We start from the raw sequence: 57,671 nt of genomic DNA, 5'->3' as shown, positions 1-57,671 counted from the left end.
CTGATTATCAGCCGTTTCTTTTAAATATGACTTGCGAGCGATTATACAATGGCTTGTTTTATTTCTTATTTGATATAAAAATAGTAATTTTGTACGCGAATATAACGTAAAACATATATTGATAAATGAAACGAATTCTAACATTAGTAATTATTTTGTTGAGCCTGAATGCTATCAAGGCTCAAACAGTGTTTATGACTACCGATAGTGTGGCAGTGTTCTATCCCGCCCACTATGATGCCAAGCAGCATCAGCCATCACCTATCTTCGAGCAAGAGCCTGCAGCGGTACTGCCGCTGGCCGACCAGTGGCCTCTGCATGTGGTGTTCAGTCAGAAAGACGGTCATAGTCTGGCTACCATTCAGGTTGCCGACGATGTAGATTTTTATGGCACAGGCGAGGTGACCGGTCCGCTGCGCCGTAATGGTCGTACTATCGAGTTGTGGAATGTTGATACCCCAGCCTATGGCATGGATGGTGGCACACACCTCTACCAGAGTCATCCTTGGGTGATGGGGCTGCGTAAGGACGGTACTGCCTTTGGTATCATTGCCGATAACACCTGGCGCCAGAAGATAACCACTGCCGACCATCAGGTGGTCTTCGATAGCGAGGGCCCTGCCTTCCGTGTAGTTGTGATTGAGCGCCAGAGTCCTCAGGCTCTGATGCAGGCGCTGGTTAGTCTTACCGGTACGATGTCGCTGCCCCCACTGTGGTCGCTGGGTTACCAGCAGTGCAAGTTCAGCTATTACCCCGACACACAGGTAATGGAGGTGGCTGATAAGTTGCGCAGCAACCGTATTCCATCCGACGTGATCTGGATGGACATCGACTATATGGATGGCTACCGCATTTTTACGTTCGACCCCAAGGGTTTCAGCAATCCTAAGAAGCTAAATGACTATCTGCACCAGCACAATTTTAAGAGTGTGTATATGATCGATCCCGGTGTGAAGGCCGAGGAAGGTTATTTTGTAGATGACCAGGGCACAGCCGGCGACTACTGGGTGAAGACCAAGGATGGTAAGCCTTTCGTAGGCGAAGTATGGCCAGGAGCCGTACACTTCCCCGATTTCACCCGTCCCGAAGTGCGCACATGGTGGGCTACACTTTATAAGGACTTTATGGCTCAGGGCGTGGATGGCGTGTGGAACGATATGAACGAGCCAGCCTCGTTCGGACTTCCTGAGACTACTATGCCCCGCGACAATCAGCATCTGAATGGCGATGGCGGCATCCCTGGTCCACACTTGCGTTTCCACAATGTGTTTGGTATGAACATGGTGCGTGCCAGTCGTCAGGGTCTGCTGCTGGCTAATCCACAGAAGCGTCCGTTCATCCTGTCGCGCTCTAACTTCCTGGGTGGTCATCGCTATGCTGCCACCTGGACTGGCGATAATCTCTCTTCGCCCGACCACATGAAGCTCAGCGTGCCCATGACGCTTACACTCGGACTGAGCGGTCAGCCTTTCAATGGTCCTGATATCGGCGGTTTCTGCGAGAACTCTAACGCCGAGCTGCTGGCACAGTGGACGGCAGTGGGCGTATATTTCCCCTTTGTGCGCAACCACAACACCAAGGGAACCGTAGATCAGGAGCCTTGGGCCTTCGATGGTCAGGTGCTCGACGTGTGCCGTACAGCTATCAACCGCCGTTACATGCTCATGCCTTATATCTACACCTGCTTCCGCGAGGCCAGTGTAGATGGTATGCCTGTGATGCGCCCATTGTTTATGAGCAATCCTAAGGATTTGAGTTTGCGTAGCGAAGATCGTGCCTTCCTGTTGGGAGCCGACCTTATGGTACGCCCCCAGTGGGCTACCGAAGTGGCTCAGCCCGATGATGGCAGTTGGCAGCCTTTTACACTCGAAAACAATACCGACAGCTATCAGGCCGAACTGCGCCAGCGCCCCGGCTCTATCATACCTCTGGCTAATCTGGCACAGAGCACAGCCGAGATGCGTACCGACTCGCTCACCCTGTTGGTGTGTGTAGATGCCAATGGTCAGGCTCAGGGACAGCTTTACGAGGATAAGGGCGACGGCTTTGATTATAAGAAAGGTGACTATCGCCTTACCGAACTGAAGGCTGTGAAGCAGAAGAAGCAACTCAAGGTGACGCTCTGCCAGAAGGAGGGTTCTATGGCTCCGGTAGTACGTCAAGTAAGAGTAGGCTTCGTGAGTGGCGGCAAGGTGAAATACACACCATGGAAGTCTGGCGACGCACTTACATTCACTATCAAATAACCATATGTTTATGACGAAGATCCTTTTTTCTGTGTTCATGTTGTTGCAGTGCTGTGCTCTGGCACAGGCTGCAACCGAACGCATTGCCTCGCCTGATGGTCGCATCCGTCTGGAGGTGACCACCGGCGATACGCTTCGTATGAGTGTATATTATGGCGACGAACAGATTCTTAAGCCTAGTGCACTGTGCCTTCAGGTACAGCAAGAGTGTTTGGGTGTGCAGCCAAAGGTGAAGGGCGTGCAGCGTCAGTTCATCAGTAGGCTGTTGCCCAATGTGGTACCAATCAAGAATGCTTTCTCGCGCGATGAGGCTCAACAACTTACGATGCGCTTTGCAGGTCGATATAGCGTTGAGTTTCGCGCGTATAATAATGGTATAGCCTACCGCTTCTTGATCGACAGAAAGGGAAAGGTTGATATCACCAACGAGTTGCTTGCACTGCGCCTGCCTGCATCATCACAGGCCCACTTGTCAAAGACGCGTTCTTTCTGGACATCGTATGAGGAACCTTATACCCATGTGGCACTGGCCGACTATCAGTCTGCCGACGAGATGACCCATCTGCCAGTGTTGCTGGAAACAGAACGTGGCACCAAACTGCTCCTGTCGGAGAGCGACGTGCGTGACTATCCTGCTATGTTCCTGAAGAGTGCTGGCAACAGTACCCTAACCACCGTCTTTCCCAAGTCGCCTGCAACGTGGGAGCCTATCGGCGATCGTGGTTTCAACATCACCAAAGAGCAACCATTCATAGCTCGTACCGATGGCAAGCGCTCGTTCCCTTGGCGCTTTATGGTGGTAGGTGATGATAAGACCATCGCCGCCAATGAGATGGAACGCGTGCTGGGCGGACAGTGCCAGTTGGCCGATGTCTCCTGGATAAAGCCCGGCAAGGTGAGCTGGGACTGGTGGAACCATTGGACTATCTGGAATGTGGATTTCGAAACAGGCATCAACAATCAAACCTATCAGTACTTCATCGATTTTGCTGCCCAGTATGGCTTGGAGTATATTCTGCTCGATGAGGGTTGGAATAAAGACGTGCGCGACCCCTATACTACACGCGATGATATCGACGTGCGCCAATTGGTAGAGTATGGTCGCCAGCGTGGCGTGGGTGTTATCTTATGGCTGGCCTGGCTGACAGTAGAGAACCATATGGACCTCATCAAATACTACGCCGACATGGGTGTAAAGGGATTGAAGATCGACTTTATGGACCATAGCGACCAGTGGATGGTGAACTTCTATGAGCGTGTGGCCAGCGAGTGCGCCAAAAACAAGTTGATTGTGGATTTTCATGGTTCGTTCAAACCGGCAGGTCTGGAGATACGCTATCCCAATGTCATCTCGTATGAGGGTGTGCGTGGCTTGGAGAATGGCGCCGGATGCGTGCCCGATAACACCATCTGGCTGCCCTTCATCCGCAACGCTGTAGGTGCCATGGACTTCACGCCAGGCTCCATGGCTTCAGCCCAGCCCGAAGATAATCATGGCAGTGGGTCGCTGCCTATGGGCTCTGGCACACGTGCTTACCAGATGGCTATGTATGTGTGCTTTGAGAGCGGACTGCAGATGCTTGCTGACAGTCCAACCCGCTACATGCGCGAAGATGAGTGTACACGCTATATCGCCTCGGTGCCCACCACGTGGGATGAGAGTCGTGTGCTCTCAGCTCAGGTAGGTAGCCACTATGTGGTGGCCCGCCGCAAGGGTGCTAAGTGGTATATAGGTGCCATGACGGGCAGTAAGCCCCAGCAGCTCACCATCAAACTAGACTTCCTTAAAACCGATGGCCTGCTCACAGGCTTCCGCGATGGTCGTAATGCCCATCGCATCGCTGTTGACTATCAGCGATTCAACCAACACGTATCACCCGACGACACGTTAACACTCCGCCTTGCTAGGAATGGAGGTTGGTGTGGTGTGATAGAATAATAAAACTAACTAAACTTTTTAAAAAACTTATGTCAAAAAAGCTTTTATCAGTGGCTATGGTTGCGCTACTCTCTTCGGGAGCTGTAGCGCAGTCAGAAAAGAAAGCCTACATGGTGTCTGATGCACATCTTGACACTCAGTGGAACTGGGACGTGCAGACCACCATTCGTGACTACGTGAGAGCAACGCTCGATCAGAACTTGATGCTCTTGAAGAAGTATCCCAGTTACATCTTCAATTTTGAGGGTGCTGTGAAGTACAGCTGGATGAAGGAGTACTATCCCCTGCAGTATGCCGAGTTGAAGCACTATGTGGCCAACGGTCGCTGGCATCTGTCTGGCAGTAGCTGGGATGCCAACGAGGTGATTATCTGCTCACCCGAGTCGTGGTTGCGAAACACCACACTGGGTCAGACGTTCTACCGCCAGGAGTTTGGCACTGAGAGCACTGATGTGTTCCTGCCCGACTGCTTTGGTTTTGGCTACACACTGCCCACGCTGGCTGCCCATTGCGGCCTGATTGGTTTCTCGTCACAGAAACTGGTATGGCGTACCAACCCCTTCTACGAGGGCGGCAAGCGCTATCCTTATACCATCGGGCTGTGGCAAGGCATCGACGGCAGTCGTATCATGATGACCCACGGCTTCAACTACAGTCAGCGCTATCAGGATGAAGACCTGTCGCAGAACCAGCAGTTGCTGCGTGAGATAGGTGAAAGTCCGCTCGGTCAGGCCTATCGCTACTATGGCACTGGCGATATCGGTGGTTCGCCCACCATCGCTTCGGTACGTGCACTCGAAAAGGGTATCAAGGGCGCTGGTCCTATCAAGATTGTGAGTGCCACCAGCGACCAGATATACAAGGATTATCTGCCTTTCGACAAACACCCTGAGCTGCCCGTGTTTGATGGAGAGTTGCCTATGGATGTGCATGGCAATGGTTGTTACACCTCGCAGGCAGCCATGAAACTGTATAACCGTCAGAACGAGCATCTGGGCGATGCCGCTGAGCGCACTGCTGTAATGGCCGACTGGTTGGGTGCTGCCAAGTATCCGGCTGCTGCTATGACCGATACCTGGAAGCGCGTTATCTGGCATCAGTTCCACGACGATCTCACTGGCACCAGCATTCCCCGTGCCTACGAATTCTCTTGGAACGACGAGTTGCTGGCACTGAAAAAGTTTTCTGATGTGTTGACACACAGCGTTTCAGGTGTAGCTCGACTGATGGACACACGTGTCTCTGGACAGCCTGTTGTGGTTTACAACAATGAGACAACGCCCGTCCGTGCGATTGCACAGGTTGAGCTGACTGATGGTCGCGACTATCGTGTCACCGATGCCAAGGGGCGCACCGTGGCATCGCAGGTGGTAGAGCGTGGTGGCAAGCGTGTGCTGCTCTTTGATGCTGAGGTGCCTGCTACGTGTATGGCAGTATATGGCGTGAAGGCCGCTGGCAAGAAGCAGATAGCACCTGCCCAGCAGGGTCGCACGATTGAGTCGTCGCGCTATCAGCTCACCGTGGATAACTATGGAGATGTTGTATCATTGATAGACAAGCGCTGTGGCAAGCAGCTTGTGGCTCCTGGCAAGAGCTTGCGCCTGGTGGTGTTTGACGACTGCCGCTCAGAGGCTTGGCCTGCCTGGGAGATACTGAAGCCTACTCTCGACAAGACGCCAGTGGCTGTGCACGATGGTGTTCAGATCTCATTAGAGCCCGGCACCCTGCGCCAGACATTGGTTATCAAGAAGAAATATGGTGAGAGTGATATCATCCAGCGCATCCATCTCTATGAGGGTGCACAGGCCGACCGCATCGACTTTGAAAATGAGGTTGACTGGCGCTCACTCAATGCCCTTCTGAAGGCCGAGTTTGCACTGGGCGTAGCTAATGCTGAGGCAACCTACGACATCGGTCTGGGTAGTGTGCGCCGTGGTAACAACCGCGACAATAGCTTTGAGGTCTATGCCCATGAGTGGACCGACCTGACCGATAGCAAGGGCGACTACGGCGTGACCTTACTCAACGACTCGCGCTATGGCTGGGATAAACCTGCCGACAACACCCTGCGCCTGTCGCTGCTCTACTCTCCAAAACCTTCAAACCGTTATACTTATCAGGCGCGTCAGGACTTTGGTCACCATGTGTTCACCTATAGTCTGGTGGGCCATGAGGGAGCTCTCAATGCAGTGAGCGCCGTGCGCCAGGCCGACCGTCTCAACAGCCCGCTGCGCACCTTCCTCACCGACCGTCATGCCGGCAGCCTAGGTCGCCAGTTCTCGTTTGTAAGCTCAGATAATGAGAATGTGGTGGTACGCGCCCTGAAGCGTGCCGAGGTGAGTGATGAGTATGTCATTCGTGTGTATGAGATGAGCGGTAAGGGTAACCAGCAGGCGCGCATCAGCTTCCCTGCTGGCATTGTGAAGGCTGTTGAGGCCGATGGTACCGAGCGTACCTTAGGTGAAGCCAAGACCGATGGTACACAGCTCTTGGTGGATATCAAACCCTATAGTGTGAAGACCTACAAGGTGCAGTTGGCTGGTCAGAAAGCTACTGCTGTTGATGCTCAGGCATTAGCCCTCGACTACGACCGCCATTGCTTCAGTTTCAATGAGTTCCGTGGTTCGGCCAATTTTGAGGGTGGCTATAGCTATGCTGCCGAACTGCTGCCCGACGAGGGGCTCACCGTGGGCGACATTCCCTTCAGCTTCGGCGAGAAAGATGCAGCCAACGGTCTCACCTGCAAAGGGCAGACCCTGCAGTTGCCTACCGACAAGGACTATCGCCATCTCTATCTGCTGGTGGCTTCTGATAACGACGACCGTCAGGCAGCGTTCACCGTTGGTGGCAAGCAGCAGTTGGTGAGCGTGCCTTACTACACAGGCTTTATCGGCCAGTGGGGCCACGATGGTCAGACCATAGGTTATCTGAAGGATGCCGAAGTTGCCTGGGTGGGTACTCATCGCCATTCAGGTTCTGGCGACGAGCCTTATGAGTTTACATATATGTATCGCGTGCGTATCGATCTGCCTAAGGGTGCCCGCACCGTGCAGTTGCCTCAGGATGAGCATGTGGTCATCTTTGCAGCTACCGTGGCCAACGATACCAAGGATGGTGCTGCTGCCGCTCCTTTGTTCCAGACGTCTATTCTGCCTGCAGCCCAACAGCTGGCACAGGCCGCCCAGCCACAGCAGAACCTGCTGCGTGATGCCAAGATTATCGGCACTTCAGGCGAGGTTGACGCCAGCGAGTGTGCTGCCATGCTGATGGATGGCGATGCCAGCACCAAATGGTGCGATGCCCAGGCAGCTCCCAACTACGTGAGCTTCGACCTTGGCGCACAAAAGACTGTCAGCCGTTGGCGCCTGTTAAGTGCCGCTACCGAGCAGTCGGCCTATATCACCCGTACCTGTCTGCTGCAAGGTCGCAACAGCGAGAGCGAAGATTGGCGCACGCTTGATATGTTCGATGGCAATCGCAACAACTATACCGATCGCTCGTTTACGCCCACTGCGGTTCGTTACCTGCGTCTCTATGTGATAAACCCCACGCAGGATAAGGCCTCTGCCGCCCGCATCTACGAGTTAGAGGTTTACTAAATACAAAATAGAGAGAGTTGAAAAATCGACTCTCTCTATTTTTTTTATGGCAATACTTATACTATTATTTCTTGTTTTGCAGGTCGGCTATGCGGGTGAGTTTGAAGTCCATGGCCGAGAAGTATTTGGCGCGGCAGGGCTCGCCGGTAAATGCTTCGTCTGACGACATGCCGTAGCCTATGGAACCACTGTTCACTACGATGCTGTCGATGGTGATGGGATACCAGCCCATGCCTTCTACCGAGTCGGGTTTTACAGGGATAGGGCGTAGTATCTTCTCGCTGCTATTGGCATAAACAAAGGTGCCTGGGCCCTCGGCGCGGGCATAGCAGGTAAGCTGGTAGATGCCTGGCTCAACTTTCTCACGTCGCTCTACTTGGAACTCTTCCTTGCAGTGGGCGTTATACACATCCAGAAAACGCACATCATTGCTGCCCAGATAGTCGTCGCCGCACCAGGTGTAATGGTTGCAGTTTTGGGCCTTAATCAGCTGCCAGTCGCCTCGGCGCAGGAAATCGGCATCTTCCTCATTCATTTTTACCCCCTGATAGGTGGTGGTAGAATTGATTTGGTAACGCTCCTGGTAGTATTCATTCTGATAATTGACAATGGTAATGCCTAAGGGTACTGCGATGCATATGGCGATAAGCCAAAGCACGATGTTTACGATGCGCTGAACGATACCCATAGGACGGATTTTTCCGGCCAGCGAAAGCACCATGTGGATAATGGCATAGATGGGCAGAAGCAATACCAGGAACAGGGAAATTACAAAGATGATGAGCATCTTGGGATTGCTAATCCATGCTCCTTCGAGTCCCATAGCTCCGAGGCTGAACGGTAGGGTACTGTTTAGTGGCAGAACCATCGCACTAACCGTGGCAATGAGCACACCAAAGAATCCGAACGACAGGGCGATGCACACGATGATTGAGATGATGACAGAAAAAGCAATCACTATCTTCAAGAAGATGGTGAACAACAGCCGTATAACGCTGGGTGACTGTACGGGCTGTTTTTCTTTTTCTACTACTACGTCGGCCAGGTTTTGTGGCGTTACGTCCTTGCCTTCCATTTGCAGCAACTGTTCGGGAGTCTTGGCTTCGGGGATGATGAGTGCCATGACGATATACATCGGGATTCCTACACCATAGCATAAAGTAAACAAAACAGCCAGGAAACGCCAGATGACAGGGTCGGTATTGGTATATTCTGCCAACCCCGACATTACACCTGCCAGCATTTTATCCTTGGGGTTGCGATACAGTTTCTTACCTGCTACCCGGGCGCGTACATTCTCATAAATCTTCTGGCCAGCCGAACGGGCTTGCTCCTCCCAGTTGGTTCCGTTACTTTCTTGTTGCTTCTCACCCTCCTCGCCGGTTAGCTCTTCGGGCTTACCGATACGGGTGATAATCTCCTTCACATGCTCGATGGTGATGGCTTCGATGCCTTGTTGGCGGAGCTCGTCGAACAGTTCGGCGATGCGGGCCTCTATGTCATCTACAATCTCATCGCCGCCTTCTTGCTTGCCAAACGATGAACGGAGCGAGTTAATGTACTGCTGAAGCAGTTCGTAGGCATCCTCGTCTATCTGAAACAGGCGCCCACACAGGTTGATGGTAATATTCTTTTTCATAACTTCAATTTTTCAATTCTTCACTCTTTCAATTTTTGAATTCTTCAATTCTTCACTCTTTTGCCTCCAATAATTTAGGTGTGACATTTTTTAGATAGTAAATGGTGTTTGAGAGTTCCTGCCAGGCTGTATCCAGACCTTCGAGGAATTTGTGCCCCTCGGGACTCAAGGCGTAATACTTGCGTGGCGGACCTTGTGTTGACTCCTGCCATTCGTACTGTAACAAACCGTCGTTCTTCAGTCGGGTTAGCAGTGGGTAGAGTGTGCCCTCAACCACCAGTAGCTCGGCATTTTTTAGTTGTTGGATAATGTCGCTGGCATACGACGGGCGATGCTCCAGGAGTAGCAGAACGCAGTACTCCAGCATACCTTTACGCATTTGCGACTTTGCATTTTCGATGTTCATATCTTTACCGTTTTAAAAGATTTCTGCGGCAAAGATAAGCAAAAACTCAGTACCTTGTATTACAAAGTACCAAGTTTTTGCAAGGAATTATATCTATTTAACAATTAGGCTGTTAACTTTAGCCCCTTTATTTGGTGAGCAGGCGCATCCAGTAGCCACCCAATACCGAGCGGGCCTTAAAGCCAATCATCAGTCCGGTCTTGGTGTCGTGCCAGTCGCTTGTAGGAACGCGCGAGCCTGTTTCGTTCATATATTTATAAATAGGTGAAACAAACTGCAGGAAGGTGTCCTTATCATTGGCCATGGCGGCACTCCACATAATCCAGTCGGTCTTGGTGTAGTCCTTACGGATGTCGAGAGGCAGACCGTACTGGTTCTGTTGCTTCAGATAGTAGCTCACCTCGCGCTGCATCACCTCGGATCCAAACAGGTTGGTGTTCCACAATTTGTCCCAGATCATATTGTACTTCTGACTCCATGTGTTCTGACGGTCGAAAGCCAGTTTGTAGTGGTCACCCTCGCGTGCGTCGGCCTCCCATTTCTTAGCCATCTGGCGGGCACGGTTCATGTAGCGGTCGGCAGTAGCGTTGTCGCCCTTCATACGGGCCATGATGGCATAGCCGGCTACGCCCATGATAGCTTTAACCGAGAGGTTGCAGTTGTGGGGCCAGTGACCGGCAAAGTCGTCGGTACACAACTGGTTCGAGGGGTCCTGTCCGTTCTCTACCAGATAGTCGGTCCACTGAGTCATGATGTCCCAGTAGGGCTTCACGTAGTCGATGTTGCCATCCTGCAGGCACAGCTGGGCAGCCAGTGTGAGCATGTTGCCAGCCTCTTCGAGCGGCATGTCGCCGCCATATACCTGACCGTTGGCGATGGGGTAGGTACCCAGGTCGTGAGCAGCAAAAGGCTTGGTCCAGCGACCAGAGCGACTATACTCAAAAATACTGGTCATCATGGCCTTCTGCAGGTCGGTATTATACTTCAGGAATAGTGGTGCTTCAGGATAAGTCAAATCGACGGTATTGACGCAACCATTCGAGTTGTTCTCTTTCGAGAAATACAGCAGATGTCCCTCGCTGTCCTCAAAGAGCTTATGGGCAGCCAGTACGTGGCGATAAACACCCGAGAGGATTTCGGCATACTCCACATTTCCCACGGTCAGAGCGTCATCGTAAATCTGCTTGTCCTGCTGGCGACAGCGCTGCATGATGTCCAGGTAGTTGCGACTCAGTTTGTCGAAGGCATCAAAGATGCTCACCTTGCCGCCGTGGGCCCAGTAGGCCTTGTAGCGCTGGTACATATATTCGATGTCCTGCACCTCGTCGTAGCCGATGAGGGTGAACGACGACTGTGGCTGCTGGTCAACCTTACCAAAGTTGTGTACGTAGGCCAGTACAGGGGTATCGGTCTGCTTGTAGGCGCGCACCTGCTGCTGTCCGGCAGTCAACTGTCCGTTAGCAGTAAAGCCTGCCATGATGTTGTTGTAGCTGTCGAGTGCTACACGACCATTGATCTCTGAGAGATACAGATAGCCCCAGTCGATACCGATGCCATCGCCTTTCTTGGCTAGGATAGGCTGATCGATGGTGCCCGTCTTCAGGTACTTGGTACCCTGCGCGCTCACTACGGTTGACTCTGTAGGCTGATGAGGCTTGTTGGTGGCAATGAGTGGACTGGCCATGAGCATCATCTGCACATCGTGTTTCTTGCGGTCGTTGCTCTTAACCTGGTACGATATGTACGAAACGGGGATGGAGAGCAGGTCGAGATCATCGATGAGCATGGGCGATGTGAATACCACGTTGAGTGTGACAGGGCCACAACCGAAGGTGTAGTACGTTTGTGTGGCCATCACATCTACATCTTGCTGCTGGGCGGTCTTTACGCTTTTGTTCTCTATACCTACGTTGGCATAGAGTCCGAAGTCGGCATAGGCACCGCCACCATTATTATACACGTGCAGTGCCATCACGTTTCTGCCTTCATGCAGCAGCTGCTTCTGCTCGGCCGAGAGGCGTACCGACTCGTTGAATACGGCATCCATGCGTCCTGTAGCCACCTGTGTGCCGTTGATGTAGAGCTCGCAGGCGTCATCATGCGAGTAGAGAGCGTACAGATCGCCTTTCAAATCGTCGGCAGTCAGGTTAATCTCGCGTCGGATGTAGATATGGCTGTGCTCCTTGCTCCAGCCTGTGCGGATGTTGTCGCCAGCATTACCAAACGCAGCGCGACCTTTCTGCCAGCCGTCGGCATTAAAGTCAGGCTTCTGCCAACCGTCAGTCTGTTTAGTCTCTGTGTACTGGCCCTCCCAGGCAGCCTCGTCGCTCATAGGAGCGATGGCCTTTAGCACCTTGTGCTCTTTGTCGCCCATAAAGCGGTAGGCTGTGCCATCCACGCGCAGCAGTCCTTCAAGCGGCTTCTCGTCGTTGGTCCAAAGTCGGGTGCTACCCTCGGTCAACTGATCGTAAGGCGACCAGATCGAGAAGTAGGGGTCGTTAACCACGATGGGTACTGCAGGAAGTCGGAGTGTTGTTTCTTTGTAAGGCTTAAACAACTCTGCCTGTGCGAAGACACTGGTTACAGCCAGTGCCATACCTAATAAGGTAGTTAGTTTCTTTTGCATAATAAGTTTTTAATTTTTGTGTTAAATACAATAAGTCGATTGCAAAAGTACGACTTTTATGTTAATAACGAAGTTAATTTGGTGTTTTTTTTCTCTTAAAAATGTTAATCGCATCCAAACACAATATTTTCCGCGGAGTTACGTTTTATATGATGTGAAACGTTTCTATTTGATAATCGTTTGTGTGTGGGTGGCGACAAGGGTTGCTGCGCAATACGATGCCTCCTTTGCTCACTACTGGGCGATGGAGACATCGTTTAATCCTGCTGCAGTGGGCAAGCAGGGCAAACTGAACGTGACTGGTGCCTATGCCCTGCAGATGGCGGGATTTGAGCATAACCCGAAAACGATGTATGCCGCTGCCGACATGCCTTTTTATGCGCTGGGAGCGGTGCATGGCGTGGGCGTGCAACTGCTGAACGACGATATCGGTCTGTTCTCGCACAAGCGCCTCAGTGTGCAGTATGCCTATCAGCGGCGGGTGCTTGGTGGCAAGTTGAGCGTTGGTGTGCAGTTGGGTATGCTGGGCGAGACCTTCGACGGCAGTCGTGCCGAGTTTCCCGACGATGGTACCGACCCCGTAGTGGGCGGTCAGCAGATGGATGGCTCGGCGCTCGATGTGGCCGCCGGACTCTACTATCAGGCTCGCACGTGGTATGCAGGTGTGTCGGTGCAGCATCTCAATGCGCCAATGGTGGAATTGGGCGAAACCAGCGAATTGAGCATCGATGCTACATATTATTTTACCGCTGGATACAATATTCAGCTAAATCATCCGTTTTATAAAATACAGACCTCTGTGTTGGGGCGCACCGATGGCACTGCTTGGCGTGCCGACATCACCGGTAGGATACGCTACGAGCACGACAAGAAAATGCTGTATGGCGGTATGACCTTCAGTCCTACCAATTCGGTAACGGTGCTCGTGGGTGGCAGGTGGCACGGCATCCATCTAGGTTACAGCTACGAGATTTACACTGGCGGCATCAGTCCGTCCAACGGCAGTCATGAACTGTTTGTGGGTTACCAGACAGAGCTGAATCTGTATAAGAAAGGCAGGAATCTGCATAAGAGCGTGAGACTGCTTTAGAGTTGAAGAGTTGAAGAATTGAAATAGTAAGATATATGAAGAAACTGATAGGATTATGTGCTGGGGCGATGATGCTGCTGACCAGTTGTTTTGGTGGCAAGCTGATGAACGCCACTGGCGGTGAGGTAACAGGTACTGGGGGTAGGGCTTTCACTGAGCCTACTCCTTACGGCATGGTGCTCGTGAAGCGCGGTCATGTGAAGATGGGTATCGAACAGCAAGACTCGCTATGGGGAAAGAAAACACCTGTGCGCGACATCTCGGTGGATGGTTTCTGGATGGATGAGACTGAGGTGACCAACTCGAAGTACCGCCAGTTTGTGAACTACGTGCGCGACTCTATTCTGCGCGAGCGTCTCTCAGAGATTGACGAGACCTACAAGACGGTGAAGACCGACCGCGAGGGTAATGAGCTGTCAACCGTGCTGAACTGGAAGAAACCTCTACCACGCCGTCCAAGCGAGGATGAGCAGGAGATTATCGACGGCATGTATGTCACTAACCCTGTGACGGGCGATAAAATGCTCGACTTCCGTCAGCTGAACTACCGCTACGAGGTGTACGACTACACCACTGCTGCCTTGCGCCGCTACCGCCTGAACCCGCAGGAGCGTAACCTGAATACCGACCTGACTGTGGATCCCGACGAGCAGGTGTGGATATCAAAAGATACGGCCTATGTTGACGACGAGGGGCGCATCGTGCGCGAGAGCATCAATCGTCCACTCTCAGGACCATGGGACTTCCTGAATACCTACATCGTGAATGTATTCCCCGACACCACCTGTTGGGTGAACGACTTCCCCAATGCCGACAACGAGATGTATCTGCGCTACTACTTCTCTAATCCCGCCTACAACGACTATCCCGTGGTGGGCGTCACCTGGGAGCAGGCCAATGCCTATTGTGCTTGGCGCACAGAGTATCTGTTGAAGGGACTGGGTCCCGCAGCCCGTTACGTGCAGCGCTATCGTCTGCCTACTGAGGCCGAGTGGGAGTATGCCGCTCGTGGCAAGGATCAGAACGAATTTCCTTGGGAAAACGAGGATGTGGCCAGCGGCAAGGGCTGCTATTATGCCAACTTCAAGCCCGATAACGGCAACTACACCAAGGATGGCAACCTGATAACCAGTCGTGTGGGCATCTATTCGGCCAACTCGAATGGCCTTTATGATATGGCAGGTAATGTGGCCGAGTGGACCAGCACTATCTATACCGAAGCTGGTGTTGAGGCGATGAACGATATCAACCCCACATTGAAGTACAACGCTGCGCAGGAAGATCCCTATCGCCTGAAGCGCAAGAGTGTACGTGGTGGCTCGTGGAAAGACCCTGAGTCGTATATCCGTTCGGCATGGCGCACGGCTGAGTATCAGAACCAGCCCCGATCGTATATCGGATTCCGTTGTGTGCGCAGTCTGGCCAACTCAACCAGCGAACGCGTGAAGAATAATGTGAAGAATAAAAGAATAAAAAAATAAAAGAAAAAAATATATAATTGAAGAGTTGAAGATATGACTATTTATAGCAAATACAACGTTATTTACCGCTTGCAGAAGTGGATGGATAGTGTTCCTGGGCAGACGTTCTTGAACTATGCTTACAGCTGGGGCGCATCTATTGTTATTCTTGGTACGCTGTTTAAACTGACACACCTGAAGGGAGCTGACTTCTTCCTGTTTTTAGGTATGGGTACCGAGGTGCTTGTGTTCTTTATTTCGGCCTTCGACCGTCCGTTCGATAAGACTACCGATGGTATGGAGCTCGATACTCATGTACGTACTGGCGAAGATACTCTAGCCAAGGCTGCTGGTGGTAAGGCTACAGTGGTAGGCGGTAATGGTGGTACCATCCAGCCTGCATCTGTTTCAGCCCATCCTGAGTTGGATAGCGCTACGGCTACCTATGTAGAAGAACTGAAGCACCTGACCGAAACCCTCTCGAAGGTATCGGCCCAGAACGAGAAACTGGCTCACGACTCAGAGGAGATGGAGAACCTGAACCGTACCCTGACAGGTATCTGTAAGGTTTACGAGATGCAGCTGAAGAGTGCCAGTGCACAGATTGGTACCATCGATGATATCAATGAGCAGACCAAGAAAATGGCTGCACAGATAGCAGAACTGAATAAGATTTATAGCCGTATGATTGAGGCAATGACGGCTAAGATGAACGCATAACGACTATGGCAATCAAGAAAAGACCCGTTTCTCCACGCCAACGAATGATCAATCTGATGTACGTCGTTCTGATGGCGATGCTGGCGCTGAACGTCTCAACCGAGGTGCTCAACGGTTTTTCGATTGTGGAGGAAAGTCTGAACCGCACTACAGGTAACTCTACTAAGGAGAACCTGGCCATCTACGAAACCTTTGAGCAGCAGTTGAAAGCTAATCCGCAGAAAACCCGCGAGTGGTACGACAAAGCTCAACAGGTGCGCCAGATGAGCGACTCGCTCTATCAGCTGGCTGCCAGTCTGAAGCAGGCTATCGTGGTGGAGGCCGATGGCAAAGATGGCGACGTAGCCAATCTCCGCAATAAGGAAGATCAGGAACCGGCTAACTACGTGATGCTCTCGCCCACCAATGGTCAGGGACAGAAACTATATAAGGCTATCAACACTTTCCGTGAGCGCATGCTGACAATGGTATCCGACGAGAAACAGCGACAGATCATAGCCAGCAATTTGACTACCCAGGTGCCTAAACGTGCCATGGGAAAGAACTGGGCCGAATATATGTTCGAGTCGATGCCTGCTGCGGCTGCTGTTACGCTGCTGTCGAAACTGCAGAGTGATGTGCGCTATGCCGAGGGTGAGGTGCTCCACACCCTGGTGCAGAACATCGATGTAAAGGATGTACGTGTAAACCTATTGGATGCCTTTGTGATTCCTAGCTCAAAAACGATTGTTCGTGGCGACCGCTTCTCGGCCCGTATCGTGATGGCCGCCGTGGATACCACCCAGGTGCCCGATATCTATATCGGTGGACAGAAGGTAAACCTGCACAACGGACTCTATGAAGCCGTGTGTGGCAAGACGGGCGACTTTACACTGAAAGGCTATATGGAGATGGTGAACGGCCATGGCGACCGTATCCGTCGTGAGTTCTCGCAGGACTACACCGTGGTGGAGCCTAGTGCCACCGTATCAGCCGACCTGATGAATATGCTCTATGCCGGCTATGCCAACCCTATCAGTATCAGTGTGCCAGGCGTGCCGCTGAATAAGATTCAGGCTTCGATGACCAATGGTACTCTGCAGGCTGTGGGCCCAGGCAAGTATATTGCCAAACCTTCGAAGATAGGACAGAATGCAGTGATTACCGTTACCAGCACCAATACCGGTCATGCCCAGCAGATGGGACAGTACACCTTCCGTGTAAGGAAACTGCCCGATCCTACGCCTTACATCGCTATGAAAGACGAGCATGGCAATCCTGCCCGTTATAAGGGTGGCGCCCTTGCTAAGGGGCAGTTGGTGGCTATAGATCATCTGGGTGCAGCCATCGATGATGGCATCCTCGACATCGCCTTCCGCGTGCAGAGTTTCGAAACGGTGTTCTTCGACAACATGGGTAACGCCGTGCCGATGGCATCTGACGGTGCCCAGTTCTCAGCCCGACAGAAGGACACCTTCCGCAAACTGTCCCGCAACCGTCGCTTCTACATCTCAAGGGTGACGGTGGTTGGTCCCGACGGTATGACCCGTACCTTGACAAACCCGATGGAAGTCATTGTGAAATAAATCCAAGAATAGTGAAAAGTTAATAGATAATCATATGAAGACAATGAAACGAACAATAGGCTGTGTAAGCGGCTGGTATGTATGGCGAATAGCATTGGCGCTATTCACTGTCCTCTATCCACTGTCCACTGTTTCTGCCCAGCCCCCGCAGCGACGTGCAGAACAGCAGGCTCAGCAGCGTAATCCATCGGCAGCCATGTCGATGCGTGCACAGATAGCATTCCCCACAGCAGTAGAGATGCCCGAAGAGGTGGTATGGCGCCGAGATATTTATCGTGAGATATCACTTGAAGATGATGCCAACGGCGGACTCTACTACCCAGTAGAGCCACAAGGCAAGCAGTTGAATCTGTTTACCTATATCTTTAAATTGGCACTCAACGGCTATATCCCCGTGTACGAGTATCCTACCGATGGTAGCGATGTGTTTTCCGATGCCACCAAGGCTGATATGAAGGCGCTGCTGGATAACTACCATATTTTCTACGAAGAGAAGGATGGTAAAATCCGTGTGGACAATAGCGATATCCCCTCGGCTATGGTAAAGAAGTACTATCTGAAGGAGAGTGCTTATTACGATCAGGCCAACTCGTCGTTCCACATCAAGGTGCAGGCGTTATGTCCGATTATGATGGACGAGTTTGGGGGTGAGGCTACACAGTATCCGCTGTTCTGGGTGAAATACAGCGATCTGGAGCCCTATCTGAACCGTCAGACGGTGATGGCCAGCAGTATGAACAATGCTGCTACTGTATCGATGGACGATTTCTTTACGCTCAACATGTATCGTGGCAAAATCTACAAGACCAACAACGCTCAGGGCAAAACGCTGCTGCAGCTGTGTGGTGGCGATGAGGTTAAGATGACTGCCGAACAGAAACGTATCGAAGCCGAGTTGGAAGGCTTTAAGAAAACAATTTTTGGCGACCCAGCCAAGCGCGACTCGCTGGATAGCATTGCTGCACTCAAGGATACAAAGACCGCCAAGAAGGTGAAGGCAGCCAAAAACAAACCCGCTGCCAACAAAGGTGTGAAGGTGGCCAAACAGAAGGCGTCGAAGACCGAGCGATCGAGCGGTAGTGGTAGCAGTGGCGCCCGTGTGTCGGTGCGCCGGCAGCGCCATTAATCGGCTTAAGAATACAAGGGGATAATCGAAAAAAAACGGTTATTCCCTTTTCTGTTCCAACTTTTTTCGTAACTTTGCACCATAGAATCATTCATTAACATTAATAATATTATAGAGGTTATGAAGAAATTTTTTACTTTGGTAGTGCTGCTGGCAACCATCACCGTTGCCCAGGCACAGGTCAAGTTTGGTGTAAAGGGCGGTTTGAACCTCACCAACATGACACTCAGCAAGGACGTCGTAGATAAATCAAATCAGACCGGATTCTTTATCGGTCCGACCGTTAAGTTCACTATACCCATCGTAGGTCTGGGGCTCGATGCATCGGCACTCTACGACCAGCGTTCAGCTAAGTTGGATGGTGAGAATGTGAAGCAGCAGTCTATCCAGGTGCCCATCAATCTGCGCTATGGCGTAGGTCTGGGATCGTTGGCCAGCATCAACTTCTTCGCTGGTCCACAGTTCGGCTTCAATGTCGGCGATAAGGCCTTCGCATCTTTAGATAATGCGAAGAACACCACCTCATCGTGGAGATTAAAGGAGTCAAATCTGAGTGCAAACGTAGGTCTGGGGCTGATATTGCTCAACCACCTGCAGATTGCCGCCAACTATAATTTTGCTCTTGGCAAGACCGGTGATTATAACGTGATTGACTCCACGATTTCAACTGCTGAAAAAGTCATCACAGGTAAGACCAAGGCCAACTCTTGGCAGCTCTCAGCCACTTACTTCTTCTAATTACGTAAGTTGGGCTACGCAGATATCATACTGCCCGTTCCACTGACGGGACTTTTTACCTACGCCGTGCCGGATGGCATGAGCGTAGGTATTGGTATGCGCGTGCTCGTAACCTTCGGTCGCAGTAAAACCTACTTAGGTATTGTGGCCCGACTGCATAACAACAAGCCGAAAGATTATCAGGTGAAGCCTATCAGTCAGGTGATGGACACAGCGCCTATCATCACCGATAACCAGTTGAAACTGTGGCAGTGGATAGCCGATTACTATATGTCGCCCATTGGCGAAGTGTATAAAGCGGCACTCCCATCAGGACTGAAGGCCGAGGATGGTTATCGTCCACGTACCGAACTCTACATCCAACTGTCGCACAAGTTCCGTAGCGAGCAGGCACTGCATGTGGCTATCGATATGCTGCAGCGTGCCCCAAAACAGCTGAAGGCTTTCCTGGATTATCTGGAACTCTCGGGTTGGGACCAGATGGGACAGGCCGAAGAGCAGTTTGAGATAACCCGCGATGAGCTGATCAACCAGGGGCATACCCTGCAATCGGTCAATGCATTAGTGCAGCGTGGTGTATTGGAGAGCTATGATAAAGAGGTGGGGCGACTGAACTTTGGTGGCGACCCGCACCCGGAGCTCATCAAACCGCTGAGTCAGGTGCAGCAAGAGGCCTTCAACCAGATACAGTTCTCGTTCCTGCAGAAGAATGTGACCCTGCTGCATGGTGTTACATCGAGTGGTAAGACCGAGATCTATATCCATCTGATACAGCAGGCTTTGGACAAGCATCAGCAGGTGCTCTACCTCCTGCCTGAGATAGCCCTTACCGTACAGATGATGCAACGCCTCCAGCGCGTGTTTGGTAACCGGCTGGGTATCTATCACAGTAAGTATTCCGATGCCGAACGTGTGGAGATCTGGCAGAAACAGCTGTCGCAGCACCCTTACGATGTGATATTAGGTGCGCGCAGCGCCGTGCTACTGCCATTCAATAACTTAGGACTGGTGATTGTCGATGAGGAGCATGTAACCTCTTATAAACAGCAGGACCCTGCCCCCCGTTATCATGCCCGTTCGGCTGCTATCATGCTGGCACAGATGTATGGGGCAAAGACATTGCTTGGTACTGCCACACCATCGCTCGAGACCTATCATAATGCCAAAACGGGTAAGTATGGACTGGTAGAGCTCTTTCAGCGCTACCAGGGTATCCAACTGCCCGAGATACAAGTGGTGGATATCAAGGACCTGCAGCATCGTAAGATGATGAACGGTCCGTTCTCGCCCCTGTTGCTGGCCAAGACCCGCGAGGCACTGGAACGAGGCGAACAGGTGATCTATTTCCAGAACCGTCGTGGCTATGCCCCTATGATAGAGTGCAAGCAGTGTGGGTGGGTGCCTCATTGTCAGCATTGCGACGTGTCGCTGACGCTGCACCGCAACATGAACCAGCTGACGTGCCACTACTGTGGCTATACTTATCAGGTGCCTACAGAGTGTCCGGCCTGTGGAGGGCACGACCTGATAACCAAAGGTTATGGTACTGAGAAGATTGAAGATCAGCTTCGCGATATCTTCCCAGAGGCCCGCATCGCCCGTATGGACCTGGATACCACCCGTACCCGTAATGCCTACGAGCGTATCATCAGCGATTTCTCTGCCGGGCGCACCAATCTGCTGATAGGTACTCAGATGATTTCGAAGGGATTAGACTTCGACAAAGTGTCGGTGGTGGGCATCCTCAATGCCGACAATATGCTGAACTATCCTGATTTCCGTGCTTACGAGCAGGCCTATATGATGATGGCACAGGTGGCAGGAAGAGCCGGTCGTAAGGGGAAGCAGGGCTTGGTAATCCTGCAAACCAAGTCGCCCGCGCTGCCTGTGATACAACAGGTGGTGCAGAACGACTACCTGGGGCTCTATCGCCAACAGATAGCCGAGCGCCAGCAGTTCCATTATCCACCTTACTACCGTCTGGTGTATGTCTATCTGAAGCACCGTTCCGACGCAGTGGTCGAGTCGGCCAGCATCGAGATCGGCAGCAGACTGCGGCAGTGGTTTTCCACCCGTGTGCTAGGTCCCGACAAACCAGCTGTGGCCAAAGTGAAGTCGTTATCCATTCGCAAGCTGATGCTCAAGTTGGAACTGGGCATCAACATGGCAGAGGTGCGCAAATATTTAGCGCTTGCCCAGCAGCAGATGCTACAAGACAAGCGCTATTCCTCGCTTCAGATCTACTTCGATGTAGATCCGTTATAAATCATTTTCTTTTTAGAGATTCAGCTCGCAGCCGATACCCAGTACGCGGTTGGTACGTGTGAACGAGTCGCTCATACCAGAGAGTGGGGGATAGTCGTTACGATTGTAATCGTCGTAGTTGGTCTGGAAGTAGGCAGCTTTCAAGGTAATCTTGTCGCTGGCCTTGTAGTTGAAACCAAGTCCGAAGCTGTAGCTGTTGGTTACAAACGACATATCGTTCATGTAGTCATCAGTAAGACCATAGCGTGTTACCTGACCTCCTGCTGAGATGGTGAGCTTGTCGCTTAGATCCCATTCTACACCAGCCAGATACTCGTTTGAGTCGTGGTCGAGCAAGTCCTGAGCGTTGTTATACCATGAAGCGTCCTTGTCGAAATAGTGGTGATAACCAAGGTTGATACGTACGTCTTCAACAGGGCTCCACATGGCACCTACTGTCAGCAGGGCAGGTACGTCTTCGTTCACCTCTTCGCTATCACGGAACTTATTCACTGCTGCAATCTCGCTGGCCTCATTCACCGTTGATTCGTTCTTCATGCGAATCTGAGTCTTGAACTCGTACTTGGCAGCAAAGTTGAAGTTGCCAAACTTATAGTCAACGCTGATGATAGGTGCGATGCCTACGCTTGACTGGTTGCAAAGCAGATTCACTCCCTCAGCATATTTCGACAGGGTGGCCAACTGACCTGAACTCTGCTGGAGCTGGCTTAATCCGGCGCTTACAGCTGCCTGAGCCTGCTTCAGCTGGTCGGTCATCATGCCAGCCTGCTCTACCTGATTGAGTAATGTCAGATGCTGCTGGGCTACAGCTGCATTCTGCTGGGCCTGAGCAGGAACATTAGGCAGGAAGTTGCTGAAATCCACATAACCACCCTGAGTGCCTACCATGATGTTGCTTATCTTGGCTTTATAAGTGGCTGTGCCGTAGAGTACGCGCAAACCTCCGTAAACAGACAGGTTCTTGTTGATCTTATAGGCTGTACCCAACTGGAAGCCGAAGTAATACTGGCGACCCTCCATATAGCCATTCATATCATAACCATTCACACCATAAGTGTCGATGGCATTTGGAGCCTTCTGGCCCAGCATGGCGTAAAGAGGAGTGAGCTGTGAAGTGAGACCATTGAGCTGAGCAGCCATGCCATCGAGTGTCATGAAACTGCTGGCGATGTTACCAACCACGCTCTCGAATGAACCCAGACCATCATTGAACTCGCAAGCACCACCACCGCCAGGAACTGAGAAGTTGAACTGCCAGCTCCAGTTGCCCTTGTTGTAGGCAGCCTGAATTGAAGGCAGGAAAGGTGCATCAGCCACACCCTCGAATGTCTTGGTGGTCTGACCGTTGTTCTTTCTACCTAATGCAAAGAAAGGACTCGTACTCTCGATGGTACGTGTCTGATGGGCATATTGCCAGTTGAAACCCAGGTGGAATCCTTCGGGCAGAAAGGCCACACCTGCAGGGTTGCTATAAACGCCGTCGAGACCGATGGCGGCATCTCGCGCTGGATTGCGCAAAAAGTCGATACTCTGATTAGTGTTGGTTAAGATGCCACCCGCTGTGGCTGTTGTTGAGGCTGCTGTCAGCATCAAGCTGGTCAGCAATACATTCATCTTTTTCATATTTTAAACACTTTTTTTCAAAATCGGCTGCAAAGGTATAGGTATTGTTTTAAAATCTTATGTTTGCGCACACAAAGTTAACGTTGTTTAACGAAAATTGCACACAAACCTGCACAAATGTGCAAAAGTGTGCAGAATTTGCACACTTTTAGGTAGGTTTGTGCATAAATGGATTACTTCTTCAGTTCAGGGTAACTCAAACGGGTGTGATAGATGGTCTTCAACTTCTCTATCAGCACTGTTTTGGCGTAGGCAATATCACGGAAGGTGATAGGGCACTCTTTGAAGTAGCCTTCTTCCACCTGGCAGTCGATAAGCTTGTTAACCAGGTCGCGAATCGACTTCTCGGTATAGTCGGGCAGTGCGCGTGAGGCGGCCTCTACGGTGTCGGCCATCATCAGGATAGCTTGTTCTTTGGTGAATGGGTTGGGACCTGGATAGGTGAACAGCAGGTCGTCAACTTCGCTATCGGGATGGGCATTTTTATATTGCACGTAGAAATATTTGGTCTTGCCTTGTCCGTGATGGGTGTTGATAAACTCCTTGATAACGCCAGGCAGGTTGTATTTCTCAGCGAGTTTGATGCCTTCAGTCACGTGACTGATGATCATCTGTGCACTGTCTATCTGATTCATCTTCTCGTGGGGATTAACGCCCGACTGGTTTTCGGTGAAGTAGATGGGGTTACTAATCTTACCGATGTCATGATAGAGTGCACCGGTACGTACCAGCTGACTCTTAGCACCAATCTTGTTGGCTATCTCGGCGGCCAGGTTGCCCACCTGTATGGAGTGTTGGAAGGTGCCTGGTGCCACCTCGCTCATCTTGCGGAGCAGGGCCTTGTTCATATCCGACAGTTCAATCAGTGTGATGTTCGAAGTAAATCCGAAGGCCTTCTCAATAACGTAGAGTAGGGGGTATGAGCAGAATAGCAGTACACCATTGATAACCAGATAGTTGTATTCGCTATAACTGATTTTCGATATGTCGTTGATGCGAATCCAGTCGAGTGCCAGGTTGGTCAGGATGCCTGCAGCCGTAACCGATACGGCCGTCCAGAACAGCTGCGAACGGCTTGACAGCTCGCGCAGTGAGAAGATGGCTACCAGTCCTGCCACGAGTTCTACTGCCACAAACTCCAGTGGATGCTGCAGGAAGCAGGCACAGGTAAGAATCAGTGTGACATGCGCCATAAATGCAGTGCGCGAATCCATAAACACACGGATAAAGATAGGCACCATCGCAAAGGGCACGATGTAAACATGCAGCACACTGTGCTCAACCATCATCGAGGCAATGATAGTAAAGAGTACGATGAGCGCATAGAGCATCGTGGTAGAACGTACCTTCTCGAAATAGTCCTTTCTGAATAGTGTGAGGAAGATGGTGAAGCATGTAATCAGGATGGCTGTGTAGATCAGCTGTCCCACAATGTTCAGACGTATCTTCTCTTGATCCACTTGCTGACGCTCCATTTCTTTCTGAAACGAGAGTAGCTTATTGTAGGTCTTGCCATCCACAATGTCGCCACGGTCGATAATCTTCTCGCCGCGCTGAACCAGTCCGCTGGCCAGAGGAATACTGTTGATCAGATCGTTTAAGCTGGCCTCGCTGCGCTCCTTGTCATAACTGAGGTTGGCTGTGATATAATCATTCAGATTGCATTTCTGCAGAATCTCTCGATGCTTGGCTAATGTCTGATCTTGAAACAGTTGCTCGTAGGCCGACACAACCGAATAAACGTGGTTTATCTGTATGCTGGTGGCATTCTTCCCGTTTACAATGCGCACAAACAGCGAGGTGTCCTTGCTAATCTTGGCATATTCAGAGTTGCTCATGATACCCTGCTCGTACAGGCGGTGCAAGCGATTGGATATGATACTGATATAATCATTGTGCAAACCAGGGATACCGTTTGAGTAGTCTTTCGAGAATTGGCGCACCTGTTTGCCCACGAGCTCGCTGTTCATGATGAAGTAAGGTTCATACTGCTTCATGATGCTGTCGCGTTCGGCCTTCACGGCTTCATCAGTCTTGTAGATAGGAAAATCGAACGGCGCTTTCAAGTCGCTATAAATCCAGGGGCGACCTTTTTCTATCTTGAAATTATGCTGACTACTACTTGGCATCATCCAGACAATGACGGCTACTGTGATGATAATTAGACCCAAACGAATCAGGAAATCACGCCAAGATAGGTCGTTTTTAATGTTAAAACTACTCATAATGAATGATTTTGCTGCAAAGATAGCTATTTTTCTTAATTCTTAATTATTAATTCTTAATTATTTTGTAACTTTGCACACAAATTTTAATTGATTATGTCAGAAAGAAGAGTTAGAGTACGTTTTGCACCCAGTCCAACGGGTGCATTGCATATTGGTGGCGTGCGTACCGCCTTGTACAATTATCTGTTCGCCAAACAGCATGGTGGCGATCTGGTTTTCCGTATTGAAGACACCGACAGCAACCGTTTCGTGCCTGGTGCCGAGGAATATATCATCGAGTCGTTTAAGTGGCTCGGTATCAAGTTCGACGAAGGCGTAAGCTTCGGTGGTGATAAGGGTCCTTATCGTCAGAGCGAGCGTCGTGATATTTACAAGAAGTATGTTCAGCAGTTGCTCGATGCCGACAAGGCATATATTGCTTTCGACACCCCAGAGGAACTGGAGGCTAAGCGTGCTGAAATCCAGAACTTCCAGTACGACTGCCATACCCGCAGTCAGATGCGTAATTCATTGACCATGCCTAAGGAAGAGGTTGAAAAACTGATTGCCGAGGGTAAGCAGTATGTGGTTCGCTTTAAGGTAGAGGCTGGTCAGGAGATTCTGGTCAACGACCTGATTCGTGGTGAGGTTCGCGTGAAGAGCGATATCTGCGACGACAAGGTGCTCTATAAGAGTGCCGACGAGTTGCCTACCTATCATCTGGCTAATATCGTTGACGACCACCTGATGGAGATCTCTCACGTTATCCGTGGTGAGGAATGGTTGCCTTCTGCACCGTTGCACGTGATGTTGTACCGTGCCTTTGGCTGGGAGGATACCATGCCTCAGTTTGCTCACCTGCCATTGCTGCTGAAGCCCGATGGTAAGGGAAAACTTTCAAAGCGTGATGGTGATCGCCTGGGATTCCCTGTGTTCCCACTGCTGTGGAAGGATCCTAAGAGTGGTGAGACCTCGCGTGGCTATCGTGAGGATGGCTACTTCCCAGAGGCTGTCATCAACTTCCTGGCACTGCTGGGTTGGAACCCTGGTACAGAGCAGGAGATCTTCTCGCTCGACGAGCTGGTGCCTCTGTTCGATATCTCTAAGTGCTCAAAGGCTGGTGCCAAGTTCGCTTTCGAGAAGGCCGTTTGGTTCAACCATGAGTATATTCTCAAGAAGAGCAACGAGGAAATCGCAGCTCTCTTCGAGCCTATCGTGAAGGAGCACTGTCCTAACGAGACCTCTGAGCGTATCCTGAAAGTGACCGAGATGATGAAGGACCGCGTGTCGTTCGTTCATGAGTTGTGGCCACTCTGCTCGTTCTTCTTCGAGGCTCCTACTGCCTATGATGAGAAGACTGCCAAGAAGCGTTGGAAGGAAGACTCTGCACAGGTGATGACTGAGCTTATCGGTGTGCTGGAGGGTATCGACGACTTCTCGCTCGAGAATCAGGAACAGATAGTACATGCTTGGGTTGAACAGAAAGAGTATAAACTGGGTAATGTGATGAATGCATGGCGCCTGACACTCGTAGGCGAGGGTAAGGGTCCTGGCATGTTTGACATCTCCGCCTTCCTGGGTAAGGAAGAAACCATTGCCCGTATGAAACGTGCGATTGAAGTTCTGGGATAATGATATATAATCTGATCATATATATGTACCTTCTTGGAGTGGCTATTTATAGCTGCTTCAATGAGAAGGTGCGTAAAATGTGGCGTGGTGAGCGTGAGGCATTCAAGATTCTGCGTGAAAAGGTGGATCCCAATGCCAAGTACGTGTGGTTCCATGCTGCCTCGCTGGGTGAGTTCGAACAGGGACGCCCCTTGATGGAGCAGTTGCGTAAGGATCATCCGGAGTATAAGATTCTGCTCACGTTCTTCTCGCCCTCTGGTTATGAGGTGCGCAAGAATTACGAGGGAGCTGATATCATCACCTATCTGCCACTCGACACAATAACTAACGCCCGCCGATTCCTGCGTACTGTTCGGCCGGTGATGGCTTTCTTTATCAAGTACGAGTTCTGGTATAACTATCTGCACATCCTGAAGCATCGTGGTGTGCCTGTTTATAGTGTGTCGAGCATCTTCCGTCCAGAGCAGGTGTTCTTTAAGTGGTATGGTCGCCAGTATGGTCGCGTACTCAACTGCTTCACACATTTCTTTGTACAGAACGACATCAGTAAGGAGTTGCTGGCCAAGATTGGTATCACTAACACCACAGTGGTGGGCGATACCCGTTTTGACCGTGTGCTGCAAATCAAGGAGGCTGCCAAACAACTGCCTATCGTTGAGGCATTTGTGAAGGATGCGCCTTTGGTGTTCGTGGCTGGTTCATCGTGGCCACCCGATGAGGAGATCTTTATCAAGTATTTTAATGCCCACAAGAACTGGAAACTCATCATCGCTCCCCATGTGATTGGCGAAGACCACTTACAGCAAATAGAAAAACTACTGGAAGGACGAAAAGTGGTTCGCTATACCACTGTAGAACAGCAGATAAGTCAGACTGATCTGGCTGATGCCGAGGTGCTGATCATCAACTGCTTCGGATTGTTGTCAAGCATCTATCACTATGGCAATGTGGCTTATGTTGGTGGAGGTTTCGGCGTTGGCATCCACAATCTGTTGGAGGCTGCTGTTTGGGATGTACCCGTATTCTTCGGTCCTAACAACCAGAAGTTCCAGGAGGCTCAGGGACTTAAAACCAGTGGTGGTCTTGAGATTAATAACTACGAGGAGTTTGTTGCTTTGATGGACCGTCTGGCTACTGATGCTGCCTACCTGCAGGAGCAGGGCCGACAGGCTGGACATTTTGTGAAAGGTCAGGCTGGTGCTACACAGAAGGTTCTCTCTTCTGTTGCCCTGTAGCTTATTTTAAAAAGACATGAAAACTATGTGGATGATGCTATTCCTTTTATTGCCGCTTGCTGCCATTGCCTACCTGTCATGGCATGTGTGGGTGATGCTGCCCGTATCGGCTTGGCTCAAGTTGCTGGTCGTCGCTGTTGGCGTGGCCAGTTTCCTGGTGCTGTTTCTTAATTTCCGTCGGGCGTTTGATAGCATGCCTTTGTGGTCGGCCCGTTGGGCTTACGACATTGGTACATCCTCATTGTTTGTATTGCTTTATCTGGTGATGATTTTCCTGGTGCTCGACTTGGGCCGGTTGGTTCGTCTGGTACCCCGATCCTTCCTTTATCATAATGGCTACACCGCCATTGGTATCTTTGTCCTGATGCTGGGTGTGTTTGTATATGGCAACCTGCATTATAATAATAAGGTACGCGTAGCGCTCGGCCTGAAGTCGGAGAAACCACTGCCTAAGGAATATAGGATTGTGATGGCCAGCGACTTGCATATCGGCTATCATAATAATCGCAAAGAACTGGCACGCTGGGTGGATATGATGAATGCTGAGAACCCCGACTTTATTCTGATAGCCGGTGATATCATTGATGGCAGCATGCGCCCGATTATGGAAGAGCGGATGGCTGAGGAATTTCATCGACTCAAGGCACCTGTCTATGCTTGCTTGGGCAATCATGAGTTTTATGCTGGTGTGCCCGAGGCGCAGCAGTTCTACAAGGATGCAGGCATCCACTTGTTGGTAGATGAGGCTGCTGTCATCGATAGCTGTATCGTGATTATTGGTCGTGATGACCGCACCAACATGCGCCGCAAACCAATCAAAGATCTAGTTAAAGTTCAAAGTTCAAAGCTCAATCATCAAAGTCCTTACACCATCGTGCTCGATCATCAGCCTTATAATCTGGACCGTGCCGAGGCTGCTGGTGTTGATTTCCAGCTGAGTGGTCATACCCATCGTGGACAGGTATGGCCCATCTCTTGGATTACCGATCGTATCTACGAATGCTCGTGGGGTAGCCATCAGCGTGGCAACACCCAGTACTATGTCTCATCGGGCATAGGCATCTGGGGTGGCAAGTTCCGCATTGGTACCCAGAGTGAATATGTGGTGGCTACGTTGAGGTAGATACTTAAAATTTTGTAGGTTCTGTTTCGCCTTCCTCCAGATAGAATTTGGAGTAGGCCACATAGTGTTTGGCATTATCGGTCTGCCCTGGGCGTACGGGCTTGATATATTTGGCAGGTACTCCACCCCAAATCTCGCCAGCAGGAATCTTGGTGTTCTGCAGTACCAGGGCACCTGCAGCCACGATGGCACCTTCGCCTATCTCGCAACCGTCGAGCAGGGTAGAACCCATACCAATCAAGGCATTGTCGTGGATGGTGCAGGCATGCACGGTGACGTTATGCCCGATGGTGACGTAGTTGCCGATATGCGTGGGGCCCGTCTCGTGGGTTACGTGTACACAACTGCCATCCTGAATGTTGGTGCAGTTGCCAATGGTGATAGGAGCCACATCGCCGCGCACCACCGCATTAAACCACACCGAGCATTCATCGCCCATCGTTACATCGCCTACTATCGTAGCGTTCTCGCTAAAATAACAGTCCTTGCCCCACTTGGGTGCCAGACCTCTATAACTCTTAATCAATGCCATATCTGGTTGCAAAGATAAACATTATTTTTTAGAAACGGTAATTTTTACCTCTAAAACATGTTCTATCATCTCGATGGTCTGTTCCAGATTGTCAGAGTCGAAGTCGGCTGTCAAGTGCTTGTCGGTCTTGTCGGCAGTCAGGGTCACCTGATAATGATCACCTAATGTCTTCAGCACCTCAGGCAGCGGTGTGTTGTCGAAGTGGAAGTGTTGTGGTGCCCGTGCAACCGTGGTGGTGGCAGCAGGCTGCTCGCCCTTGACAGGCTCCTCGGCGGGTGAAAGGAAGCCGGTGGTAAAGGCAGCATAAGCCCCAGCCAGTAGCAGGAGCGTGAACGAGGCGGCCACAGCCACCTTGCGCCATAAAGGAATCACCTTTGCTGGCGCTACCTTACGCAGTGCTTTCTGGGTGTCGAATTTGCCGTGCTGATAGTGGTGCAGCACGAATTCGAGTGATTTGTCTTTGATCTCTTTCATAGGTTTATTCATATGTCTTGGTTATCCATGTAGTCTCCGTTGTATGGTATCCTCCCATGATGCCTACACCATTGACGATGTTCGAAGGTGTGGGTCTGAGAATCGAGAATCCTCCTTGTGCCCATTCGTTGTTTTCTGCATCGTTGAGTGCTTTCGCGTATCGGTAAAGTTCGGGCGAGATATGGTATAACTGCACTTGCAAGCGCGTCATGAATTGATATTCCCCCAGCCAGTAGTTTTTGGGGATGTTCAGGTGCAGGGTATATGTCTGACCGTTGATGGTGGCATCGCTGAAGATGTAGAACTGTCTGAAGAATCTGTTGTTGAAGCCGAAGTTTTCTTCGAACTCGCTCAGTGGGTTCAGTAGTGGCTCGTCATCTACGCTGATGGTGGGGTAGCTATAGACAGAATCCTGCAGCTCCACATGCCATTCGGCATTAGGATACATCTCCTTGTAGCGCAGATAGTTGGCATAGGTACCTCTTGAATCCCCCAGTGACCATTGTGTTTGGTAGTGGTCGATATGGCCGTTCTCATCATAAACGGGATCGGCCACCCCATATACCAAGCCTTTGTAATTGATGGCGCGCACCCTCACCGCATAGAAGTCGGTGGTGGCTTCCGGGTCGCTAAAGGTGGCAGTCAACTGGTCGTAGGTAGCGAATTTGTCTATGTCGTGATTATAGGTGGTGATCTTCTTCAGACCTTCTAACCTGATAGGGATAGCGTTGGGAACGGTGGCTTCGGATGTCACCCTCTCAAAACCGTTGGCTGATACCTCGATTGTTACCTTGTCGCCCACCTTCTGGGGGCTGCATGTATAGTATAGTCCCGGTTCCTTCTCGCAAACCTCGCGTGGCTGTCCGTTCACCTGATATATAATAGAGGCATTGCCAATACTAAAATCCTGATGCACCGTGGATTGCTTGTCCACGGGGATCGTGCGTGAGACCCATATCCAGGTGGTGTCGGCTGTAGAGGGATAGCAGCTGACGCTCAGTTTCCTGGACTTATCTATCTGTGACATGTCAAATTCATCCCTACAGGCCTGGAACGACAGTGTGATGAGTACTGCTACAAGAGATGTGATGATATGATTCTGTTTCATGCTTACTTAGAATTTGATGGTGTAACTGAATGATGGGACGATGGGGATATAACCTTTCGATTTGATACGGAGAGAACCGTCGTTTTTCACCTCGGACTCTGTCCACATGGTGTTGAAGTGACTGTAGGCGTTGTAGAGCGACAGATTCCAGATGCGCTGGTGACCATGCTTTGTGGTGTGATAGAAGTTGAATCCCATGTCGAGACGGTGGTAAAGTGGTAACGAGGCGTTGTTGGGGTGTTCATAGATGAATCCCTGGGCCGGGCAATCACCATCGCCTGAGAACATGGTCTGCGTGCCTGGTGTCTTGATGACAGGCAGCGGTGCCAGCTCAGCGTATTGGGTAGGCACGGTTATCTTGTTGCCGCTATGCAGTGTCCAAGCGGCATACATCTCTGTCTTCTTGCTGAGCTTGAATCGTCCTGTCAGGTTCAGCTTATGCCGGTTGTCAAACTTGTCGTAGTACCAGTCAGGATAGAAGTTATCAAACTTCCGCTTATTCCATGATAACGTGTAGGCAGCGCTGAGTTGTATTTTCGGGGTGTGATAGTTGATATCGGCCTCGAAACCATAGAATCTTCCTTTGCCGTCGATCACCTCCGTCTCCCATGATACGGCTGGAGGCTGCAGACCGGTCCAACTGGAGTATTGCAGCAGGTGGTTGGTTGTCTTGTAATAGCCTTCGACCGAGGCTGTCCATCTCTTTCCCATCTGGGCATAGAGACCAATGGCCCATTGGTTTGAACGCATGGGATGGAGCCTGGCAGTAGTAGGCACCCAGTAGTCGGTTGGCATCTCTAAGAACGAGTTGGTGATTTTGTGCACATACTGCGTCATCATGGTGTAGCTGGCCTTGGCCGAGAGTGATGGGGTGATCTGATATTTTACAGCTACACGTGGGTCGATGTTCAGGAATATCTTACCTGGTGTGATGAATGCCGACAGGTTCATTCCGCCGTTCAGACTCCAGCGCTGGTTGAGCGTCACCTGATCCTCGGCATAGAGATTTAACTCATGCGAGGTGTGATGGTTGCTACTGTGCTTGCTGATGGTGTCGTTCTCTTCCACTCCCGCATTATAATTGACCAAGCTCTTGGTCTGCGGACGGAACAGGTGGAGCGTATAGTTGTTGCCCAAGCGGATGTGATGACGGGGCGAAGGACGGAAGTCGACCTCGGCGCGATAACCTATATCATCGATGGTAGAACGTGTTTCCGTCTCATGATGGGTCTTCTCTATAGGATCTGTGCTGCTGGAGGCATAACGATAGTCGTCGCGCCGCAGGATGTTGGCTCTGTTGTGGGTATAGACAGCCGTCAGGTTGGTCATGATCTGGTGTGATGGCTGGTAGTTCCAGTTCAGGGCAGCGTTCAGATTACCCCATCTCAATCGGTTCTTGGTTTGCTCAAAGTCCGTACCGCCATCGTGCATCTCCCAGTCTGCCTTGTAGTCAGTACTGAGGGCATCACGCCCGGAATACAGGCTCAGACTCAACCGCGAGCGTTCGTTGACGATGTGGGTGAGTTTGGCGTTCAGGTCGTGGAAGTTGTAGTTGACACCTATTTTTTCTTCTTTCGAGATCCTTCTTTGTAGGAAGAATGCCGGCTCCGATAGCAGATCGAACCATGAGCGGCGCAGGCCGATATTCAATGAAGTCTTGTTCTTTTTCAGTGGTCCGTCAAACTGTACACTACCGTCTAACAAACCAATGCGATACGCCCCATGCCATTCTTGCATGTTGCCATCGTTAGTGCGCACGTCAACCACCGATGAGAGTCGTCCGCCGAATCGGGCAGGGAAACCGCTCTTGTAAAAATCTACATTCTTCACCATATCGGCATTGAATGATGAGAACAGACCCATCGAGTGGTTTATCTGGTAGAGTGGAGAGCCGTCGAGCAGGAAGAGGTTCTCATCGTTATTGCCACCATGCACATAGAGGCCAGATGCCAGTTCTACACCTTCCTGCACACCGCTGATGCGCTGGATGGTCTTCACCACATCGGGCGAGGAGAAGAGTGAGAACTCTGTTTTGATGTCAGTCTGCGACAGCGAGCGCTTGCCCATTTGTGTGCCAAGCACCTGACTGTTCAGGTCGCCTGTCACAACCACCTCGCCCAGTCGCATGTTCTCATGAAGCGTAAAATCTATGGTGTGGCTCTTATAGAGTACTGTCTTCACGGTCTGCTCCGTATAGCCGATATAGGAGATGCGCAACAGGTGCTCGCCCTCGGGCAGGGTGAGCGAGTAGTAGCCATACTCGTTGGTGGTGGTACCTTGGTGGGTGGTCAGGTCGTAAACGGTAGCGTTGATGAGTGTCTCGCCGATAGAGTCTCTGACATGTCCGCTCAGCGTGAAGCGCTTCACTGTTTGCTTGGCTGGCTCCTTAAACAGCATCACATACTTGTTGTTCTTCTGATAGCTGATGCCTGAACCTTCGAATAGAGTCTTAAGCGCTTTCGACAGGGTGAGCCCTTTCAGTTCGGGGCCGTGGTAGGGCTGACCGACGTTCAGACTCGCATCGTACACAAAGTTCACCCCAGCCGTCTGGTGCAACTGCTCCATCTGCTGTCTGATGGTCGTAGATGCTGTTTGTGCGCCTACTGTCAATGCTGTGATGAACAGCATGAGTGTCATGATTAACTTTTTCATTTGGATTCTTGTTTTTCTGCTATAACGGCGAAAAGTTGATATCCCCCCATGTGAAGCTTGTTAAACAAAGTTAAGAAGGTAGAAGTAGTCGGCCGACTTCTTGCGCAGTTGTCTGATGGCTTTGCTGATCTGGTGTTCTACGGTTTTCTCGCTAATGCCGAGCTCTTGGGCTATCTCATGATAGGTCATCCCGTCGCGCTTGGCCATCAGGAATATCATGCGGCAACGTTCTGGCAGTGCGTCGATGGCTGTCCATAGTTCAGCTTCATGTAGGCTTCGCTCAGCTGCTTCTTCATCGGTGATGGTGCCTTCGAGGTCGGTGGGTGTGATGTCGGTTTTTAAGGGGTTCCCCTTGCGGATATGGTCTATGCAGGCATTTCTGACGGTGGCATAGAGATAAGCCTTATCAATGACGGCAGTAGGCTTCTCTATCAGTTTCACAAAACATTCCTGCACCAAGTCCTCCACCACGTCGGCATCGCCAACATAGTGTAGTGCGTAGAGACATAATGGTTTATAGTAGTAAAGAAAAAGTTGCTCGATATCCATGAAAACACACAAAAAAAAGAGCAGCATGGTGCGCCATGCTGCCCCTTCTATGAAATATTAATTAGAGGTTTGCATTGTCCTTTGCCCAGTCCTCTACGGCAGGGATGATGCCCAGAGAGATAATCTCGTCGCGCATCTTCTGCAGGTGCTCGTAAGAAGCCTGGAGAGCTGCCATCTCCTCAGCAGTACCCTCGGGCTCAGTGAAGTGTACACCGTCCTTGTCGATAACAGTAGGCATAGCCATCATAACGTTCTTGAAGCCGTAAGCGTTTACATAGCAACCAGCAGGCCACTTGAAAGGCTCACCACCCATGGCACCCTCGATCATCTTTACAGCCTGATAAGCAGGGCTCTGGAATGAAGAACGGCCACGGAGCTTGATGATGTTGCTACCGCCCTGTGTTGTCATGTGCTTGATCTCAGCCCAACGCTCCTCAGAGAGTGAAAGCTCAGAGAGAGGCTTGCCGTCGATGAGAGCCTTGCTGGCGAATACAGCCATCTGCTCACCATGACCACCGTAGGTGTAAGCGTTAGTAACCTTGTCCTGCTGTACGCCGAACTCCTGAGCCAGCTGCTGCTGCAGACGGGTAGAGTCGAGAGCTGCCAGTGAAGTCAGCTGGTTTGGCTTCAAACCTGAGTGAATCAGAGCGGTCAGAGCTGTTACGTCAGCGGGGTTGAAGATAACTACCACGTGCTTTACGTCTGGGCAGTACTTCTTGATGTTCTCACCGAAGTCGGCTGCAATCTGGCAGTTGCCCTTCAGCAAGTCCTCACGGGTCATACCCTCCTTACGAGGAGCACCACCAGAAGAGATAATGTATTTAGCACCTGTGAAAGCCTCCTTAGGATCTACAGTATAAGAGATGTTTGCACCAGGGAAAGCGCAGTGGCACATCTCGTCGTAAACACCATGAACACCTGGCTCATAGATATCATACAAACAAATGTTGGGAGTCAAACCCAGCATCAGTACACTCTGTACCATGTTAGAACCGATCATACCACCGGCACCAACAATCACCAATTTCTCGTTAGTTAAAAATGCCATAATTGTATTTTTTATATTGTTATTTTTAAAGTGCTGCAAAGTTACGAAAAAAGACTCATATAAAGCGGTTTTTTATTATTAATCTGTGTTAATCATGTGATTTTCTGCCAGTTATTTCGTACCTTTGTAATCTCGAAATTACAAAAGACGATGATAATGACTGTTACTCAACGACTTGAAGCACTTCGCGAGGTTATGAAACGTGAACATCTCGCTGCATTTATCTTTCCAAGTACCGACCCTCATCAAGGTGAATACGTACCCGACCATTGGAAAGGGCGCGAGTTTATCAGTGGCTTTAATGGTTCGGCTGGCACTGCTGTTGTCACGCTCACGTCGGCAGCCTTGTGGACAGATTCGCGCTATTTTATTGCTGCTGCCGACCAGTTGAAGGGAACAGGAATCCAATTGATGAAACTGAAGATGCCTGACACCCCCACCATAGCCGAGTGGATTGGTAGTGAGTGTGGCGCTGGAGCCGAGGTGGGGCTGGATGGCTACTGCTCGTCGGTTAATAGTGTCAAGGAGTTGATAGCCGATCTTCGTCAGCTGGGTGGTATCACCCTGCGCACCAATCTCGATCCTTTGGCACGGATTTGGACCGATCGCCCTACCATCCCAGAGCATCCTGTTGAGATTTATCCATTGAAGTATGCTGGTGAGAGTTGTCATGAAAAGATAGCCCGTATCCGCAAGGCGCTGCGCCAGAAGCACGCCGACGGTATGCTCATGTCGGCACTCGATGATATTGCGTGGACACTGAACCTGCGCGGCACGGATGTGCATTGCAATCCCGTGTTTGTCAGTTACCTGCTTATTTCTACCCAGAGTGTTACGTTATATATTAATAAGGTGAAGTTGTCACCCGAGGTTCTGGCTTATCTCAAAGCCGAAGGGGTAGGGGTGGCACCTTACGAGGCAGTGGCAAAGGGTCTGAAGGATTATTTTGAGTATAACATCCTGCTCGATCCGGATGAAGTGAACTACACGCTCTTCAAGCAAGTGAACTGCGAGATAGTAGAGGCCGAATCGCCTGTGAAGCGTATGAAAACCATTAAGAATGCTGCAGAAATAGAGGGCTTTAAGTCGGCCATGCTCAAAGATGGTATTGCGATGGTGAAGTTCCTGTCGTGGTTGAAACCTGCTGTTGAGGCCGGAGGACAGACGGAAATCTCTATCGACAAGAAACTGACCTCGCTTCGTGCCGAACAACCACTCTATCGTGATATCTCTTTCGATACCATTGCTGGCTATCAGGCGCATGGTGCCATTGTGCATTACGAGGCCACGCCCGAGACCGATATCCCATTGAAACCTGAGGGCTTCCTACTGCTGGACAGCGGTGCGCAGTATCTTGATGGCACTACCGACATCACCCGCACCATCGCCCTCGGTCCGTTGACAGAGGAGCAGAAGCGTGTTTATACCTTGGTGCTCAAAGGGCATATCCAGATAGAGCTCTGCAAGTTTCCTGCTGGTGCCAGCGGCACCCAGATTGATATCCTGGCCCGCGAGGCATTGTGGCGCGAGGGCTTGAACTATCTGCATGGCACTGGTCATGGCGTAGGCACCTATCTCAATGTGCACGAAGGTCCTCATCAGTTCCGTATGGAGTGGAAACCCGCCCCCTTGGTGGCTGGTATGACCATTACTGACGAACCAGGTATCTATCTCGAGGGAAAGTTCGGTGTGCGCGTGGAGAATACCCTTCTGATTACACCTTACAAGGAAACTCAGTTTGGTCAGTTCCTGCGGTTTGAGAGTCTCACCCTCTGTCCTATCGACACAACGCCCATCATCAAGGACCTGCTTCTGGCCGAGGAGATCGATTGGCTCAACCAATACCACCAGCGCGTATTCGACACCCTGTCGCCTCATCTCGATGATGATGTAAAGGCTTGGCTTAAAGAAGCCTGCCATCCCGTTAAGTTCTAAGCTGGGGCAGGGTTATACTGTGCAGGATAACTTCGCCGAGGCTGCCCGCTGCTATGAGCAGACCGTCGCAGGAGTTATTCCTGTGCTGAGATACAGTAAGACTTAAATGATGTTTTAGTAAAAAATCGCAACAAGCTCCATTCTGTTGCGATTATTTGTATAAGCTCATTTTGGGCGTTGAGTTAATTCAGAAAGAGCATTGAGTTAATTCATTGAGTGTTTTGAATTAACTCAAGGTTTTTGAAGGGTTGTTTGCTGTATTTTCAAATATCTTGAATAATGGCAAGTGTGAGACTTGGTAATCTGTAGGCTGGTATGTCCAGCGGGTGCAATCAGTGTGTCAAAACGCGTGGTAAAGAAGAAATAATTGTAATTTGGAATGTTGATAATGTGTTAAAATCAAAGATTTTGAGAATTATTTGATAAATTTCGTCTAAAAACTTGGTCGTTTTGTAAAAATGTTGTAACTTTGCACCCGCTTTTCGAGGTTGTATGCCCGAGAGCATTAAGTTTAACGTAAAATAATTAAAAGCAAAACAAATGATTATTGTACCAGTAAAGGAAGGCGAGAACATTGAGAAGGCTCTCAAGAAGTTCAAGAGAAAGTTCGAGAAGACAGGTGTTGTAAAGGAGCTGCGTCGTCGTCAGCAGTTTGACAAGCCATCTGTACTGAAGCGCCTTAAGATGGAGCACGCTGTTTATGTTCAGCAGCTTCGCGCTAACGAGGAATAAAAAAAGTTCCCCGAAAATTTGGTAGTTTCGAGAAATTTCCGTAAATTCGTACCCGAATACTAATGGTTGCGATTTTATGATGATTAACCGGTTTCTAGACTACCTGCGCTACGAGCGGAACACATCTCCGCTGACGGTGCAGACATACGAGGAAAGCCTAAGGGATTTTGAGTCGTATGTGACTTTTAGGGATAAAGAACTCTCTTTAAGTTCGGTAGATGCCGATCTGATCCGTGACTGGATGGAGAGTCTGATGGATAAAGGAAACTCTGCCTCAACGATTAACAAGAAGTTGAGTGCACTGCGTTCCTTTTACCGCTTTGCCTTAAAGAGACAACTGGTTAAGGCTGATCCGGCACATGCCGTGACGGGGCCGAAGAAATCAAAACCGCTGCCGCAGTTCCTACGTGAAGGTGAGATGGAACGCTTGCTGGACGGAATAGAATGGGATGACTCATTTAATAATGTTCGCGCACGTACCATTATATTAATTTTTTACGAGGCCGGTTTGCGACGTTCGGAGCTTGTGAGCCTGAATGATACAGACCTGGATTATGAAGCGGCGCAATTGAAAGTGACGGGAAAAAGAAACAAGCAGCGCATAGTGCCCTTCGGGGCTGAACTGGCTGAAGCGCTTAAGCACTATCAAGCTGTTCGGACAGAAATGTTTGGAAAAACTAACGGCGCGCTTTTTCTGGGTGATAAAGGTGAGCGGATAACGGTTGCTCAGGTGTACAAGCTGGTAAATCACTACTTGTCGCTGGTGACCTCGCTGAAAAAGCGTTCGCCCCATGTGCTTAGGCATACCTTTGCCACCGCTATGTTGAATAATGGTGCTGGATTGGAATCGATCAAGAATTTGTTGGGTCACGCCAGCGTGAGTACCACCGAGATCTATACCCACACCACATTCGAGCAACTGAAACGAATTTATAAAGAGGCTCACCCTAGAGCCTGAATCTTATTTATTAACTCTTTAAAAATAGGAGGTAACTATGGAGATTATGATTAAGTCGATTCATTTCGACGCTACCGAGCAGTTAGAGGCGTTCATCGAGAAGAAGGTCGCCAAGTTAGAAAAATCTTTTGAGGATATACAGAAAGTAGAGGTGCAACTTAAAGTAGTCAAGCCGGCCACCGCTCTAAATAAGCAAGCAAGTCTTGAGGTTTTCGTTCCAGGAAACACGCTTTTCGTAGATAAGACTTGTGACACTTTTGAGGAAGGAATCGACCTTTGTGTGGATTCTATGAGGGCTCAACTGACGAAATTCAAGGAAAAATTGAGAAATAGATAAAAAAAACTCGAAAAAGTTTTGGTAATTCAAAAATAAGTCGTAACTTTGCAGCCGTTTTCCGACAGGTCGTAAATCTGAAACAGAGAACGGCTGCTTAGAAAAGCCTCTTTAGCTCAGTTGGCCAGAGCACGTGATTTGTAATCTCGGGGTCGTTGGTTCGAATCCGACAAGAGGCTCAAAAGGAAGGAGGCGGGAGTTTCATCCCGGTTCGTATGAACGAAATGATATGGGTGTTTTCCAGAGTGGCCAAATGGGGCAGACTGTAAATCTGCTGTCTTTCGACTTCGGTGGTTCGAATCCATCAGCACCCACTACAAGAGATGTTTGCGGAAATAGCTCAGTTGATAGAGCACTAGCCTTCCAAGCTGGGGGTCGCGGGTTTGAGCCCCGTTTTCCGCTCAAAGACATGCTGTAATAGCTCAGTGGTAGAGCACTTCCTTGGTAAGGAAGAGGTCCTGAGTTCAACTCTCAGTTACAGCTCTCTTGAGACTAGAAGGAGGAAACTGAAAATTCGTAATAATTAACAAAATTAATAACAAGTAAAATGGCAAAAGAGAATTTTGTGCGCACCAAACCGCACGTAAACATCGGTACTATCGGTCACGTTGACCACGGTAAGACAACTCTGACAGCTGCTATCACAACTGTGCTGGCTAAGGCTGGTCTCTCTGAGGTTAAGTCATTCGATCAGATTGACAATGCTCCTGAGGAGAAGGAGCGTGGTATCACTATTAACACCGCTCACGTTGAGTACGAGACTGCTACTCGTCACTACGCTCACGTTGACTGCCCAGGACACGCTGACTATGTAAAGAACATGGTAACTGGTGCTGCTCAGATGGACGGTGCTATTCTTGTTGTAGCTGCTACTGACGGTCCTATGCCTCAGACTCGTGAGCACGTTCTGCTCGCTCGTCAGGTAAACGTTCCCCGTCTGGTTGTATTCCTGAACAAGTGCGATATGGTTGAGGATGAGGAGATGCTGGAGCTCGTTGAGATGGAGGTTCAGGAGATTCTCGCTCAGTACGAGTTCGAGGAAGATACTCCAATTATCCGTGGTTCTGCTCTTGGTGCACTGAACGGTGTTGCTAAGTGGGAGGAGAAGGTTATGGAGCTGATGAACACCTGTGACACTTGGATCCAGGAGCCTCCTCGTGCTACTGACAAGCCTTTCTTGATGCCTGTTGAGGACGTATTCTCAATCACAGGTCGTGGTACTGTAGCTACTGGTCGTATCGAGACTGGTGTTATCCACGTAGGTGATGAGGTTGAGCTGCTCGGTCTTGGTGAGGACAAGAAGTCAGTTGTAACTGGCGTTGAGATGTTCCGCAAGATTCTTGATGAGGGTCAGGCTGGTGATAACGTAGGTCTGCTGCTCCGCGGTATCGACAAGAACGAGATCAAGCGTGGTATGGTACTCTGCCACCCAGGTCAGATCAAGCCATTCAAGAAGTTCAAGGCTTCTATCTATGTTCTGAAGAAGGAAGAGGGTGGTCGTCACACTCCATTCGGAAACAAGTATCGTCCTCAGTTCTACCTCCGCACAATGGACTGCACAGGTGAGATTTCTCTCCCCGCAGGTGTTGAGATGGTAATGCCTGGTGATAACGTAGAGATCACTGTTGAGCTTATCTACGCTGTAGCTCTGAACCCAGGTCTGCGCTTCGCTATCCGTGAGGGTGGTCGCACAGTAGGTTCTGGTCAGATCACAGAGGTTTACGAGGACTAATCCTCTAAACCGTCTAGACTCTAGAATTTTCTAGTAATACTAGATAAAAAAGCCCCCGTTTTTAATGGGCGGGGGCTTACTTACGGGAATAGCTCAGTTGGTAGAGCATCGGTCTCCAAAACCGAGGGTCGTGGGTTCGAGTCCTCCTTCCCGTGCTAAAAAAGAAAGATTATGTTTAAGAAGTTTATCGATTATTGCAAAGCTTGTTACGACGAGTTGGCTCATAAGACAACATGGCCCTCTCGCAAGGAGTTGACTCATAGTGCAGTAGTGGTGCTTTCAGCATCGCTTATTATTGCGTTAGTAGTATGGGTTATGGACTTTGTGTTCAAGTCGGTAATGAGTATGGTTTATCCCGGTTAATTACGCTTTGAGATATGGCTCAGTCAGGAATGAAATGGTATGTACTTCGCGCTGTAAGCGGTAAAGAGGCTAAGGTAAAAGAATACCTTGAGGCTCTGGCTAAGCGTGACTCCTTCCTCCAGGCAAACGTAGGTCAGGTTTTGCTGCCTACCGAGAAATATGCTCAGTTGCGTAATGGCAAACGTGTGGTAAAGGAGAAGCTGTTCTTGCCAGGTTATGTGTTGGTAGAGGCCAACTTGCAGGGTGAGATGGCTCATACACTTCGCTTTATGCCTAATGTGTTAGGCTTCCTGGGTGGTTTGGATAACCCAACCCCAGTAAAGCAGAGTGATATTAATCGTATCCTCGGTACTGCAGAGGAAACAGAGATTAAGAGTGAAGAGGCTAATGTTCCATATGCTGTGGATGAAGCAGTGAAGGTAACAGATGGTCCTTTCAGCGGATTCAGCGGAATTATCGAAGAGGTTAATGCCGAGAAACACAAGCTGAAAGTTATGGTTAAGATTTTCGGTCGTAAGACTCCTCTGGAACTTGGATACAATCAAGTAGAAAAAGAATAGGGTGAATGTTACGGTTCGCCTGTTCCTATATATCGTTGAAGGAGGCTTCCACTCCAGAGACTTATATAACAATTCAATAAATAATTAACAGAAATGGCTAAAGAAGTTGCTGGATTAATCAAATTGCAGATTAAAGGTGGCGCTGCGAATCCTTCTCCCCCAGTAGGACCTGCTCTGGGTTCTAAGGGAATTAATATTATGGGATTCTGCAAAGAGTTCAACGCCAGAACCCAGGATAAGGCAGGAAAGATTATTCCTGTTGTTATCACCTACTACACTGACAAGTCATTCTCTTTCGAGCTGAAGACTCCACCTGCAGCTGTACAGCTGAAGGAAGCTGCTAAGCTCAAGAGCGGTAGTGCTGAGCCAAACCGTAAAAAGGTAGCCAAGGTAACTTGGGATCAGGTTCGTGTTATCGCCGAGGATAAGCTGAAAGACTTGAACTGCTTTACCGTTGAGTCGGCAATGAAGCTGATTGCAGGTACAGCGCGTAGTATGGGTATCACTGTAGAAGGGGAGTTCCCTGGTAAATAATTAATAACTTCAATTAAGAAAATGAGTAAACTGACAAAAAATCAAAAGTTGGTCGCTGATAAGGTTGAAGCAGGGAAAGCATACTCTTTGAAGGAAGCCGCCGCACTGGTGAAGGAAATTACCACCACTAAGTTCGACGCTTCAGTTGATATCGATGTACGCTTGGGCGTTGATCCACGTAAGGCTAACCAGATGGTTCGTGGCGTTGTTTCGCTGCCAAACGGTACTGGTAAGGTTACACGTGTGCTCGCTCTCTGTACTCCTGATCAGGAGGCTGCTGCTAAGGAAGCAGGTGCTGACTATGTTGGTCTCGATGAATATATCGAAAAGATCAAGGGCGGTTGGACAGATGTTGATGTTATCATCACAATGCCTTCTTGCATGGGTAAGCTCGGTCCTTTGGGCCGTGTGCTCGGTCCTCGCGGACTGATGCCTAACCCTAAGAGTGGTACTGTTACTATGGATGTAGCTAAGGCAGTAAAGGAAGTTAAGCAGGGTAAGATTGACTTTAAGGTTGATAAGGCCGGTATCGTGCACACATCAATCGGTAAGATCAACTTCAATGCTGATCAGATCTTTGAGAATGCTAAGGAGTTCATCTCTACTATTATCAAGCTGAAGCCAGCTGCTGCTAAGGGTACATACATTAAGAGTATCTTCATCTCAAGCACTATGAGCATGGGTATCAAGGTAGATCCTAAATCAGTTGAATAACTCGTTAAAAGATTAGACAAATGAAAAAGGAAGTAAAAGATACTATCATCGTAGAACTTGGTGAGAAGCTGAAGGCATATCCTCATTTCTATCTTGTTGACCTCGCTGGTCTGGATGCCGCTAAGACATCTGAGCTCCGTGAGAAGTGCTTCAAGAGTGAGATTAAGCTCCTGATGGTTAAGAATACTCTTCTCCAGAAGGCTTTCGAGGCTTCAGAGATTGATTTCTCTCCACTTTATGAGTGCTTGAAGGGTAACACAGCTGTTATGTTTGCACAGACAGCTAACGTTCCTGCTAAGCTGATCAAGGAGTACAAGAAGGAAGGTATCCCAGCCCTCAAGGGTGCATATGCAGAGGAGAGCTTCTTCGTAGGTGCTGACAAGCTTGATGAGCTCGTAGCAATCAAGAGCAAGAACGAACTGATTGCCGAGGTTGTAGCTCTGCTCCAGTCTCCAATCAAGAATGTTGTTTCTGGCTTGAACGCCGGTGGCAAGGTTCACGGTCTGCTTGACGCTATCGCTGAGCGTAACAAATAAGCGAAATAAGTAACATTAACATTAAAAACAATTAAAATTTTAAATAAAATGGCAGATATTAAAGCTATTGCAGAAGAGTTGGTAAACCTTACTGTAAAAGAAGTAAATGAGTTGGCAACTGTCCTGAAGGACGAGTATGGAATTGAGCCCGCCGCTGCAGCTGTTGCTGTTGCCGCTGGTCCTGCTGCAGCTGGTGCTGCTGATGCAGCTGAGGAGAAGACTTCATTCGACGTAGTTCTGAAGTCAGCTGGTGCTGCTAAGTTGCAGGTTGTTAAGGCCGTTAAGGAGGCTTGTGGTCTTGGTCTGAAAGAGGCTAAGGATCTCGTAGACGGTGCTCCTGCTACCGTTAAGGAGGGTCTGAGCAAGGAAGAGGCTGAGAACCTGAAGAAGACCATCGAGGCCGCTGGCGCCGAGGTTGAGCTGAAGTAATCAGTTACAAACAAATAGCAATCGGTTAGGGACTCCCCAGTAGGGGGTTCCTAGCCTTTTTATTTAAATTATAATTTATGGCTTCAAAAATAATAGATAACAGAGTAAACTTTGGTAGCGTCAAAAATCCGATGCCATTCCCGGATTTCCTTGATGTGCAATTAAAGTCGTTCAAAGACTTCCTGCAGTTGGATACTCCGCCTGAGGAACGCAAGAATGACGGCTTGTATAAGGTGTTCGCTGAGAACTTCCCTATCACCGACACACGTAATAATTTCGTTCTTGAGTTCTTGGATTACTATATCGACCCACCTCGCTACAGCATCGATGAGTGCCTGGAGCGCGGTCTGACATATAGTGTGCCCTTGAAGGCTAAGCTTAAGCTGTATTGTACTGATCCGGATCATGAGGATTTCGGAACTGTGATTCAGGATGTGTTCCTGGGTCCTATTCCTTATATGACCGCCAATGGTACATTCGTTATCAATGGAGCCGAGCGCGTTGTCGTTTCACAGTTGCACCGTTCACCTGGCGTATTCTTCGGCCAGAGCGTTCATGCTAACGGTACACTGCTCTATTCGGCACGTGTTATCCCATTCAAGGGTTCTTGGATCGAGTTTGCTACCGACATCAATAACGTGATGTACGCTTACATCGACCGTAAGAAGAAGTTGCCTGTAACAACTCTGCTTCGTGCAATCGGTTTCGAGGCTGATAAGGACATCCTGCAGATCTTTGACCTGGCCGAGGAGGTGAAGGTTAACAAGAAGAGCCTGAAGGCCGTTATCGGCTGCAAGTTGGCTGCACGTGTGCTGAAGAGCTGGAACGAGGACTTCGTTGATGAGGATACTGGTGAGGTAGTATCAATCGAGCGTAACCAGATGATTATGGAGCGTGAGACTGAGATTACCGAGGAGAACATGATGGATATCCTTGAGAGTGGCGCACAGACTATCCTCGTGCACAAGGATGCATCGGTTGCTTCTGACTACAGTATCATCTTCAATACTTTGGCCAAAGACCCTTCAAACTCAGAGAAAGAGGCTGTGCTTTACATCTATCGTCAGCTGCGTAATGCTGATCCTGCCGATGATGCCAGCGCTCGTGAGGTTATCCAGAACCTGTTCTTCTCTGATAAGCGTTATGATCTTGGTGATGTGGGTCGTTACCGTATCAACAAGAAGCTTGGTTTGAACACCGACATGGACGTACGTGTTCTTACTAAGGAAGACATTATTGAAATTATCAAGTATCTGATTCAGCTGGTTAACTCTAAGGCCACTGTCGATGATATCGACCACTTGTCAAACCGTCGCGTTCGTACCGTCGGTGAGCAGCTGGCTAATCAGTTCTCTATAGGTCTGGCTCGTATGAGCCGTACCATCCGTGAGCGCATGAACGTTCGCGATAATGAGGTGTTCACACCAACCGATCTGATCAACGCCAAGACTATCTCGAGCGTTATCAACTCATTCTTCGGTACTAACCCTCTGTCGCAGTTCATGGACCAGACCAACCCTCTGGCCGAGGTAACTCACAAGCGTCGTCTCTCTGCCCTGGGTCCTGGTGGTCTGAGCCGTGAGCGCGCCGGATTCGAGGTTCGTGACGTACACTATACACACTATGGTCGTCTGTGTCCTATCGAGAGCCCTGAGGGACCAAACATCGGTCTGATTTCTTCGCTCTGTGTATATGCAAAGATCAACGAGCTCGGATTCATTCAGACTCCATACCGTAAGGTTGAGAACGGTGTAGCCAATCTGAATAGCGATGGTATCGTTTACCTCACCGCTGAGGAGGAGGAGAACCATATCATCGGACAGGGTAACGCACCTCTGAACGACGATGGTACCTTCATCCGCTCGGTTGTTAAGTGCCGTCAGGATGCTGACTTCCCCGTTGTTCCACCAACAGATGTTGACCTGATGGATGTATCTCCACAGCAGATTGCCTCTATCGCTGCATCGCTCATCCCATTCCTGGAGCACGACGATGCTCACCGTGCGCTGATGGGATCTAACATGATGCGCCAGGCTGTACCTCTGCTGCACAATGAGGCACCTATCGTAGGTACCGGTATCGAGAAGCAGGTATGTGAGGACTCACGTACCATGGTTACTGCTGAAGGTGATGGTGTGATCGAGTATGTTGATGCTACAACCATCCGCATTCTCTACGACCGCACTGAGGACGAGGAGTTCGTAAGCTTCGAGCCTGCCCTGAAGGAGTATCGTATTGCTAAGTTCCGTCGTACCAACCAGAATATGACCATCGACCTGCGTCCTATCTGTGAGAAAGGACAGCGCGTGAAGGCCGGTGATATCCTGACTGAGGGTTATGCTACTGAGAATGGTGAGCTGGCTCTGGGCCGCAACCTGCTGGTAGCCTACATGCCTTGGAAGGGTTACAACTATGAGGATGCTATCGTGCTTAACGAGCGTATCGTTCGTGACGACGTGCTGACTTCAGTTCACGTTGACGAGTACACACTCGATGTACGTGAGACCAAGCGTGGTGTTGAGGAGTTTACTGCTGATATTCCTAACGTAAGTGAGGAAGCCACTAAGGATCTGGACGACAATGGTGTAATCCGCGTTGGTGCACGTGTTGAGCCAGGCGACATCCTGATTGGTAAGATTTCACCTAAGGGTGAGAGCGATCCTTCACCAGAGGAGAAGCTGCTCCGTGCCATCTTCGGTGATAAGGCCGGTGACGTGAAGGATTCTTCACTGAAGGCTAACCCATCGCTGAGTGGTGTTATCATTGATAAGAAGATGTTCCAGCGTGCCATCAAGGATCGTAAGTCTAAGCAGCAGGATAAGATCGTGCTCGCTAAGATCGACGAGGAGTACGAGGCAAAGGTTGAGGACCTGAAGGATATCCTGATTGATAAGCTCATGGAGCTCACTAAGGGTAAGACCTCACAGGGTGTGAAGGACTACACTGGTGCTGAGATCATCACCAAGGGTAGCAAGTTCACTGCAACAGCTCTGCGCAACCTTGAGTATGGCGATGTACAGATTAGCAACTGGACCACTGATGAGCATAAGAACGAGCTGATTGCCAAGCTGATTATCAACTTCATGAAGAAGTATAAGCTGCTTGATGCTGAGATGAAGCGTAAGAAGTTTGCCATCACTATCGGTGACGAGCTGCCAAACGGCATCCTGCAGATGGCTAAGGTATATGTAGCCAAGAAGCGTAAGATCGGTGTAGGTGATAAGTTGGCCGGACGTCACGGTAACAAGGGTATCGTATCTAAGATCGTACGTCAGGAGGATATGCCGTTCCTCGAGGATGGTCGTCCTGTTGACTTGGTACTGAACCCACTGGGTGTGCCTTCTCGAATGAACCTCGGTCAGATCTTCGAGGCCATTCTCGGTGCTGCCGGTAAGAAACTCGGTGTGAAGTTCGCTACTCCTATCTTCGACGGTGCTAAGCTCGAAGACCTGGCAGAGTGGACTGATAAGGCAGGTCTGCCACGCCTCTGCTCTACCCACCTGTATGATGGTGAGACCGGTGAGCGCTTCGACCAGCCTGCTACAGTAGGTATCACCTACTTCCTGAAGCTCGGTCACATGGTTGAGGACAAGATGCACGCCCGTTCAATCGGTCCGTACAGTTTGATTACTCAGCAGCCTCTTGGTGGTAAGGCTCAGTTTGGTGGTCAGCGTTTTGGAGAGATGGAGGTTTGGGCCCTCGAGGCCTTTGGTGCTAGCCATGTGCTTCAGGAGATTCTGACAATCAAGTCTGACGATACAGTAGGTCGTTCAAAGGCTTACGAGGCTATCGTTAAGGGCGAGCCAATGCCAACACCTGGTATCCCAGAGTCTCTCAATGTGCTGCTGCACGAGTTGCGTGGTCTTGGATTGAGTATTACCCTCGACTAAGTGAGTTAAGAATTAAGAGTTAAGAATTAAGAGAAAGATAATATATATGGCTTTCAAGAAGGATTCAAAAATAAAGAATAATTTTACGAAGATTACCATCGGACTTGCTTCTCCTGAAGAGATCCTGGAGAGCAGCTACGGTGAGGTTACCAAGCCAGAGACCATCAACTATCGTACTTATAAGCCTGAGCGTGATGGCTTGTTCTGTGAGCGCATCTTCGGTCCTACCAAGGATTACGAGTGTGCCTGCGGTAAGTACAAGCGCATCCGTTATAAGGGTATCGTGTGCGACCGTTGCGGTGTTGAGGTAACAGAAAAGAAGGTACGTCGTGAGCGTTCTGGTCACATCGAGCTCGTTGTGCCCGTAGCCCACATCTGGTACTTCCGTAGTCTTCCTAATAAGATCGGTTATCTGCTGGGTATTCCTACCAAGAAGCTCGATGCTATCATTTACTATGAGCGCTACGTGGTTATCCAGCCAGGTGTTATGGCCGGTCGCAAGGATGCTGAGGGTAACGATGCTTTGGGTTCTAACAAGTTTGACCTGCTCTCAGAGGATGAGTACTCTGAAATCGTAGAGAATCAGCTTTCGCCAGATAACGAGTATCTGGATGATAGCGATCCAAATAAATTCATCGCTAAGATGGGTGCCGAGGCTATCTATGACCTCTTGACACGTATCGATCTCGACTCACTGTCGTATGAGCTGCGTGACCGTGCTAACAGCGACTCTTCAGTTCAGCGCAAGAACGAGGCTCTGAAGCGTCTGCAGGTTGTGGAGGCTTTCCGTACCAGCGTAGAGAAGGGTATCAACCGTCCAGAGTGGATGATCATGAAGATTATCCCTGTTACTCCTCCAGAGCTTCGTCCTCTGGTTCCACTGGATGGTGGACGTTTTGCTACTTCTGACTTGAACGATCTCTATCGTCGTGTCATCATCCGTAACAACCGTCTGAAGCGTCTGATGGAGATCAAGGCTCCTGAGGTGATCCTCCGAAACGAGAAGCGTATGCTGCAGGAGGCTGTGGATTCACTCTTCGACAACTCACGTAAGTCGAGCGCCGTTAAGAGCGATAGCAACCGTCCTCTGAAGTCTCTCTCTGACTCACTGAAAGGTAAGCAGGGACGCTTCCGTCAGAACTTGCTGGGTAAGCGTGTTGACTATTCAGCCCGTTCGGTTATCGTTGTAGGTCCTGAGCTGAAGATGGGTGAGTGCGGTCTGCCAAAGCTGATGGCTGCTGAGCTCTATAAGCCATTCATCATCCGCAAGCTCATCGAGCGCGGTATCGTGAAGACTGTGAAGAGCGCTAAGAAGATTGTTGACCGTCGTGAGCCAGTTATCTGGGATATCCTGGAGAACGTGATGAAGGGTCACCCTGTGCTCCTGAACCGTGCACCAACACTGCACCGTCTGGGTATCCAGGCCTTCCAGCCTAAGATGATTGAGGGTAAGGCTATCCAGCTGCACCCATTGGCTTGTACTGCGTTCAACGCCGACTTCGATGGTGACCAGATGGCTGTTCACCTCCCACTGTCAAACGAGGCTATCCTCGAGGCTCAGTTGCTCATGCTGCAGAGCCATAACATCCTGAACCCTGCCAACGGTGCTCCTATCACTGTGCCTTCACAGGATATGGTGCTCGGTCTGTACTATATCACCAAGATTCGTCCAGGCGCTAAGGGTGAGGGTCTTACCTTCTACGGACCAGAGGAGGCTATCATCGCTCACAACGAGGGTAAGTGCGAACTGCACGCCCAGGTAAAGGTGGTTGTTGACGATATCGTTGACGGTCAGCCTGTGCGCCACATGGTAGAGACTTCTGTAGGTCGTGTCATCGTTAATGGCATCGTTCCAAAGGAGGTAGGTTTCGTTAATAAGATTATCTCTAAGAAGAGTCTGCGCGACATCATCGGTGCCGTTATTAAGAATGTAGGTTTCGCCGAGGCTTGTGAGTTCCTTGATGGTATCAAGAACCTGGGTTACCGCATGGCTTATGTAGCCGGACTGTCGTTCAACCTCGATGATATCATTATTCCTAAGGAGAAGGCTGAGCTGATTGCTAAGGGTAATGAAGAGGTACAGCAGATTACTGACAACTATAACATGGGATTCATCACCGACAACGAGCGTTATAATCAGGTTATCGATACCTGGACCCACGTCAACAACGACATCGGTAACATTCTGCTGAAGCAGATGACCGAGGCTGACCAGGGATTCAACGCTGTATTCATGATGCTTGACTCAGGTGCCCGTGGTAGTAAGGACCAGATTAAGCAGCTTTCAGGTATCCGTGGTCTGATGGCTAAACCTCAGAAGGCCGGTGCCGAGGGTCACCAGATTATTGAAAACCCAATCCTTTCTAACTTTAAGGAGGGTATGTCAGTGCTTGAGTACTTTATCTCTACTCACGGTGCTCGTAAGGGTCTGGCTGATACCGCTATGAAGACTGCCGACGCCGGTTATCTGACACGTCGTCTGGTTGACGTTTCACACGATGTGATTATCACCGAGGAGGACTGTGGTACCCTGCGTGGTCTGCAGTGTACAGCACTGAAGAGTGGCGACGAGATCATCTCAAGCCTGTCAGAGCGTATCCTGGGTCGTGTGTCAGTTCACGACGTAATCAATCCTAAGACTGGAGAGGTTATCGTAGCTGCTGGTGAGGAGATCACTGAGTCTATCGCCGACGCTATCGAGGCATCTGATATCGAGATGGTAGAGATCCGTTCTGTGCTCACTTGTGAGTCTAAGAAGGGTGTCTGCATGAAGTGTTACGGACGTAACCTCGCTACCCGTCGTATGGTACAGAAGGGTGAGGCTGTTGGTGTGATTGCCGCTCAGGCTATCGGTGAGCCAGGTACACAGCTGACACTTCGTACGTTCCACGCCGGTGGTGTGGCTGCCAACGCCGCAGCTAATGCAAGCATCGTATGTAAGTATGATCGCGCTATGATCGAGCTCGAGGAGGTACGTATCGTTCCATTCGATGAGGATGGTCGTGAGTGTCAGATGGTTGTAAGCCGTCTGGGTGAGATGCGCTTCGTTGATCCTAACACGAAGATTGTACTCTCTACCGTTAACGTGCCTTACGGTTCGTCACTCTACTTCGGTAATGGCGACACTGTTGCCAAGGGCGACAAGATTGCTCAGTGGGACCCATTCAACGCCGTTATCGTTACCGAGTACGCTGGTACGCTGAAGTTCAACGACGTTATCGAGGGTGTTACCTTCCGTGCTGAAACCGACGAAACAACCGGTCTGACTGAAAAGATCGTTACTGAGTCGCGCGACCGTACTAAGGTTCCTACCTGTGATGTAATTGGAGCCGATGGTGAGGTCATCGGAACATATAGCTTCCCTGTGGGTGGTCACGTAGTTGTAGAGGACGGTCAGACCGTTGCTACCGGTGAAACTCTCGTTAAGATTCCACGTGCTGCTGCCAAGGGTGGTGATATCACCGGAGGTCTGCCTCGTGTAACTGAGCTCTTCGAGGCTCGTAACCCATCTAACCCTGCAGTCGTATCTGAGATCGATGGTGAGGTAACCATGGGTAAGGTGAAGCGTGGTAACCGTGAGATCATCGTTACCTCTAAGACAGGTGAGCAGCGCCGCTACCTCGTATCACTGTCAAAGCAGATCCTGGTACAGGAGCACGATGCCGTTCGTGCCGGTACGCCACTCTCTGACGGTGTGATTACTCCAGGCGATATCCTGGCTATTAAGGGTCCTACCGCCGTTCAGGAGTATATTGTAAACGAGGTTCAGGACGTATATCGTCTGCAGGGTGTAAAGATCAACGACAAGCACTTTGAGATTATCGTACGTCAGATGATGCGTAAGGTACAGATCAATGAGCCTGGTGATACTTCATTCCTCGAGCAGGAGATTGTTGATAAGCTCGACTTCGCAGAGGAGAACGATCGTATCTGGGGTAAGAAGGTTGTTACCGACGCTGGTGACTCTGAGAACCTGCAGAAGGGTCAGATTGTTACTGCCCGCAAGCTGCGCGACGAGAACTCGATGCTGAAGCGTCGTGACCTCCGTCTGGTTCAGGTTCGTGATGCTGTGCCCGCTACATCTACACAGATTCTGCAGGGTATCACACGTGCTGCCCTCCAGACCAAGTCGTTCATGTCGGCTGCATCGTTCCAGGAGACAACCAAGGTGCTCAATGAGGCTGCCATCCGTGGTAAGGTGGATCACTTGGTAGGTATGAAGGAGAACGTTATCTGCGGTCACCTGATTCCTGCTGGTACTGGTCTGCGTGAGTTCGAGAAGATTGTAGTAGGTTCAAAAGAAGAGTATGAGCGCATTCAGGCTAACCGAAAGAACGTGCTCGATTTCGCTGATGAGCCTATCCTCGACGAGAAATAATCTGCGATAGTTAGTCGTAATATATGTCAAGAGCGCTGCATGTTTATGCGGCGCTCTTTTTGATGTAATTTGGATAAAAATACTATTAATAATTCCAAAAAACGTTATTTCTTGTTAAATCGATGGCGCAAAAGAACTTTTTCTTCTATTAAGTTAGGTGGAATCGGAAAATAGTTGTACCTTTGCAGCCCGAAACGCCTATATTAAGCGTGATAAGGCGTATAAAGTACTGATTATAAACAAAATATATATATAAATTAAAATTTAAAGTATTATGCCTACAATTTCACAATTGGTAAGAAAAGGCAGAAAGGTAATTGTTGACAAGTCGAAGTCACCTGCTTTGGACAACTGTCCTCAGCGTCGTGGTGTCTGCGTACGTGTTTACACAACAACTCCTAAGAAGCCTAATTCGGCTATGCGTAAGGTAGCCCGTGTTCGTCTGACAAATCAGAAGGAAGTTAACTCTTACATCCCTGGAGAGGGACACAACCTGCAGGAGCACTCAATCGTGCTTGTTCGCGGTGGTCGTGTTAAGGACCTGCCAGGTGTACGTTACCACATCGTTCGCGGTACTCTTGATACTGCTGGTGTAGCAAACCGTACACAGCGCCGTTCTAAGTATGGTGCTAAGCGTCCTAAGGCTAAGAAGTAAAATGACCGGAGATGGTCAGTCAGGCCAAAAAAGAAATCAAATTTAATCCGTTTTGCTGGAGAAAGTGTTATAAGGTTGAGTAAATGCTCATGAGAGAGCGTTGAAGAACAAGTAAGAACAGCCCCCAAGCAGAATTTAATTCAAAAACAAAATGAGAAAAGCAAAACCAAAGAAGCGCGTGATCCTGCCAGATCCCGTGTTCAACGATCAGAAGGTGTCAAAGTTCGTAAATCACCTGATGTTTGATGGTAAGAAGACCAAGTCTTATGAGATCTTCTACAATGCACTGGAGACAGTGAAGAACAAGATGAACAATGAGGAGAAGTCTGCCCTCGATATCTGGAAGCAGGCTCTCGATAACATTACCCCACAGGTTGAGGTAAAGAGCCGCCGTATCGGTGGTGCTACCTTCCAGGTTCCTACTGAGATTCGTCCTGACCGTAAGGAAAGTATCTCAATGAAGAACATGATCCAGTTCGCTCGTAAGCGTAGCGGTAAGTCAATGGCTGATAAGCTGGCTGCCGAGATCATGGACGCCTTCAACAACCAGGGTGGTGCTTTCAAGCGTAAGGAGGATATGCATCGCATGGCCGAGGCTAACCGCGCCTTTGCTCACTTCCGTTTCTAATTATTAAGGTAAGAAGTAATAAGGATACAAAACAATGGCAAACCGCGATTTACATTTAACAAGAAATATCGGTATTATGGCTCACATCGATGCCGGTAAGACAACCACTTCTGAGCGTATCCTGTTCTACACAGGTAAGACTCATAAGATTGGTGAGGTGCACGATGGAGCTGCTACCATGGACTGGATGGCTCAGGAGCAGGAGCGTGGTATCACTATCACATCTGCTGCTACTACCTGTAACTGGACATGGAATGGTAAGAACTTTAAGATCAACTTGATCGATACTCCGGGACACGTTGACTTTACTGCTGAGGTAGAGCGTTCACTCCGTGTTCTGGATGGTGCAGTTGCTACTTACTCTGCTGCCGACGGTGTTCAGCCTCAGTCAGAGACTGTATGGCGCCAGGCCGACAAGTACAACGTTCCTCGTATCGGTTACGTTAACAAGATGGACCGTTCAGGTGCTGACTTCTTCGAGACTGTTCAGCAGATGAAGGACATCCTGGGTGCTAACCCTGTTGTTATCCAGGTGCCCATCGGTGCTGAGGAGAACTTCAAGGGTCTGGTTGACCTGATTAAGATGAAGGCTATCCTGTGGCACGACGAGACCATGGGTGCTGAGTACGACGTTGAGGAAATCCCCGCTGACCTGCAGGACGAGTGCGACGAGTGGCGTAACAAGCTGCTTGAGGCTGCTGCTGAGTTCGACGAGGCTCTCATGGAGAAGTACTTCGACGATCCTAACTCAATCACTGAGGACGAGATCATCGCTGCTATCCGTAAGGGTACTATCTCAATGGCTTGCACACCTATGCTCTGTGGTTCTTCATATAAGAACAAGGGTGTACAGCCTCTGCTCGACTACGTATGTGCATTCCTGCCCGCACCTGTTGACGTAGAGGTTATTAAGGGTACCAACCCTGATACCGATGAGGAGGAAGATCGTAAGCCTTCTGAGGACGAGCCTACATCGGCTCTGGCCTTCAAGATCGCTACCGATCCATACATGGGTCGTCTTGTATTCTTCCGCGTTTACTCTGGTAAGATCACTGCCGGTAGCTACGTTTACAACCCACGTTCGGGTAAGAAGGAGCGTATCAGCCGTCTGTTCCAGATGAACTCAAACAAGGAAATTCCTATGGAGAGCATCGACGCTGGTGATATCGGCGCAGGTGTAGGTTTCAAGGATATCCGTACTGGTGATACCCTCTGCTCTGAGGATGCACCTATCGTACTGGAGTCAATGAGCTTCCCCGACACTGTAATCTCTATCGCAGTTGAGCCAAAGAGCCAGGCCGACGTTGCTAAGCTCGACAACGGTCTTGCTAAGTTGGCCGAGGAGGACCCAACATTCACCGTTCGTACCGACGAGCAGAGTGGTCAGACCATTATCTCTGGTATGGGTGAGCTTCACCTCGATATCATTATCGACCGTCTGAAGCGTGAGTTCAAGGTTGAGTGTAACCAGGGTAAGCCTCAGGTTAACTATAAGGAGGCCATCACCAAGACTGTTAACCTCCGTGAGGTTTATAAGAAGCAGTCAGGTGGTCGCGGTAAGTTCGCTGATATCATCGTAAACGTTGGTCCTGTTGACGACGATTGGGATATCGCTAAGGACGGCGGTCTGCAGTTCGTTAACGAGGTGAAGGGTGGTAACATTCCTAAGGAGTTCATCCCATCTATCCAGAAGGGATTCGAGAACGCTATGAAGAATGGTATCCTTGGTGGTTACCCCATGGATTCACTGAAGGTAACAGTACTCGACGGTTCGTTCCACCCAGTTGACTCTGACCAGCTCTCGTTCGAGATTGCTGCTCTGCAGGCTTACAAGAACGCTTGCGCTCAGGCTAAGCCCGTACTGATGGAGCCTATCATGAAGCTCGAGGTTGTTACACCTGAGGAGAACATGGGTGACGTTATCGGTGACCTGAACAAGCGTCGTGGTCAGGTAGAGGGTATGGAAGAGGCTCGTAGTGGTGCCCGTGTCGTTAAGGCTCAGGTTCCTCTGTCAGAGATGTTCGGTTATGTAACCGCTCTCCGTACTATCACTTCTGGTCGTGCTACCAGCTCAATGGAGTATGATCACCACGCTCCTCTGTCAAGCTCTATCGCTAAGGCAGTACTTGAGGAGGTTAAGGGTCGTGCCGACCTCGTGTAAGCACTCCGTGCAATGTAAAAATGTAACAATTATAAAATTGGGGTCTGCCGCTGAGCAAATGACTCTTTAGCGACAGCCCCATTTTTGCATTATTAAATTGTATAATTATTAAATTTTTCACAATGAGTCAGAAAATTCGTATCAAGCTGAAGAGCTACGACCACAAACTCGTAGACAAGTCAGCAGAGAAGATTGTGAAGGCTGTTAAGGCCACAGGTGCTATCATCAGCGGTCCTATCCCCCTTCCTACACACAAGCGTATCTACACCGTTAACCGCTCTACCTTCGTTAACAAGAAGGCTCGTGAGCAGTTCCAGCTCTCAGACTACAAGCGTCTGATCGACATCTACAGCTCAACTGCTAAGACTGTTGACGCTCTGATGAAGCTCGAGCTCCCCAGCGGTGTTGAGGTAGAGATCAAGGTATAGTTTTATCTTTATCCGACAATAAGCAGCGTATCCACCAGGATGCGCTGTTTTTTTTGTTGCTAATCGTTAAATCATACATTAACTAATTAATTTAGTTTAAAAACTATATCTTTTAGTTGTATCTAACGAAAACTTTTAGTTACTTTGCACTCAGATATTGATAACGACGCGCAATTTGATTGATTAAACTTAAAGCAAACTGTAACGAAAATGAAAAAGTTGACTAACAAGGAAAAGGAGATAATGGATTTGTATTGGCAGCATGGACCTATGTTTGTCAAGGAGCTCTTGGAGTATTACTCTGAGCCACGTCCACACTTTAATACCCTGTCCACAATGGTGCGTATTCTTGAGAAGGAAGGCTTCCTTGATCATAAGCAGTTTGGCAATACCTACCAGTACTATCCCCTCATCACTGAGGCAGAGTATGGTAGAAAATCGATTGCAGGTGTTATCAAGAATTACTTCAATGACTCCTACCTTTCGGCAGTATCGTCTTTTGTAAAGGAAGAGAAGATCTCCCTTGATGAACTTAAAGAATTGATAGATCAAATAGAAAAGAGCAATGATTGAATTCCTGACCTACGACCTGAAAGTAGCTGCACTTTTGGCGGTATTTTATATGTTCTATCGCTTGATGCTGGCGCACGAAACCTTCCATCGTCTTAATCGCGTGGTACTTCTGCTCACAGCAGTAGCCTCGTTTGTACTTCCTTTGTGTGTTGTGACCATGCACGAAACGGTGACAATGTCAATGCCGATGGTGGATGATAGGACTTATGGTGTGCCTGCATCTGTTGCGGCTGATAACATCCCGCAAACTCCTTGGTGGCATACGGTTGCCATCCTTGTGTTTGCAATCGGTATGGTGGTTACTTTGGGGCATACTTTCTGGTCGTTGTTCAGGATAGTATCTCTTGTCAGAAAAAGCGAAAAACATCCGCAAGAAGATGGCACCATCATCTGCGTGACCGGTAACGCGGCACTGGCTCCATTCAGTTGGATGTGCTTTATAGTGATGAACCGCAGTGATTACGAAGAACAGAATGCTGCGATTCTGACGCATGAACGAGGTCATATACGTCTTCACCACTCGTGGGAC

General features: G+C 49.7%; 43 protein-coding genes and 5 tRNA genes (1 of these 48 running past the window's edge). 37 read left to right on the top strand and 11 right to left on the bottom strand.

Going from position 1 to position 57,671, the window contains the following annotated elements; all coding sequences use genetic code 11:
• Nucleotides 1–125 precede the first annotated feature (125 nt).
• The 3 genes from T360_RS0104110 to T360_RS0104100 are packed head-to-tail and all read left to right on the top strand — an operon-like array spanning nt 126 to nt 7,784.
• A complete protein-coding gene (locus T360_RS0104110; protein WP_028911659.1) occupies nt 126–2,246 on the top strand; it encodes a TIM-barrel domain-containing protein in 2,121 nt (706 codons plus the stop codon).
• A 10-nt stretch (nt 2,247–2,256) separates the two neighbouring features.
• Nucleotides 2,257–4,185: a glycoside hydrolase family 97 protein gene (locus T360_RS0104105; protein WP_028911658.1), complete on the top strand. Its 1,929-nt coding sequence runs from the start codon at nt 2,257–2,259 to the stop codon at nt 4,183–4,185.
• 29 nt (nt 4,186–4,214) lie between these two features.
• Nucleotides 4,215–7,784 (top strand): glycoside hydrolase family 38 C-terminal domain-containing protein, encoded by a 3,570-nt coding sequence (locus tag T360_RS0104100; RefSeq protein WP_028911657.1) that lies wholly within the window; start codon nt 4,215–4,217, stop codon nt 7,782–7,784.
• A 64-nt stretch (nt 7,785–7,848) separates the two neighbouring features.
• Here T360_RS0104100 and T360_RS0104095 read toward each other — a convergent pair whose 3' ends face one another.
• The 3 genes from T360_RS0104095 to T360_RS0104085 form a co-directional block, all read right to left on the bottom strand.
• Complete coding sequence (locus T360_RS0104095; RefSeq protein ID WP_028911656.1) at nt 7,849–9,423, bottom strand: PspC domain-containing protein; 1,575 nt, start codon at nt 9,421–9,423, stop codon at nt 7,849–7,851.
• Between the two features lie 52 nt (nt 9,424–9,475).
• Entirely contained in the window at nt 9,476–9,829 is a 354-nt protein-coding gene (locus T360_RS0104090) for a PadR family transcriptional regulator (protein WP_028911655.1), read from the bottom strand.
• Between the two features lie 127 nt (nt 9,830–9,956).
• Complete coding sequence (locus T360_RS0104085; protein WP_028911654.1) at nt 9,957–12,455, bottom strand: glutaminase family protein; 2,499 nt, start codon at nt 12,453–12,455, stop codon at nt 9,957–9,959.
• Nucleotides 12,456–12,609: 154 nt separating this feature from the next.
• Between T360_RS0104085 and T360_RS0104080 the strand changes: the two genes are divergently transcribed.
• The 7 genes from T360_RS0104080 (at nt 12,610) to priA (ending at nt 21,419) form a co-directional block, all read left to right on the top strand.
• Nucleotides 12,610–13,545, top strand: a complete 936-nt coding sequence (locus T360_RS0104080; RefSeq protein ID WP_028911653.1) for a PorP/SprF family type IX secretion system membrane protein — start codon at nt 12,610–12,612, stop codon at nt 13,543–13,545.
• Nucleotides 13,546–13,580: 35 nt separating this feature from the next.
• Nucleotides 13,581–15,026, top strand: coding sequence for an SUMF1/EgtB/PvdO family nonheme iron enzyme (locus T360_RS0104075; protein WP_036928743.1), 1,446 nt, complete (start codon nt 13,581–13,583; stop codon nt 15,024–15,026).
• Nucleotides 15,027–15,059: 33 nt separating this feature from the next.
• A complete protein-coding gene (gldL, locus tag T360_RS0104070) occupies nt 15,060–15,725 on the top strand; it encodes a gliding motility protein GldL (protein WP_028911651.1) in 666 nt (221 codons plus the stop codon).
• A 5-nt stretch (nt 15,726–15,730) separates the two neighbouring features.
• Nucleotides 15,731–17,290: a gliding motility protein GldM gene (gene gldM, locus T360_RS0104065; protein WP_028911650.1), complete on the top strand. Its 1,560-nt coding sequence runs from the start codon at nt 15,731–15,733 to the stop codon at nt 17,288–17,290.
• 43 nt (nt 17,291–17,333) lie between these two features.
• On the top strand, nt 17,334–18,416 hold the full coding sequence (gldN, locus tag T360_RS0104060; RefSeq protein WP_231488075.1) for a gliding motility protein GldN: 1,083 nt from the start codon (nt 17,334–17,336) through the stop codon (nt 18,414–18,416).
• 120 nt (nt 18,417–18,536) lie between these two features.
• Entirely contained in the window at nt 18,537–19,154 is a 618-nt protein-coding gene (locus T360_RS0104055; protein ID WP_028911648.1) for a porin family protein, read from the top strand.
• Nucleotides 19,155–19,163: 9 nt separating this feature from the next.
• Nucleotides 19,164–21,419 carry a primosomal protein N' gene (gene priA / locus T360_RS0104050; RefSeq protein ID WP_028911647.1) on the top strand — a complete coding sequence of 752 codons (2,256 nt, stop codon included), beginning with the start codon at nt 19,164–19,166 and terminating at the stop codon, nt 21,417–21,419.
• Nucleotides 21,420–21,431: 12 nt separating this feature from the next.
• Here the strand turns inward: priA and T360_RS0104045 are convergent, their stop codons facing one another.
• Together T360_RS0104045 and T360_RS0104040 are read right to left on the bottom strand one after the other, a co-directional pair.
• Nucleotides 21,432–23,042 carry a hypothetical protein gene (locus tag T360_RS0104045; RefSeq protein ID WP_028911646.1) on the bottom strand — a complete coding sequence of 537 codons (1,611 nt, stop codon included), beginning with the start codon at nt 23,040–23,042 and terminating at the stop codon, nt 21,432–21,434.
• Between the two features lie 173 nt (nt 23,043–23,215).
• The gene (locus tag T360_RS0104040; RefSeq protein WP_028911645.1) at nt 23,216–25,267 is read right to left on the bottom strand and encodes an HD family phosphohydrolase; all 2,052 of its coding nucleotides are present in this window, start codon (nt 25,265–25,267) and stop codon (nt 23,216–23,218) included.
• A 96-nt stretch (nt 25,268–25,363) separates the two neighbouring features.
• Here T360_RS0104040 and gltX point away from each other — a divergent pair, with 96 nt between their 5' ends.
• From gltX to T360_RS0104025, 3 genes are read left to right on the top strand one after another with little or no spacing between them, the layout of a single operon-like run.
• On the top strand, nt 25,364–26,881 hold the full coding sequence (gltX, locus tag T360_RS0104035; protein ID WP_028911644.1) for a glutamate--tRNA ligase: 1,518 nt from the start codon (nt 25,364–25,366) through the stop codon (nt 26,879–26,881).
• 2 nt (nt 26,882–26,883) lie between these two features.
• On the top strand, nt 26,884–28,116 hold the full coding sequence (locus T360_RS0104030; RefSeq protein ID WP_028911643.1) for a 3-deoxy-D-manno-octulosonic acid transferase: 1,233 nt from the start codon (nt 26,884–26,886) through the stop codon (nt 28,114–28,116).
• 16 nt (nt 28,117–28,132) lie between these two features.
• Nucleotides 28,133–29,239, top strand: coding sequence for a metallophosphoesterase (locus tag T360_RS0104025; protein ID WP_028911642.1), 1,107 nt, complete (start codon nt 28,133–28,135; stop codon nt 29,237–29,239).
• A gap of 4 nt (nt 29,240–29,243) precedes the next feature.
• Here the strand turns inward: T360_RS0104025 and T360_RS0104020 are convergent, their stop codons facing one another.
• The 6 genes from T360_RS0104020 to T360_RS0103995 form a co-directional block, all read right to left on the bottom strand.
• Nucleotides 29,244–29,771, bottom strand: coding sequence for a gamma carbonic anhydrase family protein (locus T360_RS0104020; protein ID WP_028911641.1), 528 nt, complete (start codon nt 29,769–29,771; stop codon nt 29,244–29,246).
• Nucleotides 29,772–29,792: 21 nt separating this feature from the next.
• Complete coding sequence (locus tag T360_RS0104015) at nt 29,793–30,245, bottom strand: FecR domain-containing protein (RefSeq protein ID WP_028911640.1); 453 nt, start codon at nt 30,243–30,245, stop codon at nt 29,793–29,795.
• Between the two features lie 4 nt (nt 30,246–30,249).
• Nucleotides 30,250–31,353 carry a DUF4249 domain-containing protein gene (locus tag T360_RS15670; RefSeq protein WP_028911639.1) on the bottom strand — a complete coding sequence of 368 codons (1,104 nt, stop codon included), beginning with the start codon at nt 31,351–31,353 and terminating at the stop codon, nt 30,250–30,252.
• A gap of 6 nt (nt 31,354–31,359) precedes the next feature.
• Nucleotides 31,360–34,005 carry a TonB-dependent receptor gene (locus tag T360_RS0104005; RefSeq protein WP_028911638.1) on the bottom strand — a complete coding sequence of 882 codons (2,646 nt, stop codon included), beginning with the start codon at nt 34,003–34,005 and terminating at the stop codon, nt 31,360–31,362.
• 60 nt (nt 34,006–34,065) lie between these two features.
• Nucleotides 34,066–34,554 (bottom strand): RNA polymerase sigma-70 factor, encoded by a 489-nt coding sequence (locus T360_RS0104000; RefSeq protein WP_028911637.1) that lies wholly within the window; start codon nt 34,552–34,554, stop codon nt 34,066–34,068.
• A 61-nt stretch (nt 34,555–34,615) separates the two neighbouring features.
• Nucleotides 34,616–35,602: a malate dehydrogenase gene (locus T360_RS0103995; protein ID WP_028911636.1), complete on the bottom strand. Its 987-nt coding sequence runs from the start codon at nt 35,600–35,602 to the stop codon at nt 34,616–34,618.
• A 156-nt stretch (nt 35,603–35,758) separates the two neighbouring features.
• Here T360_RS0103995 and T360_RS0103990 point away from each other — a divergent pair, with 156 nt between their 5' ends.
• The 24 genes from T360_RS0103990 to T360_RS14590 all read left to right on the top strand — a co-directional run.
• Nucleotides 35,759–37,537 (top strand): aminopeptidase P family protein, encoded by a 1,779-nt coding sequence (locus T360_RS0103990; RefSeq protein ID WP_028911635.1) that lies wholly within the window; start codon nt 35,759–35,761, stop codon nt 37,535–37,537.
• 540 nt (nt 37,538–38,077) lie between these two features.
• Nucleotides 38,078–38,269 (top strand): 30S ribosomal protein S21, encoded by a 192-nt coding sequence (gene rpsU / locus T360_RS0103985; RefSeq protein WP_013065274.1) that lies wholly within the window; start codon nt 38,078–38,080, stop codon nt 38,267–38,269.
• A 76-nt stretch (nt 38,270–38,345) separates the two neighbouring features.
• Nucleotides 38,346–39,227 (top strand): tyrosine recombinase XerC, encoded by an 882-nt coding sequence (xerC, locus tag T360_RS0103980; RefSeq protein ID WP_028911634.1) that lies wholly within the window; start codon nt 38,346–38,348, stop codon nt 39,225–39,227.
• A 37-nt stretch (nt 39,228–39,264) separates the two neighbouring features.
• The gene (hpf, locus tag T360_RS0103975; RefSeq protein ID WP_028911633.1) at nt 39,265–39,564 is read left to right on the top strand and encodes a ribosome hibernation-promoting factor, HPF/YfiA family; all 300 of its coding nucleotides are present in this window, start codon (nt 39,265–39,267) and stop codon (nt 39,562–39,564) included.
• 102 nt (nt 39,565–39,666) lie between these two features.
• Nucleotides 39,667–39,740, top strand: a tRNA-Thr gene (locus T360_RS0103970).
• A gap of 52 nt (nt 39,741–39,792) precedes the next feature.
• Nucleotides 39,793–39,875: transfer RNA gene (locus T360_RS0103965), tRNA-Tyr, on the top strand.
• Between the two features lie 15 nt (nt 39,876–39,890).
• Nucleotides 39,891–39,963 (top strand) — tRNA-Gly (locus T360_RS0103960).
• A gap of 9 nt (nt 39,964–39,972) precedes the next feature.
• A tRNA-Thr gene (locus T360_RS0103955) sits at nt 39,973–40,044 on the top strand.
• A gap of 64 nt (nt 40,045–40,108) precedes the next feature.
• Nucleotides 40,109–41,293 carry an elongation factor Tu gene (tuf, locus tag T360_RS0103950; protein ID WP_028906902.1) on the top strand — a complete coding sequence of 395 codons (1,185 nt, stop codon included), beginning with the start codon at nt 40,109–40,111 and terminating at the stop codon, nt 41,291–41,293.
• Nucleotides 41,294–41,375: 82 nt separating this feature from the next.
• Nucleotides 41,376–41,448 (top strand) — tRNA-Trp (locus T360_RS0103945).
• A 16-nt stretch (nt 41,449–41,464) separates the two neighbouring features.
• The gene (secE, locus tag T360_RS14595; protein ID WP_036928733.1) at nt 41,465–41,656 is read left to right on the top strand and encodes a preprotein translocase subunit SecE; all 192 of its coding nucleotides are present in this window, start codon (nt 41,465–41,467) and stop codon (nt 41,654–41,656) included.
• A 14-nt stretch (nt 41,657–41,670) separates the two neighbouring features.
• Nucleotides 41,671–42,216 (top strand): transcription termination/antitermination protein NusG, encoded by a 546-nt coding sequence (nusG, locus tag T360_RS0103940; RefSeq protein ID WP_028911632.1) that lies wholly within the window; start codon nt 41,671–41,673, stop codon nt 42,214–42,216.
• Between the two features lie 93 nt (nt 42,217–42,309).
• A complete protein-coding gene (gene rplK, locus T360_RS0103935) occupies nt 42,310–42,750 on the top strand; it encodes a 50S ribosomal protein L11 (protein WP_013064963.1) in 441 nt (146 codons plus the stop codon).
• 21 nt (nt 42,751–42,771) lie between these two features.
• Nucleotides 42,772–43,464, top strand: coding sequence for a 50S ribosomal protein L1 (gene rplA, locus T360_RS0103930; RefSeq protein WP_028911631.1), 693 nt, complete (start codon nt 42,772–42,774; stop codon nt 43,462–43,464).
• 20 nt (nt 43,465–43,484) lie between these two features.
• The gene (gene rplJ, locus T360_RS0103925; RefSeq protein ID WP_028911630.1) at nt 43,485–44,000 is read left to right on the top strand and encodes a 50S ribosomal protein L10; all 516 of its coding nucleotides are present in this window, start codon (nt 43,485–43,487) and stop codon (nt 43,998–44,000) included.
• 48 nt (nt 44,001–44,048) lie between these two features.
• The gene (rplL, locus tag T360_RS0103920; protein ID WP_013063286.1) at nt 44,049–44,429 is read left to right on the top strand and encodes a 50S ribosomal protein L7/L12; all 381 of its coding nucleotides are present in this window, start codon (nt 44,049–44,051) and stop codon (nt 44,427–44,429) included.
• A 77-nt stretch (nt 44,430–44,506) separates the two neighbouring features.
• On the top strand, nt 44,507–48,319 hold the full coding sequence (gene rpoB / locus T360_RS0103915) for a DNA-directed RNA polymerase subunit beta (RefSeq protein ID WP_028911629.1): 3,813 nt from the start codon (nt 44,507–44,509) through the stop codon (nt 48,317–48,319).
• Between the two features lie 46 nt (nt 48,320–48,365).
• On the top strand, nt 48,366–52,697 hold the full coding sequence (gene rpoC / locus T360_RS0103910; RefSeq protein WP_028911628.1) for a DNA-directed RNA polymerase subunit beta': 4,332 nt from the start codon (nt 48,366–48,368) through the stop codon (nt 52,695–52,697).
• Nucleotides 52,698–52,971: 274 nt separating this feature from the next.
• Nucleotides 52,972–53,352 carry a 30S ribosomal protein S12 gene (gene rpsL, locus T360_RS0103905; protein WP_013063973.1) on the top strand — a complete coding sequence of 127 codons (381 nt, stop codon included), beginning with the start codon at nt 52,972–52,974 and terminating at the stop codon, nt 53,350–53,352.
• Nucleotides 53,353–53,503: 151 nt separating this feature from the next.
• Nucleotides 53,504–53,980: a 30S ribosomal protein S7 gene (gene rpsG, locus T360_RS0103900; protein WP_028911627.1), complete on the top strand. Its 477-nt coding sequence runs from the start codon at nt 53,504–53,506 to the stop codon at nt 53,978–53,980.
• Nucleotides 53,981–54,014: 34 nt separating this feature from the next.
• A complete protein-coding gene (fusA, locus tag T360_RS0103895; RefSeq protein ID WP_028911626.1) occupies nt 54,015–56,141 on the top strand; it encodes an elongation factor G in 2,127 nt (708 codons plus the stop codon).
• 122 nt (nt 56,142–56,263) lie between these two features.
• Nucleotides 56,264–56,569: a 30S ribosomal protein S10 gene (rpsJ, locus tag T360_RS0103890; RefSeq protein WP_013064715.1), complete on the top strand. Its 306-nt coding sequence runs from the start codon at nt 56,264–56,266 to the stop codon at nt 56,567–56,569.
• Between the two features lie 210 nt (nt 56,570–56,779).
• Nucleotides 56,780–57,142, top strand: coding sequence for a BlaI/MecI/CopY family transcriptional regulator (locus tag T360_RS0103885; protein WP_028911625.1), 363 nt, complete (start codon nt 56,780–56,782; stop codon nt 57,140–57,142).
• Nucleotides 57,135–57,671, top strand: the 5' end (the start) of a protein-coding gene (locus T360_RS14590) for a TonB family protein (protein ID WP_051523347.1). 1,311 nt of this gene lie beyond the right edge of the window; 537 of the gene's 1,848 nt are visible here — the first part of the coding sequence; it begins with the start codon at nt 57,135–57,137; the stop codon falls past the right edge of the window. Before T360_RS0103885 ends, T360_RS14590 begins: the two co-directional genes overlap by 8 nt.

Origin of the sequence: Prevotella sp. MA2016 (genome assembly GCF_000619825.1) — a bacterium.
Lineage (GTDB): Bacteria > Bacteroidota > Bacteroidia > Bacteroidales > Bacteroidaceae > Prevotella.
Note: the sequence above shows the minus strand (reverse complement) of the source record. Positions and strands in the feature narration are given on the sequence as shown.

What these genes read in the sequence shown, in the direction of transcription:
- T360_RS0104110 (WP_028911659.1), top strand. Translation starts at nt 126, where the DNA reads ATGAAACGAATTCTAACATTAGTAATTATTTTGTTGAGCCTGAATGCT.
- T360_RS0104105 (WP_028911658.1), top strand. Translation starts at nt 2,257, where the DNA reads ATGACGAAGATCCTTTTTTCTGTGTTCATGTTGTTGCAGTGCTGTGCT.
- T360_RS0104100 (WP_028911657.1), top strand. Translation starts at nt 4,215, where the DNA reads ATGTCAAAAAAGCTTTTATCAGTGGCTATGGTTGCGCTACTCTCTTCG.
- T360_RS0104095 (WP_028911656.1), bottom strand. Translation starts at nt 9,423, where the DNA reads ATGAAAAAGAATATTACCATCAACCTGTGTGGGCGCCTGTTTCAGATA.
- T360_RS0104090 (WP_028911655.1), bottom strand. Translation starts at nt 9,829, where the DNA reads ATGAACATCGAAAATGCAAAGTCGCAAATGCGTAAAGGTATGCTGGAG.
- T360_RS0104085 (WP_028911654.1), bottom strand. Translation starts at nt 12,455, where the DNA reads ATGCAAAAGAAACTAACTACCTTATTAGGTATGGCACTGGCTGTAACC.
- T360_RS0104075 (WP_036928743.1), top strand. Translation starts at nt 13,581, where the DNA reads ATGAAGAAACTGATAGGATTATGTGCTGGGGCGATGATGCTGCTGACC.
- gldL (WP_028911651.1), top strand. Translation starts at nt 15,060, where the DNA reads ATGACTATTTATAGCAAATACAACGTTATTTACCGCTTGCAGAAGTGG.
- gldM (WP_028911650.1), top strand. Translation starts at nt 15,731, where the DNA reads ATGGCAATCAAGAAAAGACCCGTTTCTCCACGCCAACGAATGATCAAT.
- gldN (WP_231488075.1), top strand. Translation starts at nt 17,334, where the DNA reads ATGAAACGAACAATAGGCTGTGTAAGCGGCTGGTATGTATGGCGAATA.
- T360_RS0104055 (WP_028911648.1), top strand. Translation starts at nt 18,537, where the DNA reads ATGAAGAAATTTTTTACTTTGGTAGTGCTGCTGGCAACCATCACCGTT.
- T360_RS0104045 (WP_028911646.1), bottom strand. Translation starts at nt 23,042, where the DNA reads ATGAAAAAGATGAATGTATTGCTGACCAGCTTGATGCTGACAGCAGCC.
- T360_RS0104040 (WP_028911645.1), bottom strand. Translation starts at nt 25,267, where the DNA reads ATGAGTAGTTTTAACATTAAAAACGACCTATCTTGGCGTGATTTCCTG.
- gltX (WP_028911644.1), top strand. Translation starts at nt 25,364, where the DNA reads ATGTCAGAAAGAAGAGTTAGAGTACGTTTTGCACCCAGTCCAACGGGT.
- T360_RS0104025 (WP_028911642.1), top strand. Translation starts at nt 28,133, where the DNA reads ATGAAAACTATGTGGATGATGCTATTCCTTTTATTGCCGCTTGCTGCC.
- T360_RS0104020 (WP_028911641.1), bottom strand. Translation starts at nt 29,771, where the DNA reads ATGGCATTGATTAAGAGTTATAGAGGTCTGGCACCCAAGTGGGGCAAG.
- T360_RS0104015 (WP_028911640.1), bottom strand. Translation starts at nt 30,245, where the DNA reads ATGAAAGAGATCAAAGACAAATCACTCGAATTCGTGCTGCACCACTAT.
- T360_RS15670 (WP_028911639.1), bottom strand. Translation starts at nt 31,353, where the DNA reads ATGAAACAGAATCATATCATCACATCTCTTGTAGCAGTACTCATCACA.
- T360_RS0104005 (WP_028911638.1), bottom strand. Translation starts at nt 34,005, where the DNA reads ATGAAAAAGTTAATCATGACACTCATGCTGTTCATCACAGCATTGACA.
- T360_RS0104000 (WP_028911637.1), bottom strand. Translation starts at nt 34,554, where the DNA reads ATGGATATCGAGCAACTTTTTCTTTACTACTATAAACCATTATGTCTC.
- T360_RS0103995 (WP_028911636.1), bottom strand. Translation starts at nt 35,602, where the DNA reads ATGGCATTTTTAACTAACGAGAAATTGGTGATTGTTGGTGCCGGTGGT.
- T360_RS0103990 (WP_028911635.1), top strand. Translation starts at nt 35,759, where the DNA reads ATGACTGTTACTCAACGACTTGAAGCACTTCGCGAGGTTATGAAACGT.
- rpsU (WP_013065274.1), top strand. Translation starts at nt 38,078, where the DNA reads ATGATTATTGTACCAGTAAAGGAAGGCGAGAACATTGAGAAGGCTCTC.
- xerC (WP_028911634.1), top strand. Translation starts at nt 38,346, where the DNA reads ATGATGATTAACCGGTTTCTAGACTACCTGCGCTACGAGCGGAACACA.
- hpf (WP_028911633.1), top strand. Translation starts at nt 39,265, where the DNA reads ATGGAGATTATGATTAAGTCGATTCATTTCGACGCTACCGAGCAGTTA.
- tuf (WP_028906902.1), top strand. Translation starts at nt 40,109, where the DNA reads ATGGCAAAAGAGAATTTTGTGCGCACCAAACCGCACGTAAACATCGGT.
- secE (WP_036928733.1), top strand. Translation starts at nt 41,465, where the DNA reads ATGTTTAAGAAGTTTATCGATTATTGCAAAGCTTGTTACGACGAGTTG.
- nusG (WP_028911632.1), top strand. Translation starts at nt 41,671, where the DNA reads ATGGCTCAGTCAGGAATGAAATGGTATGTACTTCGCGCTGTAAGCGGT.
- rplK (WP_013064963.1), top strand. Translation starts at nt 42,310, where the DNA reads ATGGCTAAAGAAGTTGCTGGATTAATCAAATTGCAGATTAAAGGTGGC.
- rplA (WP_028911631.1), top strand. Translation starts at nt 42,772, where the DNA reads ATGAGTAAACTGACAAAAAATCAAAAGTTGGTCGCTGATAAGGTTGAA.
- rplJ (WP_028911630.1), top strand. Translation starts at nt 43,485, where the DNA reads ATGAAAAAGGAAGTAAAAGATACTATCATCGTAGAACTTGGTGAGAAG.
- rplL (WP_013063286.1), top strand. Translation starts at nt 44,049, where the DNA reads ATGGCAGATATTAAAGCTATTGCAGAAGAGTTGGTAAACCTTACTGTA.
- rpoB (WP_028911629.1), top strand. Translation starts at nt 44,507, where the DNA reads ATGGCTTCAAAAATAATAGATAACAGAGTAAACTTTGGTAGCGTCAAA.
- rpoC (WP_028911628.1), top strand. Translation starts at nt 48,366, where the DNA reads ATGGCTTTCAAGAAGGATTCAAAAATAAAGAATAATTTTACGAAGATT.
- rpsL (WP_013063973.1), top strand. Translation starts at nt 52,972, where the DNA reads ATGCCTACAATTTCACAATTGGTAAGAAAAGGCAGAAAGGTAATTGTT.
- rpsG (WP_028911627.1), top strand. Translation starts at nt 53,504, where the DNA reads ATGAGAAAAGCAAAACCAAAGAAGCGCGTGATCCTGCCAGATCCCGTG.
- fusA (WP_028911626.1), top strand. Translation starts at nt 54,015, where the DNA reads ATGGCAAACCGCGATTTACATTTAACAAGAAATATCGGTATTATGGCT.
- rpsJ (WP_013064715.1), top strand. Translation starts at nt 56,264, where the DNA reads ATGAGTCAGAAAATTCGTATCAAGCTGAAGAGCTACGACCACAAACTC.
- T360_RS0103885 (WP_028911625.1), top strand. Translation starts at nt 56,780, where the DNA reads ATGAAAAAGTTGACTAACAAGGAAAAGGAGATAATGGATTTGTATTGG.